Annotated in this window: 38 protein-coding genes and 11 pseudogenes; 22 read left to right on the top strand and 27 right to left on the bottom strand. The window is 71.9% G+C overall.

Translation table 11 applies throughout. The annotated features are described in order from the left end of the window. Positions 1-192: 192 nt before the first annotated feature. Positions 193-708: pseudogene (locus BJF79_RS63545) on the top strand (DUF3488 domain-containing protein); the annotation flags it as partial. 155 nt (positions 709-863) lie between these two features. Here the strand turns inward: BJF79_RS63545 and BJF79_RS66040 are convergent. From BJF79_RS66040 to BJF79_RS37705, 6 genes and pseudogenes are all read right to left on the bottom strand, one after another. Next, positions 864-1547, bottom strand: a pseudogene (locus tag BJF79_RS66040) (hypothetical protein); the annotation flags it as partial. A gap of 416 nt (positions 1548-1963) precedes the next feature. Further along, positions 1964-2689 carry a serine/threonine-protein kinase gene (locus tag BJF79_RS37685; protein WP_143220753.1) on the bottom strand — a complete coding sequence of 242 codons (726 nt, stop codon included), beginning with the start codon at positions 2687-2689 and terminating at the stop codon, positions 1964-1966. After that, a complete protein-coding gene (locus BJF79_RS37690; protein WP_083734545.1) occupies positions 2677-2946 on the bottom strand; it encodes a protein kinase domain-containing protein in 270 nt (89 codons plus the stop codon). Before BJF79_RS37690 ends, BJF79_RS37685 begins: the two co-directional genes overlap by 13 nt. Positions 2947-2985: 39 nt before the next feature. Next, on the bottom strand, positions 2986-3966 hold the full coding sequence (gene rsgA, locus BJF79_RS37695; protein WP_262403159.1) for a ribosome small subunit-dependent GTPase A: 981 nt from the start codon (positions 3964-3966) through the stop codon (positions 2986-2988). A 69-nt stretch (positions 3967-4035) separates the two neighbouring features. Then, positions 4036-5322: pseudogene (gene aroA, locus BJF79_RS37700) on the bottom strand (3-phosphoshikimate 1-carboxyvinyltransferase). A gap of 36 nt (positions 5323-5358) precedes the next feature. Then, a complete protein-coding gene (locus BJF79_RS37705) occupies positions 5359-6270 on the bottom strand; it encodes a DoxX family protein (RefSeq protein WP_075904565.1) in 912 nt (303 codons plus the stop codon). Positions 6271-6321: 51 nt separating this feature from the next. Here BJF79_RS37705 and BJF79_RS37710 point away from each other — a divergent pair, with 51 nt between their 5' ends. Continuing rightward, positions 6322-7092: an SOS response-associated peptidase gene (locus BJF79_RS37710; RefSeq protein ID WP_075904566.1), complete on the top strand. Its 771-nt coding sequence runs from the start codon at positions 6322-6324 to the stop codon at positions 7090-7092. A 3-nt stretch (positions 7093-7095) separates the two neighbouring features. Here the strand turns inward: BJF79_RS37710 and BJF79_RS37715 are convergent, their stop codons facing one another. Then, positions 7096-7896 (bottom strand): class I SAM-dependent methyltransferase, encoded by an 801-nt coding sequence (locus tag BJF79_RS37715; protein WP_075904568.1) that lies wholly within the window; start codon positions 7894-7896, stop codon positions 7096-7098. Between the two features lie 220 nt (positions 7897-8116). On the opposite strand from BJF79_RS37715, the pseudogene BJF79_RS37720 reads away from it, so the two are divergent. The 7 genes and pseudogenes from BJF79_RS37720 (at position 8117) to BJF79_RS37750 (ending at position 15220) form a co-directional block, all read left to right on the top strand. Continuing rightward, positions 8117-8865: pseudogene (locus BJF79_RS37720) on the top strand (sigma-70 family RNA polymerase sigma factor). Between the two features lie 89 nt (positions 8866-8954). Next, positions 8955-9257: a mycothiol system anti-sigma-R factor gene (gene rsrA, locus BJF79_RS37725; RefSeq protein WP_075904570.1), complete on the top strand. Its 303-nt coding sequence runs from the start codon at positions 8955-8957 to the stop codon at positions 9255-9257. Positions 9258-9336: 79 nt separating this feature from the next. Then, positions 9337-10234: pseudogene (locus BJF79_RS37730) on the top strand (NAD-dependent epimerase/dehydratase family protein). 609 nt (positions 10235-10843) lie between these two features. Continuing rightward, positions 10844-12190 carry an HD-GYP domain-containing protein gene (locus BJF79_RS37735; protein ID WP_075904572.1) on the top strand — a complete coding sequence of 449 codons (1347 nt, stop codon included), beginning with the start codon at positions 10844-10846 and terminating at the stop codon, positions 12188-12190. 213 nt (positions 12191-12403) lie between these two features. After that, entirely contained in the window at positions 12404-13558 is a 1155-nt protein-coding gene (locus BJF79_RS37740) for an HD-GYP domain-containing protein (RefSeq protein ID WP_316043521.1), read from the top strand. A 46-nt stretch (positions 13559-13604) separates the two neighbouring features. After that, positions 13605-14942: an acetyl/propionyl/methylcrotonyl-CoA carboxylase subunit alpha gene (locus tag BJF79_RS37745; RefSeq protein WP_075904575.1), complete on the top strand. Its 1338-nt coding sequence runs from the start codon at positions 13605-13607 to the stop codon at positions 14940-14942. Positions 14943-15007: 65 nt separating this feature from the next. Further along, a complete protein-coding gene (locus BJF79_RS37750) occupies positions 15008-15220 on the top strand; it encodes a hypothetical protein (RefSeq protein WP_075904577.1) in 213 nt (70 codons plus the stop codon). A gap of 171 nt (positions 15221-15391) precedes the next feature. On the opposite strand, the gene BJF79_RS37755 is transcribed toward BJF79_RS37750, so the two are convergent. Beyond that, positions 15392-15886 (bottom strand): GNAT family N-acetyltransferase, encoded by a 495-nt coding sequence (locus BJF79_RS37755; RefSeq protein WP_075904578.1) that lies wholly within the window; start codon positions 15884-15886, stop codon positions 15392-15394. A gap of 139 nt (positions 15887-16025) precedes the next feature. On the opposite strand from BJF79_RS37755, the gene BJF79_RS37760 reads away from it, so the two are divergent. The 3 genes from BJF79_RS37760 to bioB all read left to right on the top strand — a co-directional run bounded on the left by BJF79_RS37760 (position 16026) and on the right by bioB (position 19582). Next, on the top strand, positions 16026-17684 hold the full coding sequence (locus BJF79_RS37760) for a carotenoid oxygenase family protein (protein WP_075904580.1): 1659 nt from the start codon (positions 16026-16028) through the stop codon (positions 17682-17684). Positions 17685-17763: 79 nt separating this feature from the next. Beyond that, positions 17764-18603: a dethiobiotin synthase gene (gene bioD, locus BJF79_RS37765; RefSeq protein WP_262403160.1), complete on the top strand. Its 840-nt coding sequence runs from the start codon at positions 17764-17766 to the stop codon at positions 18601-18603. After that, positions 18587-19582 carry a biotin synthase BioB gene (bioB, locus tag BJF79_RS37770; RefSeq protein ID WP_262403161.1) on the top strand — a complete coding sequence of 332 codons (996 nt, stop codon included), beginning with the start codon at positions 18587-18589 and terminating at the stop codon, positions 19580-19582. Before bioD ends, bioB begins: the two co-directional genes overlap by 17 nt. 12 nt (positions 19583-19594) lie before the next feature. Here bioB and BJF79_RS37775 read toward each other — a convergent pair whose 3' ends face one another. The 6 genes from BJF79_RS37775 to BJF79_RS63565 all read right to left on the bottom strand — a co-directional run bounded on the left by BJF79_RS37775 (position 19595) and on the right by BJF79_RS63565 (position 22566). Continuing rightward, positions 19595-19876, bottom strand: coding sequence for a hypothetical protein (locus tag BJF79_RS37775; RefSeq protein ID WP_075904583.1), 282 nt, complete (start codon positions 19874-19876; stop codon positions 19595-19597). 2 nt (positions 19877-19878) lie between these two features. After that, the gene (locus tag BJF79_RS37780; protein WP_158079415.1) at positions 19879-20550 is read right to left on the bottom strand and encodes a Uma2 family endonuclease; all 672 of its coding nucleotides are present in this window, start codon (positions 20548-20550) and stop codon (positions 19879-19881) included. Between the two features lie 113 nt (positions 20551-20663). Beyond that, the gene (locus BJF79_RS37785) at positions 20664-21404 is read right to left on the bottom strand and encodes a GntR family transcriptional regulator (protein ID WP_083734547.1); all 741 of its coding nucleotides are present in this window, start codon (positions 21402-21404) and stop codon (positions 20664-20666) included. A gap of 97 nt (positions 21405-21501) precedes the next feature. After that, positions 21502-21780 carry a hypothetical protein gene (locus tag BJF79_RS63555; protein ID WP_262403164.1) on the bottom strand — a complete coding sequence of 93 codons (279 nt, stop codon included), beginning with the start codon at positions 21778-21780 and terminating at the stop codon, positions 21502-21504. Further along, positions 21665-21976, bottom strand: a complete 312-nt coding sequence (locus BJF79_RS63560) for a hypothetical protein (protein ID WP_262403162.1) — start codon at positions 21974-21976, stop codon at positions 21665-21667. Before BJF79_RS63560 ends, BJF79_RS63555 begins: the two co-directional genes overlap by 116 nt. Next, positions 21922-22566 carry an aminotransferase class I/II-fold pyridoxal phosphate-dependent enzyme gene (locus BJF79_RS63565; RefSeq protein WP_316043523.1) on the bottom strand — a complete coding sequence of 215 codons (645 nt, stop codon included), beginning with the start codon at positions 22564-22566 and terminating at the stop codon, positions 21922-21924. Before BJF79_RS63565 ends, BJF79_RS63560 begins: the two co-directional genes overlap by 55 nt. A 223-nt stretch (positions 22567-22789) precedes the next feature. On the opposite strand from BJF79_RS63565, the gene BJF79_RS37795 reads away from it, so the two are divergent. After that, on the top strand, positions 22790-24478 hold the full coding sequence (locus BJF79_RS37795; protein ID WP_075904587.1) for a sensor histidine kinase: 1689 nt from the start codon (positions 22790-22792) through the stop codon (positions 24476-24478). 132 nt (positions 24479-24610) lie between these two features. Here the strand turns inward: BJF79_RS37795 and BJF79_RS37800 are convergent, their stop codons facing one another. Next, positions 24611-24871, bottom strand: a complete 261-nt coding sequence (locus BJF79_RS37800; RefSeq protein WP_075904589.1) for a WhiB family transcriptional regulator — start codon at positions 24869-24871, stop codon at positions 24611-24613. Positions 24872-25165: 294 nt separating this feature from the next. After that, complete coding sequence (locus BJF79_RS37805; RefSeq protein WP_316043522.1) at positions 25166-26128, bottom strand: diacylglycerol/lipid kinase family protein; 963 nt, start codon at positions 26126-26128, stop codon at positions 25166-25168. 106 nt (positions 26129-26234) lie between these two features. Between BJF79_RS37805 and BJF79_RS37810 the strand changes: the two genes are divergently transcribed. Then, positions 26235-26702, top strand: a complete 468-nt coding sequence (locus BJF79_RS37810) for a hypothetical protein (protein WP_187357113.1) — start codon at positions 26235-26237, stop codon at positions 26700-26702. Between the two features lie 36 nt (positions 26703-26738). Here the strand turns inward: BJF79_RS37810 and BJF79_RS37815 are convergent. Beyond that, positions 26739-27469 (bottom strand): annotated as a pseudogene (locus BJF79_RS37815) (RNA polymerase sigma factor SigF). Positions 27470-27546: 77 nt separating this feature from the next. Further along, on the bottom strand, positions 27547-27975 hold the full coding sequence (locus BJF79_RS37820) for an anti-sigma factor (RefSeq protein ID WP_075904590.1): 429 nt from the start codon (positions 27973-27975) through the stop codon (positions 27547-27549). A gap of 298 nt (positions 27976-28273) precedes the next feature. Here BJF79_RS37820 and BJF79_RS37825 point away from each other — a divergent pair. Beyond that, positions 28274-28726 (top strand): annotated as a pseudogene (locus BJF79_RS37825) (N-acetyltransferase family protein); the annotation flags it as partial. A 117-nt stretch (positions 28727-28843) separates the two neighbouring features. On the opposite strand, the gene sodN reads toward BJF79_RS37825, so the two are convergent. After that, positions 28844-29242 (bottom strand): superoxide dismutase, Ni, encoded by a 399-nt coding sequence (gene sodN, locus BJF79_RS37830; protein ID WP_075904592.1) that lies wholly within the window; start codon positions 29240-29242, stop codon positions 28844-28846. A 184-nt stretch (positions 29243-29426) separates the two neighbouring features. Here sodN and BJF79_RS63570 point away from each other — a divergent pair. Further along, positions 29427-29618: pseudogene (locus BJF79_RS63570) on the top strand (S24/S26 family peptidase); the annotation flags it as partial. Positions 29619-29780: 162 nt separating this feature from the next. On the opposite strand, the gene BJF79_RS37840 reads toward BJF79_RS63570, so the two are convergent. Beyond that, positions 29781-30971, bottom strand: a complete 1191-nt coding sequence (locus BJF79_RS37840; protein ID WP_075904594.1) for an NADP-dependent malic enzyme — start codon at positions 30969-30971, stop codon at positions 29781-29783. Positions 30972-31336: 365 nt separating this feature from the next. Here BJF79_RS37840 and BJF79_RS37845 point away from each other — a divergent pair, with 365 nt between their 5' ends. From BJF79_RS37845 to BJF79_RS37860, 4 genes and pseudogenes are all read left to right on the top strand, one after another. Beyond that, the gene (locus tag BJF79_RS37845; protein WP_075904596.1) at positions 31337-32242 is read left to right on the top strand and encodes an ABC transporter substrate-binding protein; all 906 of its coding nucleotides are present in this window, start codon (positions 31337-31339) and stop codon (positions 32240-32242) included. A 4-nt stretch (positions 32243-32246) separates the two neighbouring features. Next, positions 32247-33217, top strand: a pseudogene (locus BJF79_RS37850) (amino acid ABC transporter permease). Beyond that, positions 33214-34016 (top strand): annotated as a pseudogene (locus BJF79_RS37855) (amino acid ABC transporter ATP-binding protein). Before BJF79_RS37850 ends, BJF79_RS37855 begins: the two co-directional pseudogenes overlap by 4 nt. Before the next feature lie 92 nt (positions 34017-34108). Further along, a pseudogene (locus BJF79_RS37860) lies at positions 34109-35076 on the top strand (zinc-binding dehydrogenase). A 54-nt stretch (positions 35077-35130) separates the two neighbouring features. Here BJF79_RS37860 and BJF79_RS37865 read toward each other — a convergent pair. The 7 genes from BJF79_RS37865 to BJF79_RS37895 all read right to left on the bottom strand — a co-directional run bounded on the left by BJF79_RS37865 (position 35131) and on the right by BJF79_RS37895 (position 43938). After that, on the bottom strand, positions 35131-35901 hold the full coding sequence (locus BJF79_RS37865) for a PadR family transcriptional regulator (protein WP_075904597.1): 771 nt from the start codon (positions 35899-35901) through the stop codon (positions 35131-35133). Position 35902: 1 nt separating this feature from the next. Beyond that, positions 35903-36730: a DUF4097 family beta strand repeat-containing protein gene (locus BJF79_RS37870; protein WP_075904599.1), complete on the bottom strand. Its 828-nt coding sequence runs from the start codon at positions 36728-36730 to the stop codon at positions 35903-35905. A 76-nt stretch (positions 36731-36806) separates the two neighbouring features. Further along, positions 36807-36986, bottom strand: a complete 180-nt coding sequence (locus BJF79_RS37875; RefSeq protein WP_075904601.1) for a DUF6104 family protein — start codon at positions 36984-36986, stop codon at positions 36807-36809. Positions 36987-37060: 74 nt separating this feature from the next. Further along, complete coding sequence (locus tag BJF79_RS37880; RefSeq protein ID WP_075904602.1) at positions 37061-40732, bottom strand: multifunctional oxoglutarate decarboxylase/oxoglutarate dehydrogenase thiamine pyrophosphate-binding subunit/dihydrolipoyllysine-residue succinyltransferase subunit; 3672 nt, start codon at positions 40730-40732, stop codon at positions 37061-37063. Positions 40733-41200: 468 nt separating this feature from the next. Further along, a complete protein-coding gene (locus BJF79_RS37885; RefSeq protein ID WP_075904604.1) occupies positions 41201-41872 on the bottom strand; it encodes an AIM24 family protein in 672 nt (223 codons plus the stop codon). Positions 41873-41951: 79 nt separating this feature from the next. Further along, positions 41952-42842, bottom strand: coding sequence for a glutathione S-transferase family protein (locus BJF79_RS37890; RefSeq protein ID WP_075904615.1), 891 nt, complete (start codon positions 42840-42842; stop codon positions 41952-41954). A 46-nt stretch (positions 42843-42888) separates the two neighbouring features. Continuing rightward, on the bottom strand, positions 42889-43938 hold the full coding sequence (locus BJF79_RS37895) for a dihydrodipicolinate reductase (protein ID WP_075904606.1): 1050 nt from the start codon (positions 43936-43938) through the stop codon (positions 42889-42891). Positions 43939-44194: 256 nt separating this feature from the next. Between BJF79_RS37895 and BJF79_RS37900 the strand changes: the two genes are divergently transcribed. Beyond that, positions 44195-45097 carry an SDR family oxidoreductase gene (locus BJF79_RS37900; RefSeq protein ID WP_075904608.1) on the top strand — a complete coding sequence of 301 codons (903 nt, stop codon included), beginning with the start codon at positions 44195-44197 and terminating at the stop codon, positions 45095-45097. A 4-nt stretch (positions 45098-45101) separates the two neighbouring features. After that, complete coding sequence (locus BJF79_RS37905; protein WP_075904610.1) at positions 45102-45911, top strand: enoyl-CoA hydratase/isomerase family protein; 810 nt, start codon at positions 45102-45104, stop codon at positions 45909-45911. Positions 45912-45978 lie beyond the last annotated feature (67 nt).

The following is a 45978-nucleotide window of genomic DNA, read 5'->3' on the forward strand; positions in this document are numbered from 1 at the left end:
CGCCGCGGGCGCGGACGGCGGGGCGCCGCGGCGGGCGGAGGATCTGCTGCGCGCGGGCGGCTGGCGGGTGGTGACGGTCCGGACGGCCGCGGAGCTGGCGGAGCGTGGGCGCGGACCGGCGACGATCCGGCCCGCGCGGGCTGACGACGAGCTGACCGATTACGAGGGCGGGTCATGAGGCTGCGGATGACGATGACGGCCGCGCTGGCGACGCTCGCCGGGGCGGTGGGGCTGTACCCGCTGTTCGAGACGGCGGGCTGGTTCGCGGCGGCGCTCGGCGCGGTGCTCGCGGTGGCCGCGGGCGGGCTGGTCGCGCGGCGGCTGCGGCTGCCCGCCCCGCTGCAGCCGCTCGTGGCGCTGCTGTCCCTGCTGCTGTGCCTGAACCTCGTGTACGCGGCGCGGGAGTCGGTGCTGGGGTTCGTGCCCACGCCCATATCGCTGCGGCATCTCGCCGACCTGGCCGATTCCGGCTGGGGGGCGGCCAACCGGTACGCGGCGCCGGTGCCGGTGCTGCCCGGGATCGGGATGCTGACGGCCGCGGGCATCGGGCTGGTCGCGGTCCTGGTGGACTTCCTGGCGGTGGGCATGCGCCGCGCGGCGCCCGCCGGGCTGCCGCTGCTGGCCATGTACAGCGTCCCGGCGGCGGTGCGCGACGACGGGATCGGCTGGGTGCCGTTCGCGGTCGGCGCGCTGGGGTTCCTCGCGCTGCTGATGGCCGACTCCCGCGAGCAGGTCGGCGGCTGGGGGCCGCTGGTGGCGCGGCGGCGCTGGTCGGCGCCGCGGGACGGGACGGGCCCCGGCGGCAGCAGGACGTCGCCCGGTTCGACGTCGCCGTGCACGATCCCGGCGGCGTGCGCGGCGCGCAGGGCGTCAAGGAGGTCCAGGCCGATCGCCGCGACCCGCTCGGGCGGCAGCGGCCCGTCCCGTTCGACGGTCGCGGCGAGCGACCGGGCCCGGACGAGCTGCATCACGATCCACGGGCGGCCGTCCTCCTCGACCACGTCGTGGACGGTGACGATGCTGGGATGGTCGAGCCGGGTCGCCGCCCGCGCATCCTCGGCGACGCGCGCCCGCGCCCGTCCCGCCGGGTCGTCCCCCAGGTGGTCGACGGACACCTCCTGGACCGCGACCTCCCGATCCAGGACGAGGTCCCGGGCGCGCCACAGGAGACCCGTCCCGTGGTGGCCGAGCGGCTCCACCAGCTCGTACCGTCCGGCGATGACTTGAGGCATATAAATGACGGTAAGCGGGTTCCGCGGAAATTCCCGGCCCGGGAAATGGCCGGTCACGGCCTGCGCGGACCGAAACCGGACGGTCGAAACGCGGAGAATTACCTTGTGTCGCGCCGGTCCGTCAGGCGCGCGCAAGGTCTCCATGAACGTGTCGTAGTGCGGGACGACCCCGTCCCACTGCTCGATGCGGCTGACCAGGACGGTCTGGTAGACGGCGTCGTTGAACCGGAACACCCGGACGCGGCAGCGGCCCGCGACGCCGTCCTGCGTGAACGTGAACTCCAGCTGCGCCGCGGACTGCCCCCGGTATTGCATGTTCCGCTGGAAGTCGAGCTGCTCGTAATCCTTGTACGACTGGTCCTCCGCGAAGTTCTGGGCGGCGTCGGCGAGGGAGCCGCCCAGGTCCGCGGCGGCCCCGGCGATCCGCTGGACGGCGATGCCGCGCCTGCTCCCCTCGGCCGGATCGGTGAACGTGACGTCGTCGCCCGACGCCTCCGCCTTCCACCCCTCGGGCACGGCGACGGTGAACCCCGGCCCCTGGTACGGCTCGTAGCCGTCGGGGACGTCGATCGCCCCGGCCGAGCCGCCCCCCGGCGACCGTGAGGCGGACGAACCGGACGAGCCGGACGCCCCTCCGGGTCGCTCGTTGCTCTGGTCCGACGAGGTCAGGAAGACGGCGGCCGAGATCGCCCCGGCGGCCAGCACGACCGCGAACACCCCCGCCGGGACGATCAGCGCCCACCGCGCGCCCTTCCCGCCGCCGGGCCGCCCGCCGTCCGGCCGCACGACGCGCCGGGCGGGACGGTCGTGACCTGCGGCGGGTGCGTCGGAGCGTCGACCGGCGGGCGCGGCTGCGTCAGGTGCGGCAGCGAATCCGGCGGCACGAACCCCACGGAGGCCTCGGCGGGCGACCCCGCCGCCCGGCGGAGGAGGCGTTCGGCCTCCTCGTGCCCGATCCGCTGCTCGGGGTCGCGGCGCAGCAGGCCCGACAGGACGGGCGTGAGCGCGCCCGCGAGCCGCGGCGGGTCCGGCTCGTCCGCGAGCAGCGCGCCCATCACGCCCCACACGTCCGCCCGCTTGTACGGGGGGCGGCCTTCGACGGCCGCGTAGAGCGTGGCGCCCAGCGACCACAGGTCCGACGCCGGGGACGCCTTCTGCCTGCGGGCCTGCTCCGGCGCGAGGTACGCGGGGGAGCCGATGATCGCGCCGGTCTGGGTGATCGTCTCGTCGCCCGCGACGGTCGCGATGCCGAAGTCGGTCAGCACGGCCCGGTTCGGCGGCAGCAGCACGTTGCCGGGCTTGACGTCGCGGTGCACGACCCCGGCGGCATGCGCCGTGCGCAGCGCGTCCAGCAGGTCCAGGCCGATCGCGGCCACCCGGGCGGGCGGCAGCGGCCCCTCGCCCTTGACGATCGCGTCCAGCGACTTCGCCCGGACGAGCTGCATCACGATATCCACGGGCGGCCGTCCTCCTCGACCACGTCGAAGACGGTGACGATGCCGGGATGGTCGAGCCGCGCCGCCGACCGCGCCTCCCGGAACGTCCGCGTGTACACCCGGGCGATCTGCTCGTCGTCCAGCCCGGCGGGCGGCGTGACCTCCTTGATCGCGACCTCGCGGTCCAGGACGCGGTCGCGGGCGCGCCACACCGCGCCCATCCCGCCGCGGCCGAGCAGCTCCACCGGCTCGTACCGGTCAGCGATCACTGAAGGCATGGAAGGGACGATACAGACGCCGCGCCCCGTCCCGGACGGCTATTCCGGTTCGCCCTCGCGGCTGGCGAGCAGCCGCCGCAGCGAGTCGAGGCGGGCCCGGCCCGCGTGCCCTTCGGCGACCCAGCCGTCCAGGCCGCAGTCGTCCTGGAAGTGGTCGCACTGCGGCGGGCAGCGCTCCGCCGCGCCCTCCGCGAGGTCCTCGAACGCGTGGATCACGTTCGCCGGGTCGACGTGCGCGAGCCCGAAGCTCCGCACGCCCGGCGTGTCGATGATCCAGCCGTCCGCGCCGGGCAGCTCCAGCGCGATCGCCGACGACGACGTGTGCCGCCCCCGCCCGGTGACCGCGTTGACGTTCCCGACCGCCCGTTCGGCGTCCGGGACCAGCGCGTTCACCAGCGTCGACTTGCCGACCCCCGAATGCCCGACCAGCACGCTCGTCCGCCCGGACAGCAGCCGGTGCAGCTCGCTCAGGTCGCCGTCGCCCTGCTCCCCGCCGAGCCGCGTCGCCACGCACGGGAAGCCGAGCGGCGCGTACTGCGCGATCAGGTCGGCGGGGTCGGCGAGGTCGGCCTTGGTCAGGCACAGCAGCGGGTCCATGCCCGCGTCGTAGGCGGCGACGAGCTGCCGGTCGATCATCCGGGGCCGCGGCTCCGGATCGGCCAGCGCCGTCACGATCACCAGCCGGTCGGCGTTGGCGACGACGATCCGCTCGAACGGGTCGGTGTCGTCGGCCGTCCGGCGCAGCGCCGACGACCGCGGCTCCACCCGGACGATCCGGGCCAGCGTGTCCGTCGCGCCCGACACGTCCCCGACCAGCGCCACCCGGTCGCCCACCACCACGCCCTTGCGGCCGAGCTCGCGGGCCCGCATCGCGGTGACGGCCCGCTCGTCGCCGGTGCCGGGTTCGGCCAGGCAGCGGTAGCGGCCCCGGTCCACCGCGATCACCAGCGCGGCGGTCGCGTCCTCGTGCGCCGGACGCCGCCGGGTGCGCGGCCGCGACCCGTGCCGCCCCGGCCGCACCCGGACGTCGTCCTCGTCGTAGTCACGTCGTTTCGCCAGCGCTCCGGCCTCTCGTCGGCGGGCTCGTCGTCACGCGGACGCCCGCAGCGACGCCCACAGCCCGGTGAAGTTCGGCATCGTCTTGCCGACCGTGCCCGGATTCTCCACCTCGACGCCGGGAACGGCCAGCCCCAGCACCGCCGCCGCCATCACCATCCGGTGGTCGTCGTAGGTGCGGAAGACACCGCCGTGCAGCGGCCGCGGCCGGATCTCCAGCCCGTCCGGAAGCTCCCTGGCGTCGCCGCCCAGCCGGTTCAGCTCGGCGACCAGCGCCGCCAGCCGGTCCGTCTCGTGCCCCCGCAGATGCGCGATGCCCGTCAGCCGCGACGGCGACCCCGCGAGCGCCGCGAGCGCCGCCAGGACGGGCGTCAGCTCGCCGACCTCGTGCAGATCGGCCTCCAGCCCCGCGTACGACCCGGCGCCCGGGCCCCGCACCGTCAGGCCCGTCCGCGCCGAGCGACACCTCGGCGCCCATGTCCGCGAGGAGGCCGCGCAGCGCGTCGCCCGGCTGCGTCGTCGCGTCCGGCCAGCCGGGGACGGTGACCCGCCCGCCCGCCACCAGCGCGGCGCCGAGGAACTGCTCGCCCGTTCGACAGGTCCGGCTCGATGGTCCAGTGCCCGCCGCGCAGCGGGCCCGGCGCGACCCGCCACAGGTCGTCGCCGGTCTCGACGGTCGCGCCCGCGTCGCGCAGCATCTGGACGGTCATCGCCAGGTGCGGCGCCGACGGCACCGGCGGCCCCTCGTGCCGCACCTCCACGCCCTTGCCGAACCGGGGCGCCGCCAGCAGCAGCCCCGACACCAGCTGCGACGACCCCGACGCGTCGATCGTCACCGCGCCGCCCGCCACCGCGCCCGTCCCGCGCACCGTGAACGGCAGCGCCCCGCGCCCGCCGTCGTCGATCTCCGCGCCGAGCGCCCGCAGTGCCGCGATGATCGGCCCCATCGGACGTTCGCGGGCCCGCGGATCGCGTCGATCGCACCTCGCCGCGCGCGAGCGCGCCAAGCGGCGGCAGGAACCGCATCACGGTGCCCGCGAGCCCCACGTCGGTCCGCGCGGGGCCCCGCAGCTCGCCCGGGAGGGTCTGCCAGTCGTCCCCGTCGTCGCCGATCCCGATCCCGAGCGCGCGCAGCGCGTCCGCCATCAGCTCGGTGTCCCGGCTGCGGAGGGGGCGGTGGACGCAGACCGGTTCGTCGGCGAGCGCGGCCAGGATCAGCGCCCGGTTGGTCATCGACTTCGACCCGGGCAACGCCACGACGGCGTCCACGGGCCCGTCGGCGACCGGCGCCGACCAGTGCGGAGACGAGGGAGAGGCCATGAACCCAAGGTTATCGGGGGCCCGGGGCGGACGGCGTCAGCGTTTGACGGCCTGCATCACCTTTCCGGCCTGCACGGCGGTGCCCGTCCGGACGGACTGTCCCGCCTTCATCGCGCGCTGCGCCTGCGCGGACGTCCCGGCCTTCATGGTCCTGCCGGCCTGCTTGCCCTGCTGCATGCGCGCCTGGAGGGTGCCGGTGCCGTTCCTGCCCGTGTTCTTGGCGACGACCTTGAACGGCCCCACGCCCATGGTCTTGGTCCCCTTCCCCATGCCCTTGGCGCTTTTGCCCATGCCCTTCGTCATGCTCTTCGCGCTCTGGGCGATGCCCATGCCCTTGCCCGCGCTCTTCCCGGCGCGGAAGCCCATGGCCGGCCTGCCGCCTTTCGCCGCCTTCCGTACGCTCTCCGCGCGGGCCGAGCGGACCTGGCGGGCGGCCTCGCGGCGGGCGTCCCGCCAGCGTCGTCGCGGCCCGGAGCGCAGCGCGCGCGCCTCCGCGCCCCGCTTGATCTGCGTCTCCCGCGCCGCCCGCCGTACCTCCGCCAGCCGGGGCGCCCGGCGCGGCTCGGCCGCCACCATCAGCAGCGCGCCGAACAGCGCCGCGTTCTTCAGCAGGTGCGCGCGCTCGTTCTCGCGGGGGGCGGGGTCGTCCCACTTCCAGAAGTGGTGCTCGGTCGCCAGCGCGGGGACGACCTGGGCGGCGAGCAGCAGCGACGTCAGCCGGTGGAACCGGCCCGTCAGCAGGAGCGCGCCGGTGCCGGCGCTGAGCGCGCCCTGCATCCGGACGAGCGTTTCGGGGTCCTTCGGGAGCCATTCGAGCCGGTCCGTCACCGGCTTGGCCACCGGCGCGACCCGCTCGGCGCGCTCCCGCGGGTCCCGCATCGCGTCCAGTCCGGTCATGATGAAAGGGGCCGCCACGAACGGGCGGGCCAGAGTCGTGAACGGTCGCATGACCCGCTACATGCCCAGCGCCGCACCCCTCATGCGCGGCAGGATGGACACATGTGCGGACGATATGCCACCTCCCGTGCCCGCCAGGATCTGCTCGACGAGTTCCGCGTGCAGGTCGACGCGGTCGACGGCGAGCTCGAAGCCGACTACAACGTCGCGCCCACCAAACAGGTCCCGGTCGTCCTCGACCGCGCACCCAGGGACGCGCCCGAGGAAGCACAGCCCGTCCGGCAGTTGCGGACGGCCCGCTGGGGCCTCGTCCCGCCGTGGGCCAAGGACCCCGCCATCGGAAACCGGATGATCAACGCGCGGGCCGAGACGGTGCACGAGAAGCCGTCCTACCGCCGCGCGTTCGCCAAGCGGCGCTGCCTGCTGCCCGCCGACGGCTACTTCGAGTGGTACGTCCTGCAGAACGGCGACGCCGAGCCGAAGCCGAAGAAGCCGCCGAAGCAGCCGTTCTTCATCCGCCCCAAGGACGGCGAGGTCATGGCGATGGCCGGGCTGTACGAGCTGTGGAAGACGCCCGAGGACGACTGGCTCTGGACGTGCACGGTCATCACCACCGACGCGCCCGACGACCTCGGCCGCATCCACGACCGGATGCCCATGGTCGTCGAGCCGGACCGCCGGGACGCCTGGCTCGACCCGGCGCTCACCGACCCCGACCGGGTTCGGAGCCTGCTCGTCCCCGCCATGGCCGGGACGATGGACGCCTTCCCGGTGTCGAAGGCGGTCAACAACGTCCGGAACAACGGGCCCGAACTCGTGGCACCGGCCGCCCCCGGCGACGGCGCGGGCGACGGTCCGGGCGCGCTGTTCTGACCGCTACGGCAGCACCGCGCTCGCCAGGAGGTGGATGCCCAGGGACTCGTCGCCCGGCGGCGCGTTGAGCTCGGTGCGGACGAGCCGCGGCAGCGCGCGCGGCGAACGGCCGAGGACGTGCTCGACGGTCGAGGGGGACAGGACCGTCCGCGGCTTGATCCACTCGACCTCCAGGCCCGCGCCGCCGAGCAGCTCGCGCAGCTGCTCGGCGCCGAAGCACCGGGTGATCGTCCCGTCCGGCCAGGGGACCAGGACGACCTCCGCGCTCGGCACGTCCGACAGGTGCGCCCAGTAGTTGCGCTCGGCCAGCAGCGCCATGCCGAGCGTCAGCGAGTCGACGCACAGCAGGACGCGGCCGCCCGGACGCAGCACCCGGGCGATCTCGCCGACGGTCTCCTCCGTCGCCAGGTGCCGGGACAGGACGCGGTTCTCCGCGACGACGGCGTCCACGGACGCGTCGTCGAGGAACGCGAGCGTCCCCGAATCGCCCAGCACCGGGATCGTGGCGGCCGTCCGCTCGTCGTCGCCGGGCGGGCAGTACGCGCCGTCCGGCGCGGCCCGTTCCAGCAGCGGATCGCGGACCTCCAGCACCGAGTGGCCGGCCCCGGCCGCGCGGCCCGCGCACCGCCCGTCCCGTCCGGACAGGTCCAGTACCCGGGACGGGCCGCGCGGCAGCCACCGCGACAGCTGGGCGTCGGCCACCGCCCAGTAGAAGGTCCAGTAGCGCTCCAGAGAGTCCCCCGCTCCGTCGCCGGAGGGATCGCGCAGGCTGGCGATGGTGGGCTCGGGAGGTCGTGCCGGCACCGGTAGCACCGCTTTGCTCCTGTTCTCGCCATATAGGTCACTTCTTCCCCGTCCGGGCCCGGTCATCACCCCCGTGCAGGACACTCCGGAAAGCCTCCCAACCCGGGCCGCGACCGCGATCCGGACCGTGATCCAGATCGCGGGAATCGACGGGGACGTCCCGGCGTTGCACCGTCTCATAAGCGTGAGACGAACGAGTACCGCCGGAGGTGGGGTTCCCATGACCACGGCCGTTGCCGATTACCCGCGCGGAGCCGGGGTATCGGCCCTCGGCAAGGCACCGGCACCCAGAGGCGCGCTCAAGTTGCGCGGACCGATATCGTCTGTCGGGGACGACACGGCCGGTGTCGCCGCAGACGAGGGGGTGGGTCAGGTACCGGGCACCACGGAGACCGTGGAGCAGCGCCAAGAGCGTTTCCAGCGCGATGTGCTCCCGTTCTTGGACCAGCTGTACTCCGCCGCGCTGCGCATGACGCGCAACCCGGCGGACGCCGAGGATCTCGTGCAGGAGACGTTCGCCAAGCGTTCGGCTCCTTCCACCAGTTCAAGGAGGGCACGAATCTCAAGGCGTGGCTCTACCGCATCCTGACCAACACGTTCATCAACTCCTACCGCAAGAAGCAGCGCCAGCCGCAGCAGTCGGCCACCGAGGAGATCGAGGACTGGCAGCTCGCGCGCGCCGAGTCGCACACCTCCAGCGGGCTGAAGTCCGCCGAGGCCGAGGCGCTGGAGCACCTGCCCGACACCGACGTGAAGCGGGCGCTGCAGGACCTGCCGGAGGAGTTCCGCATCGCCGTCTACCTCGCCGACGTCGAGGGATTCGCCTACAAGGAGATCGCCGACATCATGGGCACGCCCATCGGCACGGTGATGTCGCGGCTGCACCGGGGCCGGCGCCAGCTGCGCGGCATGCTCGAGGACTACGCTCAGGACCGCGGCCTCACGCGGGCGAACGGAGGACGGTCATGAAACACGCGTCCGTCCGCCGCCCGGAGCGGAGCGACATGCCGGACACCGCGCCCTTCCGCGGCGCGGTGAGCGAGAAGGGTGAGTGAGCCATGAGCTGTGGCAGTCACCATGACACCCCCTGCGACGAGGTCCTGGCCCGGGTCTACACCTACCTCGACGGCGAACTTGACCAGGGCGGCTGCGGCGAGGTCCGCCAGCATCTGGACGAGTGCGGGCCCTGCCTGCGCGAGTACGGCCTCGAAGAGGCCGTGAAGAAGCTGGTGAACAAGTCCTGCGGCTGCGAGTCCGCGCCCGACGACCTGCGCACCAAGGTCCTCGGCCGCATCGAGCAGATCTGCGGCGAGATCCAGTCGACCGACACCGCCGAACGGGCCGAGACCGAAACCGCCTGACCGAACCTCCGGACGGGGCCGGACGGGCGGTCGACCGGGCGGACGGGGCCGCGCGGGTTATCGTTTCCCCGTGCTCGTAATGGTCACCGGCGCGGCCGGCTTCATCGGTTCCCATCTCGTCGACCGGCTCCTCGCCGACGGCCACGAGGTCGTCGGCGTGGACGATCTGTCCTCCGGCGCGAACGTCCGCCGCGACATCGAGTTCTGGGAACTCGACGTCGCCGACCCCGCGCTGGCCGCGCGGGCCGCCGCGCGGCGGCCCGAGGTCGTCTGCCACCTGGCCGCGCAGGTCAGCGTGCGGGTCAGCGTCGCCGAACCGCTCGCGGACGAACGTGCTCGGCACCGCGAACGTCCTCGAAGCGGCGCGCGCGGCGGGCGGCCGCAAGATCGTGTTCACCTCCAGCTGCGCCGTGTACGGGGTGCCGGACGCGCTGCCCGTCCCGCCGGACGCCGAACTGCGGCCCGCGTCGCCGTACGCGGCGTCGAAGGTGTCGGGGGAGGTGTACGCGCAGACGTACCGGGCGCTGCACGGCGTCGACTTCACCACGCTCACGCTCGCGAACGTGTACGGGCCGCGGCAGACCCCCGAGGGCGAGGCCGGCGTCGTGTCGATCTTCACGGACGCGCTGCTCGACGGGCGTCCGACGAAGGTGTACGGCGACGGCACGCAGACCCGCGACTACGTGTACGTCCTGGACGTCGTGGACGCGTTCGCCCGCGCGGTGGACGAGCGCGGCGGCGGCCTCCGGCTGAACGTGGGCACCGGGCTGCAGACGACCGACCGCGAACTCCACACGCTCGTCGCCGCGGCGGCGGCCGCGCCGGACGACCCCGAGTTCGCGGCGCCGCGGCTCGGCGACCTGCCCGCGATGGCGATCGACCCCGGGCCGACGCGGGGCGCTCTCGGCTGGACGCCCCGGACGGCGCTGCCGGACGGGCTCGCCGAGACGGTCGCGTGGGCCCGCGAGCGGCGCTGAGCGCGGCCGCGGGGAGCCGGTGGGGGAGTCGAATGGGGCGCCGCATGGGGATGCGTCCGGGAACCGCCCGTGATGCCGTCTGCGGTGTCGATCGTCGGCGAATGCCTGGTACGTCCCTTTCCGGGACCATTTCTGGTTGTTTAGTTTACTGTTTGCCCTGTGCACGTGCATTGACGTCGTGCATAAGTATGGTGCGCATACGTTGCGTACATTGTGGCCGGGAAATGATCACTTAAGGTGACGGTTGGTTCACACTTTGCTCACGATTCCTCGCATGCCTGTGTGACCTGGGCAGTTCGCGTTAGGCTTGTGCCGAATTCAGCGACGGGAGCACGGTGCGCACCCGGGAATTCGGGGTATGTGCTCGCCCGGAGGTCGGGGTCATCGGACTCCCGTCCGGCCGGTCCGGCACCGGCGTTCCGGATTTCCCGCGGGGGGAGGCAAGGAGTCATGCTGCATCGCGAGATGCCTGTCCGTACGGCCCGGCACTCGAGCGCCACGGCGTTGTCGTCGCTGATGATGCCCAAGGGCGTGTCCTGGGTCTAGTGCCGGCAGGCACGAGCGATCCCGGCGGCGGCCCGCCCATTCGTCATCCCCGAGGGGGCGGCAATGCGTGGACTACCTCTCGCTGCCTGGGCGTACGTGTGCGGTGTGGTCGTCCTCGCGACCGGCCTCATCGCGACGTCGTCCTTCGCGGAGCTGGACTGGAGCAAGCTGGCCGTGCTGGCCGTGCTGTTCCTCGTGTGCGACAGCGCACCGGCCAGGCTGAACGTCGAGCGCGCGCGCGTCTCGATGAGCTTCGCCGCCAGCCTCGCCTCGGTGGTGCTCCTCGGCCCGGCCGGTGCGGCGCTGCTCGGCTGCTGCGCCGTGGTCACCGGCCAGCGCATCCTCGCGCCGGAGAAACGGCTCTTCAACGGCGCCCAGTTCGCGCTCAGCGGCTTCATCGCCGGAACCGTCTTCGAGGTCCTCGGCGGCGACCGCTTCCGCCCCGAGCAGGCCCGCTGGGTCGAGAACGTCATCGGCCCCTTCCTCGGCGCCCTCGTCGCCTTCGTCGCCGTCAACCTGACGCTCACCACCGTGGTGCTGCTGCTCAGCCGGCAGGCGGCGCCCCGCGAACTGATCCGCGACAGCGGCCAGCTCGCCGTCGGCTGCCTCGCCTACGGCATGTTCGGCCTGCTCATCGCCGGGCTGTGGCCGCGCGTCGGGCCGCTCGCCGCCGTCCTGGTGCTGCTGCCGCTGTTCATCGCCCGCTGGGCGATGGAGCAGGCGCACGACCAGCACCAGGCGCACGCAGCCACCCTCGCGTCGCTCTGCCAGGCCGTCGAGACGAAGGACTACTACACCCGCGGCCACTCCGAACGCGTCTCCCGCGGCTCCGTCATGATCGCCAAGGAGATCGGGATGCGGCCCGACCGGGTCGAGGCCATCCGCTACGCCGGAATGCTGCACGACGTCGGCAAGCTCGGCGTCCCCACCAAGGTCCTGCAGAAGAACGGCTCGCTCACCGCCGAGGAGTTCGCCGCGATCCAGCTGCACCCGATGCGCGGGCTGGAGATCGTCCGCGAGATCGGCTTCCTCGACGAGGCCCTCGCCGGGATCATGCACCACCACGAGAAGGTCAACGGACGCGGCTACCCGATGGGCCTCGTCGCCGACGAGATCCCCGAGTTCGCCCGCGTCATCTCCGTCGCCGACGCCTTCGACACCATGACCTCCACCCGCTCCTACCGCCCCGCCCGCAGCATCGAGGAAGCCGTCGCCGAGCTGAAACGCTGCATCGGCGACCACTTCGACCCCGTCATGGTCGAAGCGTTCCTGCGCGCCCTCGACCGGGACGGCTGGGAGCCGCCCGAGCCGGTGACCCCGCCCGACGACGACGTCGCCGAGACCACCCGGCAGGACCACGACGACCCCAGCGCGCCGCTGCGCGTCGCCGGGGACGAAGTCCGCAAGTGACCGACCCGGCGGGAAAGCAAGCGTGACCAGTACCCAGATCCGCGCCCGGGAACGGGCGCGTGGCAGACCATCGACTCCGGCCAGCTCCTGCTCATCGCCACCGCCGGGCTCTTCGTCATCGTCGCGATCACCCAGGTCGCCGCCGTCGGGCTCGTCCAGCCCGACATCGCGGTCATCTTCGGGGTCCTCATCGCGCTCGGCGAGCTGTTCCGCATGGTGATGCCCGGCAACCGCGAGATGGCGCCCATCGCCACCGCAGGCGCCATCGGCTACGCCCTGCTCGTCGGCATCGGCCCCGAGGGCGCCCCGCGGGACGCGCCGCTCGGCGTCGTCCCCGCCGTCCACTCGCCCCTGCAGGTCGTCGCCGTCACCGCCGCCGGGATGCTGATCGGCTCGCTGCCGCACATCGCCGTCGGCCGCACCCCGCGCCCGGACGCGATGGCCCGGCGGCTGTTCACCGTCTCGATCGTCGCGCTGTGCTTCCGTCCGCTCCTCGACCTCGCCCTCCCCTGGTACCTGCTGCTCGCCTCGATGGGCCTGATCGTCGTCGCGTCCTGCTTCACCGACGTGGTGATCGCCGCGCTGATCCGCGCCGAAGCCGTCCGCACCCGGTTCGGCATCGCGCTGCGCGACGAGATCGGCGCGAAGATGGCGCTGTGCGCGGCGACCAGCGCCACCGCCATGCTCATCGCCGTGTCCACCACCGCGATGGGGCAGGCCGCGCTGCTGATCTTCACGGTGCCGATCCTGGTCACCCAGTTCGCGTTCCGCCGGTACGCGGGCGTCCGCGCCACCTACCTGCAGACCGTCCGCGCCCTGTCGCGCGTCACCGAGGTCGGCGGCTACGTCGAGACCGGCCACTCCCGGCGCGTCGCCGCGTTCGCCGTCGCGATGGGCCGCGAACTCGGCATGGCCGAGGCCGAACTCCTCGAACTGGAGTACGCGGCGCTCATGCACGACATCGGGCAGCTGTCCCTCGGCGACCCGATCCCCGGCGGCGCCACCGTCCTGGCGTCCCCGACCGAACAGCGCCGCATCGCCGAACTCGGCGCCGAGGTCATCAAGGAGACCGGCGTCCTCGACCGGGTCGCCGACATCGTCCGGCTCTCCTCGCACCCCTACCGGACGGGACGTCCCGCCGACGACGCGGACGCCGCGGACGCCGGCACCGATCGTCCCGTCGCGCCGCCCCTCGCCAGCCGCATCATCAAGGTCGCCAACGCCTACGATGATCTCGTCGGCGAATCCCCCGACCGCGACCGGGGCGCCGCCGTCCTGGAACGGCTGCGGCTCGACTCGGCCGCCGAGTACGATCCGACGGTCGTCGAGGCGCTCAGCCGCGTGGTGGACCGCCGCACCCGGCCGTAGGGGAGAATGATCCCGGCCAGGCCGCCGTCCCCGAAGGAGTCCGCAGGTGTTCGAGTCCGTGCTCGTGGCGAACCGGGGAGAGATCGCCGGCCGGATCATCCACACCGCCCGCGCGATGGGCCTCAAGGCCATCGCGGTGTACTCGCGGGCCGACGCCGACCTGCCGTTCGTCGCCGAAGCCGACGAGGCGATCCTGATCGGCCCCGCCGAAGCCGCCCGCAGCTACCTCAACGCCCCCGCGATCATCGAGGCGGCGCGGCGGACGAACGCGCAGGCCGTCCACCCCGGCTACGGGTTCCTCGCGGAGAACGCCGAGTTCGCCCGGCAGGTCGCCGCCCGCGGCCTCACCTGGGTCGGCGCCCCGCCGCTCGCCATCGCCCGGCTCGGCGACAAGATCAACGCGCGCAACCTGGTGAAGGAGGCGGGCGTCCCCGTCGTGCCCGGCGTGTGGGAGCCCGTCCCGGACGCCGACACCGCCGCCGAAGAGGCGCGGCGGATCGGCTACCCCGTCATGGTCAAACCCGCCGCGGGCGGCAACGGAATCGGGATGAGCGCCGCGCACGACGAAGCCGCCCTGCGCCGCGCCTACGACAACGCCCGCACCCGCGGCGAACGCATCTTCGGCCGCGCCGACATCCTCCTCGAACGCTACGTCCCGAACGCCCGGCACGTCGACGTGCAGATCCTCGGGCTGCCCGACGGGACGGTCGTCGCGCTCGGCGACCGCGACTGCTCCGTGCAGCGCCGCCACCAGAAACTCGTCGAGGAATCGCCGTCCCCCGGCGTCACCCCCGAACTGCGCGAACGGATGCTGGCCGCCGCCGTCCGGGCCGGTGAGGCCGTCGGCTACCGCGGCGCCGGCACCGTCGAGTTCCTCGTCGACCCGGCCGCGCAGGAATGCCACTTCCTCGAAATGAGCGCCCGCCTCCAGGTGGAGCACCCCGTCACCGAACTCGTCACCGGCGTCGACCTCGTCGAGATGCAGTTCCTGATCGCCGCGGGCGAGCCCGTCCCGGACGCCTTCATGGAGCCCCGCGGCCACGCGATCGAGTTCCGCGTCTACGCCGAGGACCCCGAACGCTTCCTGCCCGCCCCCGGACGCATCAAGGTGTGGGAGGAGCCCGTCGGCGACGGCATCCGCATCGACGCCGGCTACGCCGAGGGCAACAAGGTCACCCCGCACTACGACACGCTGCTGGCGAAGCTCTGCGTGCACGGCGACGACCGCGCCCACGCGCTGAGCCGCGCGCGCGCCGCCGTGGACGCGTTCCGCATCGAGGGACTCGCCACGAACCTGCCCTTCCACGCCGAACTGCTCGCCCGTCCGGAATTCGCGGACGGCACCTACGACACCGGGCTGGTCGCGCGCATGCGCGCCCGCTGACGAAGAACCGCCGCGGCCGACCCGAGACGCCGCCGCCGACCGACGCGGCGGTACGGTAACCGACCGTGGAGACGTACTGCGACCGCTGCGGCGAGCCCGCCGACCGGGACGACCACGCGGCCTGCCGCGCCGCGCGGCGGATGGAACCGCCCCGCTACTGCACGCGCTGCCGCCGCCGGATGATCGTCCAGGTGACGCCGCTCGGTTGGACGGCGCGCTGCTCCGAACACGGCGACCTCGGCCACGACGAGGAAACCCCGGCCCCGTCCCGCACCTGACCTCGTCCGCCGGACGCGAGCGCACGCCGTCCCCGGCGAACCTCAAGCCCGCCGGGCCATCGGTGCGCTGCGCGGACGTCGGGCCGGGGACCGCGTGGGTGTTCGGGTTGGACGGGCTCGGATGGGTTTCCGCCGGTGCGGAGCTTCGCGGGGCGGGGCCGGGGTCGCGGGCTACCAGGTCAGGGCGTAGGTGAGGAGACGCAGGCCGGGGACCGGGGACCAGTCGCGGTCGGGGGTGCGGGCGAAGCCCATGCGCTCGTAGAGGCGGTGCGCGTCGACCATGTTCGGCTGCGTGGACAGGCGCAGGCCGCGCAGGCCGGTGGTGCGCGCACGGTCGACGCACGCCGTCACCAGCGCGCGTCCGGCGCCGGCGCCGCGGGCCTTCGGCAGGACGGCCAGCATGCGGAACTCGGCCTCGTCCGGTGCGGCCAGCTCGGCGTACGGGCTGCCCGGCGGGCAGTACGCGACGGCCCCCGCGATCTCGCCGCCCGCGTCGGCGACCAGCAGTTCGGTCTTGGCGGCGCGGTCGGCGGCGTCGGCGAGCGTCGCCACGTAGGACGACTCCGGCGACACCAGCCCGCTGTGCACGTACACCTCGACGGTCAGCGCGCCGATCAGGTCGTACTCGTCCGGGCGGGCCGTCCGGACGGTCACGGGTTCGGGCATCGATGAATCTCCGGTTCCGTTCGACGGGGGAATGCCCAGATTAGCCGTGGGAGGAGACAGACCGGACAGTAGTCGTTAGAGGGTTGACGACGCCCTGCCCGACGGGGTCGACTGGCTGGAGCCGACCCCAGGAGGCGTCATGCCGATACCGCGTTCGATCCTCGGCGAGGACCACCCCGACATGGACCTGGAGGTGGTGGCGGGCGCCTGGCCGGACGACGCGCGCGGCCACTTCGTCGTCAGCACCTCCGACCAGCGCAGCCATCCGCTGCACGCGTTCTTCGGCGACGGGATCATCGCGCGGATGCCGTTGCGGCCCGGTCCGGACGGACGGTTCCCGTGGCGCGCGCGCGTGCTCGACACCCCGTCCGTCCGGTTGAAGCGCGCGCGCCCCGACCTGTTCACCGCCGGGCCCGTCGGCACGAGCTCGCCGTGGGGGTTCGTCAACTGCGCGAACACCGCGCCGTTGCCGTGGGGCGACCGGCTGTTCGCGACGTGGGACGCGGGACGGCCCGTCGAGGTCGACCCGGTGACGCTGGAGTTCGTCGCCGAGGTCGGGCACCGCGACGACTGGAAACCCGCGATGGACCAGGCCGTGCTGCCGCTGATCTCCTCGACCGCGCACCCCGTGATCGACCCCGACCGCGGCTGCATGTGGAACGTCAGCCGCGACGTCCTCGCCGGCACCGTCTCGGTGATCCGCTACGACGGGACGGGCTCGCGGGTGCACCGCTGGGACGTCGAGAACGCCGTGTTGCCGCAGGCCACGCACACGATCACGCAGACGCGCGACTGGCTCGTCCTCGCCGACACCGCCTTCAAGGTCGACGTCGACGAGATCTTCGGCGCGGACCGGACGGTCGCCAACAACCCCGACGGGCCCGTCCTGCTGATCCGCAAGGACGACCTCAAGCCCGGGGTGTCCACGGTGACTTGCAAGGAGTTCCGCATCGCGCCCGAGGTGAACCACTTCTACGCGAGCTACGACGACTCCGACGGCGTCCAGATCGTCATGGAGCACACCCCGGGCGTGGACATCGGCATGTACCTGCGTGAGGACGACCTCGACCTGCGCGGTCGCCCCATCGACCCGGCCCTGCGCGGGATGTACTGCCATGGGATGACCCCGGCGCTCACGACCGTCCTGCAGTTCGACCCGGAGACGGGCCAAGTGCGCGAACGCGCGCGCGCCCACGACTCGTCCCGCTGGTGGCAGGCCGAACTGTCGGCCATCGACTGGAGCATGGAGGGGCAGACCGACCCGACGCGCCACCACCTCGTCTACATCGGCTTCCACCCGGAGGGGATCAACCAGCGCGCGCTCCGCAACTACGAGGGCCGCATCGACACCTCGCTGTTCCCCGCCGAGGAGACCCCGGCCGTGCTCGTCTCGCACGACCGGGACGACCTCAAGCCCCTCGCCGAATGGACGTTCGCGCTCGACGACTACCCGACGTCGCCGTCGTTCGTCCCGCGCGGGCAGGGCGGCACCCGCTACGCCGGGTCGTCCCCGGGCGGGCACGACGGCTACCTCGTCGTCGCCGTCCACAACGACGACCGGTTCCGCGTCGAACTGTTCGACGCCGCCGACGTGGGCCGCGGCCCCGTCGCCGTCCTCGCGCCGCCGCCCGGTACGACCGTCCCGTTCCTCATCCACTCCGCGTGGATGCCCGAGGCCCGCCCCGCCCCGGACGTCGAACGGCATCGGTTCGCCGACGACCTCGACGCCCGCCTCGACCAGCTCGATCCCGAGCTGCGGACCCTCACCCGCGAGGTCGCCGAGGGCTTCGGCGGCTGACCGGTTACAAACCGCCCCGCGGAATCCTGTGGGAATCGGCGACGGACCGGGCACCGGGGCCCGCGCTAGTGTGCCGGGCGTGAGCGTGCTCGTGATCACCGGGACCTGTACCGGAGTGGGGAAGACGGTCGTGACGGCCGCACTGGCCGCCGTCGCCGCCGCGCGCGGCACGTCGGTCGCGGTCGTCAAACCCGGGCAGACGGGCGTCGATCCCGGCCGAGCCGGGCGATCTGGACGACGTCCGCCGGCTCGCCGGGATCGCGACGTGCACGAGTTCGCCCGGTTCCCCGACCCGCTGTCACCGGCCGCCGCCGCCCGGCTCGCCGGGACGCCGCCGGTGCGGCTGCCGCAGGTCGCCGAACGCGTCCGGGCCCTGTCGGACGACCGCCGCCTCGTCCTCGTCGAGGGCGCGGGCGGCCTGCTCGTCCGCTACGACGAGGAGGGCGGCACGATCGCCGACCTGGCGCGCTGGCTCGGCGCCGCGGTCGTCGTCGTCGCCCGTCCCGACCTCGGCACCCTCAACCACACGGCGCTGACGCTGGAGGCGATGGCGCACCGCGGGGTGCAGCTCGCCGGGGTCGTCATCGGCGCCTGGCCGGACCGGCCCGACCTCGCGCAGCGCAGCAACATCCGGGACCTGGAGACCATCGCCGCCCGCCCCCTCGCGGGCGCGCTGCCCGCCGGTGCGGCGCCCTGGACGCCCCCGAGTTCCTCGTCGCCGCCCACCGCGGCCTGGCCCCCGCGCTCGGCGGCGCCTTCGACCCTGCTACTTTCCGTGATGGCTTCGGACTCGATAAGGAGAACACGTGAGCGAAGCGAACCAGAAAACACAGCAGCGCAGCTCACGCATGGCCGAGCCGCCAGGCGAGGCCGGCCGCCGAGCCCCTGGGCGAGGCGGCCGCGTGAGCGACATCATTGAGACGGCCCGTCGGCAGGTTCTGGAGGAGGGCAAAGGTCTCTCCGCCGCCCAGGTTCTGGAGTGCCTGACGCTGCCGGACGATCGTCTCGAGGAGCTGCTCGCGCTCGCGCACGAGGTCCGGGTGCGCTGGTGCGGTCCCGAGGTCGAGGTCGAGGGCATCGTGTCGCTCAAGACCGGCGGCTGCCCCGAGGACTGCCACTTCTGCTCGCAGTCCGGCAAGTTCGAGTCGCCGGTGCGCTCGGTGTGGCTGAACATCCCCGAGCTCGTCGAGGCCGCCAAGGAGACCGCGAAGACCGGCGCCACCGAGTTCTGCATCGTCGCCGCCGTCCGGGGCCCGGACGAGCGACTCATGTCGCAGGTGCGCGACGGCATCAAGGCGATCAACGACGCCGTCGAGATCAACATCGCGTGCTCGCTCGGCATGCTCACCCAGGAGCAGGTCGACGAGCTCACCGCGATGGGCGTCCACCGCTACAACCACAACCTGGAGACCGCCCGCTCGCACTTCCCCAACGTCGTCACCACCCACTCGTGGGAGGAGCGCTGGGACACCCTGCGCATGGTGAAGGACGCCGGGATGGAGGTCTGCTGCGGCGGCATCGTCGGGATGGGCGAGACCATCGAGCAGCGCGCCGAGTTCGCCGCCGAACTCGCCGAACTCGAACCCGACGAGGTGCCGCTGAACTTCCTCGCGCCCCGTCCCGGCACCCCGTTCTCCGACCTGCCGCTCGTCGAGGGCCCGGACGCGCTGCGCACCATCGCCGCGTTCCGTCTCGCGCTGCCCCGCACCATCCTGCGCTACGCGGGCGGCCGCGAACTCACCCTCGGCGACCTCGGCACCCGCGACGGCATGCTCGGCGGCATCAACGCGATCATCGTCGGCAACTACCTCACGACCCTGGGCCGCCCCGCCGAGAAGGACCTCGACCTGCTCACCGACCTCCAGATGCCCATCAAGGCCCTCAGCCAGACCCTCTGAGGCGTCGGCGGGTCACTCGTCCGTGACGCGCCGGGCATGTAGATCCGCGATCAGCTTCTCGATGCGCTTCTCCATCCGATCCTCCATATCGCGGGCGTACTGGAGCGGGTGAACGCCGGTGTCGATCTCAGACGGCGCCGGCGCGCCCTGGACGTGAATCTCGCCTCGGAGGATCTCGATCTTGGCGCCTTGTTCGACCTTGACGTACTTCCAGAGTTCGTCCTTGCACCAGAGATCGATGGGCTTTTCCGGCAGCTCGATCTCGTAGTCGTGGTGGACGACGTAGTAGCCCACGGTCAGTCCTTCCAGGGCTTCCAGTGGGCGGTGTCGATCTCGACACCGAACGGGTCGGGGAGGTGGATCGTCTCGCCGAACTCCCAGGACTCCTGGTGCAGGTACGCGCCCGTGCCTTGGTCGGGGATGGAATAGAGCGTCGTCCGGGCGACCTTGGGGGAGCGATCCACCAGGAGGTAGTAGGGGATTTCGGTCCGGGCGTACCCGGTCCACTTGTTCGGCTTCTTGCCCTGCTTGCGGCGTTCGCTTCTCTTGGGGGGCAGGTCGTCGCCCTTGCCGTTCTTGGAGGTGACCTCCACGGCCATCTCGATCTCGTCCGATACGAGCCGGGGCAGATCAGCGTCCGAAGCGGCCTGCAGGATCTCCCCGGTGGTGATCACGAGGTCGGGGATGAACGCCTGCCAGACGCCGACGAGGTTCAACTCGGTCATCTGCTGGGCTTCCCAGGGGAAGTCGGGGTCGTCGAATTTGGCTCGCTCGAATGCTCGCGTGATGTAGCGGATGGGCGTGCCGTGAGCGAGCGTGGGAGCGGGGGACACGACGATTTCTCCCTCGATGATTTCGACGCGTGACCCTTCGGGGGCGTCGATGTACTCATCGAGTTCGCCGCGTACCCACAGGTTGTATGGCGTGTCGGGCAAATCCGACACGTGCACTTCCGGTTGGATACTCACGTTCCGTGGCCTCTCCCTCACGATCCGACCTCCGTCATCGTAACGAACACATGTTCGGAGTGTATGCGGAACGTCGCACTCCGTTCATCGTCCGGAGGGAGGGCGCGGGACGGTCAGTGGCGGCGGAGGCGGGTGATGAACTTGTACCGGTCGCCGCGGTACAGGGACTGGGCCCACTCGACCGGCTGGCCCGTCGTGTCGAAGGCGTGCCGCGACAGCAGGAGCATCGGCAGGCCGACGTCGACGCCGAGGAGCTGGGCGTCGTGCGGGGTGGCCAGGACGGTCTCGATCGTCTCCTCGGCCTCGGTCAGGTGGACGTCGTAGGCCGTCGCGAGCGTCTCGTACAGCGAGTGGTGCCGCGACAGTTCGCGGCGCAGGCCGGGGAAGCGGCGGGCGGGCAGGTGCGAGGTGTCGATCGACATGGGCTCGCCGTCGGCGAGCCGCAGCCGGTGGACGCGCAGCACGCGGCCGCCGGGGCGGATGGCCAGCAGCGCGGCGAGGTGCTCGTCGGCGCTGACGTACCCGGCCTCCAGGATGCGGGTCTCGGGGCGCAGGCCGTGGTGCCGCATGTCCTCGGTGTAGCTGACGAGCTGGAGCTCCTGCGCGACCTTGGGCTTGGCGACGAACGTGCCCTTGCCCTGGATGCGCTGCAGGCGGCCCTCGACGACGAGTTCGGCGAGCGCCTGCCGGACGGTGGTGCGGGACGTCTCGTACTTCTCGGCGAGCGCGCGTTCGGGCGGCAGCGGGCTGCCGGGCGGCAGCGACTGGATCAGCTCGACCAGCAGCTCTTTGAGCTTGTAGTACTTCGGGATGCGGGGTGCGTGGCTGGAGTGGTGCCTACCGATGTCGCTCAACGCGGCCCGATCGAAGCCGTGCCCGCCCCCGTGCCGGGGCCCGCCCCTGACCTCCGTCACGGCATCTCCTCACGTTCATCATCGGTTCTCCCCGATGTTATGCGTGAAGACTACGACCGGTAGCGCGCGCGATCTCCGCCAGGGCGGTTCCGAGGCTTGTGAGGTCCGACTCGTCCACGGTGGCGCGTGCGGTCAGCCGCAGGCACGCGCGTCCCTTCGGTACCGACGGCGGGCGGAAGCACCCGACGCGGACGCCGTGGTCAGCGCAGATCTCCGCGCCGCGCAGGGCGGCGTGCGGCTCGCCCAGATAGACGGGGACGACGGCGGCCGCGGGCGCGGCCGTCTCGAGGCCGGAACCGGCCGCGAGGGCGGTCATCCGGCGGGCGACCGCGCGGGCGCGGCGGGCAGGCCCGGGTCGGACTCCAGCACGTCGAGGGCCGCGAGCGCGGCGCGACGGCCGGCGGGTTCAGTCCGGTGTCGAAGATGAACGAGCGCGCCGTGTCGACCAGCGCGTCGATCACCTCGGGGGCGCCGAGGACGGCTCCGCCCTGCGAAGCCAGCGATTTCGACAACGTGAGCGTGCGGACGACGTCGGGTTCGCCCGCGAGGCCCGCGCGGCGGCCGCGGCGCCCCGGCCGCCGGGGCCCACGACGCCGAGGGCGTGCGCCTCGTCGACGACGAGGAGGGCGCCGTGGGACCGGACGAGCGCGTGCAGTTCGGCGAGCGGGGCGAGGTCGCCGTCCACGGAGAAGACGGCGTCGGTGACGACGATCGCGTGGTCCTCGTCGCGTCCGGCGAGCGCCTCGGCGACCGCGGCGACGTCGCGGTGCGGGACGATCTCGACGCGGGACCGCGACAGCCTGCAGGCGTCGACGATCGAGGCGTGGTTCGTCCGGTCGGACACCACGAGGACGTCCGGGCCGGAGAGCGCGGTGACGGCGCCGAGGTTGGCGAGGAAACCGGAGGAGAACACGAGCCCGGCGGCGGCGCCGGTGAACGCGGCGAGCCGCCGGTCGAGCTCGGTGTGCAGCTCGGTGGTGCCGGTGACCAGCCGCGACCCGGTGGAGCAGGTGCCGAAGGCGCGGGCCGCGGCGGCGGCGCCGGCGGCGAGGCGGGGGTCGTCGCACAGCCCGAGGTAGTCGTTGGACGCCAGGTCGATCAGGCCGCGGGTGCGGGGGCGGAGCGTGCGGCGGAGCCCGGGCCGCGTGCCGCCACGCGGCCGCGTCCCGGAGCCGGGCGAGGGGGTCCGCCGGCCGCGGCCCCGCGCGCCCCGGCACGGCCGTCCGCTCGTCCTCGCTCAGCTCGGTCATGCCGGGCATACTGCCAGGCCCGCGTGGGAGGGGGACGCGCGGGCCGCACCAAAACCGATGGGCGATGATGGTCGGGTGCCTACCTTGACCGACCTCGTCCGCGATCACACCGACCTGACCGAGACGGACGTGGAGTGGCTGCACGCCCTCGTGTCGGACTGGCAGCTCCTCGCCGACCTGTCGTTCGCCGACCTGCTGCTCTGGGTGCCGCTGCGGCTCGGCGACGCCCCGCCCGCGGACCCGCGCGGCCGGGTCCTCGACACGGGCGCGGCCGTCCCCGGCTGGGTGGCGATCGCGCAGATGCGGCCGACGACCGGCCCCACCGCGTACCCGGAGGACCTGGTCGGCAAGGTGGTCCGGACGGGACGCCGCAAGCTGATCGACATCGCGTGGCGGGAGCGCCGGATCGTCCGGGAGGGCGACCCGGAGTGGGGGAGCGGCATCCCGGTGCGGGAGGAGTCGATCCCGGTGCGGCGCGGCGCGAAGATCCTCGGGGTGATCCAGCGCAGCACCAACCTGAGTTCGGCGCGGACGCCGAGCCGGCTGGAGCTGACGTACCTGCAGTCCGCCAGCGACCTCGCGAAGATGATCTCCGAGGGGCGGTTCCCGGTGCCGGGCGAGGAGCCGAACCTGCTGCGCTCCCCTCGGGTGGGGGACGGGCTCATGCGGCTCGACCGGTCGGGACGCGTGATGTACGCGAGCCCGAACGCGCAGTCGGCGTACCGGCGGCTCGGCTACCCGACGGACCTGGTCGGGGAGAACCTCGGGGAGATCACCGCGGAGCTGTGCGACACCGGGGAACCGCTGGAGGAGGCGCTGAGCGTGCTGCTCAGCGGGCGGGCGCCGCGCGAGGTCGAGGTGGAGGCGCACGGGCCGATCATGCAGCTGCGGACGATCCCGCTGGTCGTCGGCGGCACCCGGATCGGCGCGATCGTGCTGTGCCGGGACGTCACGGAGCTGCGGTGGCGCGACCGGGAGCTGATGACGAAGGACGCGACGATCCGGGAGATCCACCACCGGGTGAAGAACAACCTGCAGACGGTCGCGGCGCTGCTGCGGCTGCAGGCGCGGCGGCTGCGGATCCCGGAGGGACGGGCCGCGCTGGACGAGGCGGTCCGGCGGGTGGGGTCGATCGCGATCGTGCACGAGACGCTGTCGCTCACCCCGGACGAGCTGATCGACTTCGACGACATCGCCGACCGGGTCATCACGATGGCGGGGGAGGTGTCGACGCCGGAGACCAAGGTCACGCCGAAGCGGTCCGGGAACTTCGGGGTGCTGCCCGCGGAGGTCGCGACGCCGCTGGCGATGGCGCTGACCGAGCTGCTGCAGAACGCGCTGGAGCACGGCCTGGCGAACCGGTTCGGGACGCTGGAGGTCATCGCGCACCGGACGGGCGGGGCCCGCGAGCGGGCGGGCCGCGACGAGCCGTCGGACCTGCGGCGCACGGCGGAGCGGCAGCCGGTGTGGGGCGAGCTGTCGGAGGCGGGCGAACCGGAGCCGCGTCCCGCCCGTCCGGACGGCCGGGACGCCGCGGCGGCCGAGCGGCGCCTGGTCATCGTGGTCGCCGACGACGGGGTGGGGCTCCCGGCGGACTTCGACGTCGAGAGCAGCAACAGCCTCGGGCTGCAGATCGTCCGCACGCTGATCGTGGGGGAGCTGGGCGGCAACCTGGACTTCCGGCCGCGGGAGGGCGGCGGCACCGAGGTCGTCGTCGACGTCCCGCTGGACCACGACCACCGCGGCGGGCCGCCCCGCCCGTAACGGCGCCCGCCGGTAACGGCGAAGTGCCCGTGACCTGTGGTCACGGGCACTTCGGAAGGCTTCTCGCGCGGGCGGCGCCGGTGGGCTCTCCGGCAATCGGCTCGGAGGCTGCGCCGCCGTGCGGGAGTCTCGCTAGAGGCTCACGTTGGCGCGGGTGCGGGCGCGGGCCGCGCGGCGCTTGAGGGCGCGGCGCTCGTCCTCGCCCATGGCGCCCCAGACGCCCGAGTCCTGGCCGGACTCCAGCGCCCAGCGCAGGCAGGCGTCGGATACGTCGCAGCGCCGGCATACTTGCTTGGCCTCTTCGATCTGCAGGATCGCGGGCCCGGTGTTGCCGATCGGGAAGAACAGCTCGGGGTCCACGTCACGGCAGGCTGCGCGGTGGCGCCAGTCCATGCGGTCCACTCCTTCGTCAGGTGGTGGAGACACTCCACCCAATTGTGAACGGTTTCACATGTCGCGAACTCCCGGGGCGGCGGTGGCCGGATCCAGGGTCGGTTGTTCGACGGCGCCCCGGCCAGGCGGTCGGCGTCATCGGGACCCCTGTCGGCGGGCGCACTTTGAGCGTGTCAGGGGCGTACTACCAGGCGCAAGACCTTTGAGAAAGGATTCTCAAAGTATGGGTGTCGCATGTGTCACATCAGTGGGTCGATCGTGTTACTTGGATCTCAACACATCGCCGGGGTGCCCTCATATGACGATCCGGATGGCCTTCGGCACCGAACGGAACGTCACACTGCGGTGTTCGCCAAGGTAGTCGCCGTCGAGCTGAAAGGCGACGGGACGCTCCGCGCGCAGCGTGACCTCCGCCGCGTCGTGCACGTTCACGACGTCCCGTCCCTGCACAGGACGGGTGCGCGCCAGCAGCATCCCCGCCACGGCGGCCAGCGTCGCGCCCACCCGCAGCGAACGGATGCCGAACACGTCGAGGCCGCGCGCGAAGTGCGCGAGCGGGCTCGGATTCACCGGGACGCGGCCGACGAATGTCCACGGCGACGTATTAGAGATGAAGGCAAGGAACAGCCCCGATTTCGGCGGACGCCCCGGCTGTTCCAACGTGAGCGCCCCGCGGCGCCGATCAGTTCCCCGGAAGAAATGGCGAACGGCCGTTCGAACATAGAGCGACGGATCGGCCTTGCGTCCCGTTCCGCGATGCCGTTCGACCTCCCGCACGACCTCCGCGTCCAGCCCGACGCCCGCACAGAACGTGAAATACCTTTCGGGGCCGTCGCCCGGCCGGGCGACGCCCAGCCCGACCGTCCGGTACCGGCCCGCCCGCAGCGCCTCCAGGACGACACGGGTGGCACCGATCGGGTCGCCGGGCAGCCCGAGGGCCCGCGCGAACACGTTCGCGCTCCCGCACGGCAGCACCGCCAGTGCGGGCGGCACGGCGGCACCGGCGGACAGCAGGCCGTTGACGGCCTCGTTCACCGTGCCGTCCCCGCCGAGCGCGATCACCACGTCGTAACCGTCCGTGGCGGCGTCGCGGGCCAGTTCCATGGCATGGCCGCGGTGCCCCGTCTCGGCGATGACGAGGTCGAGGTCACCGGCGCAGGCCCGGACCAGCAGTTCGCGGGCCGCCGGGAGGTGGAGGTCGCCTTGGGGTTGGCGATGAGCATGGCGCGCACGGCGCCAGATTACCGAGAGTCGCACCGGGCGTTCTCCCGGCGTTCCCCCGGACGGCCATCGGACGTTCGCCCGCGCGTCCCGGCGGCGACCCGGGAGTGCGCACGGGGCGGGGCCGAGTAGGGTTTTCGGTGTGTCCAAGCGTCTGAGCGCCGCCCGCCCCATGACCGTGAACGCCGCCGCCGGCCTCGAAGCCGTCGAGGGCGTCGCCGCCGTCGTGTACGGCGCGTACGTCGGGGTGGAAACGGCCGTCGGCGACCCCGTCGACCCGGTCAGCGCGATCGGCGTGACCGTCCTCGCCCTCGCGGGCGGGATCGGCATGCTCGCCTGCGCCCGGGGCCTGCTGCGCGCCGACCAGTGGAGCCGCGCCCCCACGGTGCTCACCCAGCTTTTCGCGCTGCCCGTCGCGTGGTCGCTGTGGCAGGGCGAGCAGTACGCGATCGGCGTGCCGCTCGGCGTCGCCGCCGTCCTCACCCTGATCGCCGTGCTCGCCCCGGCCAGCACCGCCTGGCTGGTCACCGACCACGACGACGAGGACGACCGGGACGGCCGGGACGAACCGGCCGGCGATCCCGCGGGGAAGACCACCGACGGAAAGTGACGGGCCCGGCGGCCGAAGCCACCGGGCCCGCACGGGTCACTCGTCCGCCGTCAGGCCCTCGCGGAGCTGCGCCAGCGTCCGCGCCAGCAGCCGCGACACGTGCATCTGCGAGATGCCGAGCTCGGCCGCGATCTGCGACTGCGTCATGTTGCCGAAGAACCGCAGCAGCAGGATCTTCTTCTCCCGCGCGGCAGCTTCTCCAGCAGCGGCTTGAGGGACTCGCGGTACTCCACGCCCTCCAGCGACTCGTCCACCATGCCGAGCGAGTCGGCCACCGCGGGCGCGTCCTCGTCGCCGGAGTCGGGCGCGTCCAGGGACACCGTGGAGTAGGCGTTCGCCGACTCCAGGCCCTCCAGGACCTCTTCCTCGCTCATCTGCAGGTGCGCGGCCAGCTCGCTGACCGTCGGCGCGCGGCCCTCCCGCTGCGCCAGGTCGCTGATCGCCTTGGTGAGCGACAGCTTCAGCTCCTGCAGCCGGCGCGGCACCCGCACCGCCCAGCCCTTGTCGCGGAAGTGCCGCTTGATCTCGCCGACGATCGTGGGCGTCGCGTACGTGGAGAACTCCACGCCGCGCTCCAGGTCGAACCGGTCGATCGACTTGATCAGCCCGATCGTGGCGACCTGGATGAGATCGTCCAGCCACTCGCCGCGGTTGCGGAACCGCCGGGCGAGGTACTCCACCAGCGGCAGATGCAGCTCCACCAGCTGGTCGCGGATGCGCTGGCGCTCCGGGTCGCCCTCGGGCAGCTCGGCGAGGCGCTCGAACAGGTTGCGCGCCCGGGCGCGGTCCGGGACCGCGCTGTCGGACCGCTCGTTGTCCTCGCCCGCCAAGGTCGTCTTCTCCGTCACTGGGACCCACCCGCACCGCGCCGCTTCTGCAGCGTCACGATGACCCGGTCGTCGGAGCCCACCCGCGCGTCCACCTCGCCCGCCAGCGACGACAGGACCGTCCAGGCGAACGTGTCACGGCTCGGCTCCACGCCGTCCACGGTCAGCACCGACACCGAGATGCGCATCGCCTCCCCGGTCAGCTCGAACTCGCACGCCAGGTCCGTCCCGGGGACGGCCTGGGCGAGCAACATCGCACACGCCTCGTCGACCGCGATGCGCAGGTCCTCGATCTCGTCCAGCGTGAAGTCCAGCCGCGCGGCGAGCCCCGCGGTGGCGGTCCGCAGAACGGACAGGTACGCGCTCGCGGCGGGCAGCTTCACCGTCACGACGTCGCGGACGGACAACTTCGTACTGGCCGGCATTGCAGCGGTTTCCTCTGTCACGTCACTCCCTCGCAGGATGGTCCCGCTGCCATCGAAACTACCGCCTACGAAGCACCACACGCGCATTCAACTCGCGCGTGTTTATTGCGGTGGAGGCGGTTCGAGGCCCCGGGGGGCCTTGAACCGCCTCCACCGCGTGCGATTGCTGCATCGCTCCGACTCGCCCAGGGGGCTCGCTGCGCGATCAAGTTCTCGCTTCGCTCGAACTCGGCTTCGCTCGCAATCGCAGTGGTCCAGGCCCGCTCTGGCTGGGGCGGGGCCGGGGTTGCCGCTTTGGCGATCGCATAGCCTGGCCGACGTGATTCGACGTGCGACACCCGATGACATCCCCGACATTCTGCGGCTGATCCGCGAGCTCGCCGACTACGAGCGCGCGCTCCACGAGGTGAAGGCCACCGAGGATCAGCTGCGCGCGAACCTGTTCGGCGACGAGCCGAAGGTGTTCGCGAACGTCGTCGAGCACGACGGCCGCGTCGTCGGGTTCGCACTGTGGTTCCTCACGTTCTCCACGTGGAACGGCACGCACGGCATCTACCTTGAGGACCTGTTCGTCGAACCGGACGTCCGCGGCCACGGCTACGGCAAGCTCCTGCTCACCGAGCTGGCCCGGATCGCCGACGAGCGCGGCTACGAGCGCGTCGAGTGGTCCGTCCTGACGTGGAACACCCCGGCGATCGAGTTCTACGAGGCGATGGGGGCCCGCCCCCAGGACGAGTGGATGGTCTACCGCCTCACCGGCGACGCCCTCACCAAGGCGCCCGGAGCTGAGGAGCGCGGGGCCGAGGCGCCCCGGAGCCGATGCGCCCGGAGCCGAGCCGGACACGACCAAGGCCCGGTCCCCGTCGGGACCGGGCCTCGGGGGCGAGCCTTAGCCCTGCTTGGTCTCCCAGAAGATCTTGTCGATCTCCGCGATGTTGGAGAGCAGTTCCTCGGCCTTCTTGACGTCCATGCTGCCCTTGGTGCCGGCGGCACCGGCCAGCTTGGTGGCGTTGTTGAACAGCTCGTGCAGCTGCGGGTACTTCTCGAAGTGCGGCGGCTTGAAGTAGTCCGTCCACAGGACCCAGAGGTGCTCCTTGACCAGGTTGGAGCGCTGCTCCTTGATCAGGATCGCCCGGGTGCGGAACTCCGGGTCCTCGTTGCCGGCGTACTTCTCGCAGATCGCCTTCACCGACTCGGCCTCGATCCGGGCCTGCGCCGGGTCGTAGACGCCACACGGCAGGTCGCAGTGCGCGGAGACCGTCGTCTTCGGGCGCAGAAGCTTGAACACCTGCGATTCCTTCCCTCGTTGCGGATCATGCTCAGGGCACCGACACTACCGTTGTGATCCCGGCCGCGTGCGGCCAGGGACTCGGTATTTCGGCCTAAGACCCGGGCGCCCCGGAACCCTTCCGCACGGAGTTGTGACCGCCTGCGGTCCGGATATGCGCGAGCCACGCGTCTTGAGGAGGAGCATGCGGTTCTGGCGGACGGCGGTGGTGGCGGGGGAGTCGATGCTGCCCGGGCTCCGGCCGGGAGACTGGCTGCTCGTCCGGGACGGTGCGGTGACGGCCGGGGACGTCGCCGTGGTGCGGCACCCCGAACGCGACCTGCTGATCGTCAAGCGGGCGGTGCGCCGGGACGGCACCGGATGGTGGGTGGAGAGCGACAACCAGCGCGCGGCCGGGCGGCAGGACAGCTGGGACTTCGGCGCCGTGCCGGACGAGCTGGTCGTGGGACGCGTCGTGGCCCGGTACTGGCCGCCGGCGCGGTGGGGGACGGTCGCGCGACGGCCCGTGCCCCGCGGGGGGGCACGGGCGTCCGCAGGATCAGACGCGGTTGACGCCTTCCTTGCGGGCCTGCTCGGCGACGGCGGCGGTGACCGCGGGCGCGACCCGGTCGTCGAACGGGCCGGGGATGACGTAGTCGGCGGTGAGGTCGCCGCCGACGATGTCGGCCAGCGCGTTCGCGGCGGCCAGCTTCATGCCCTCGGTGATCGAGTGGGCGCGGACGTCGAGGGCGCCGCGGAAGATGCCCGGGAACGCCAGCACGTTGTTGATCTGGTTGGGGAAGTCGCTGCGGCCGGTCGCGACGACCTTGGCGTGCCGGCGGGCGACCTCGGGGTGCACCTCGGGGGTGGGGTTGGACAGCGCGAACACGATCGCGTTGTCCGACATGGTGGCGACGCACGATTCCTGGACCGTGCTGCCGGACAGGCCGATGAACACGTCGGCGCCCTTCAGCGCCTCCTCGGTCGAGCCCTTGAGGCCCGTCCGGTTGGTGATCGCGGCGATCCGCTGCTTGATCGGGTTGAGCCCGTCGCGGCCCTCGTAGATGAGGCCCTTGCTGTCGGACAGGGCGATGTCGCCGATGCCGGCCTCGATGAGGATCTGCGAGACGGCGATGCCGGACGCGCCCGCGCCGGCCACGACGGCGCGCAGCTCCGACAGGGGCTTGCCGACGAAGCGGGCGGCGTTGGTGAGCGCGGCGAGCGCGACGATCGCGGTGCCGTGCTGGTCGTCGTGGAAGACGGGGATGTCGAGGGCGTCGCGGAGCCGTTCCTCGATCTCGAAGCAGCGGGGGGCGCTGATGTCCTCCAGGTTGATGCCGCCGAAGCTCGGCGCCATCCGGATCACCGTGTCGACGATCTCGTCCACGCCCGTGCAGCTGAGGGCGATGGGCACCGAGTCGACGTCGGCGAACTCCTTGAACAGCAGCGACTTGCCCTCCATCACGGGCATGGACGCGGCCGGGCCGATGTCGCCGAGGCCGAGCACGGCGGTGCCGTCGGTGACGACGGCGACGACCTTGGACGTCCACGTGTACTCGTGGGCGAGCTCGGGACGGTCGGCGATGGCGGTGCAGACGCGCGCGACGCCGGGCGTGTAGGCGAGGGAAAGATCTTCTTTGTTGCGCACCGGGATGGTCGAGCGCATTTCGAGCTTTCCGCCCCGGTGCAGCGGAAATGCCGGATCGTCGTCCAGGTTGCGCGGTTCGGTGGGATTGGACTGAGCAGCCACAGCGACCCCTGTCTGTGAAAGTTGGTCTGCTTTCGAGTGATGCCGCCGCGGTGGTGTGGTCTGGTTGCCGCCACCTTGGTGGTCATCTCGCGACGTACGGGGGTCACCCGTTGTCCGATTGTGCCACACGGCCCGCCGCCGACCCGGGGGCCGGGGCGGTGGCGACCGTCACGTGACGCCACCGAATCGTCACCGGACGGTCACCTTTCGTGACGATCGCGCGGGTCCGCGAGACGCAACCGGAGCCTCCTCGTTGTCCGATCGTTTCGCAGCCTTAACCGGCACCATGCCCGTTATGCGCCAAAATGTGCTCCTGACCTCCGGATCCGCGCGGATCCGCTGAACTTCGACTGGAGGGGGAACCCGTGATCACCGGTTCTCTGCGCCGCCGCGCCGTCGCCGCCGGCGCGCTCGTCCTGACGGGGGCCCTCGCCCTCTCCGCGTGCGGCGAGAAGGAAGACGACGGTGCCGCCGCACCGCAGATCACCTCGTCGGGCGGGGCGGACGCCGAGCTCGCCGCGATGGTGCCCGAGGAGATCAAGGCGGACGGCAAGATCATCGTCGGCGTGGACGCCTCCTACGCCCCGAACCAGTTCCTCGACGAGGACGGCAAGACCGTCGTCGGCTGGGACAAGGAGCTGTTCGACGCGGTCGCGTCCAAGCTCGGCCTCAAGACCGAGTGGGTCTCCAGCAAGTTCGAGGCGATCATCCCCGGCGTGCAGTCCGGCAAGTACGAGGCGGGCGCCTCCTCGTTCACCATCAACGACGAGCGCAAGGCCGCCGTCACGATGGTGAGCTACTTCAACGCGGGCACGCAGTGGGCGACGAAGAAGGGCAACCCCGCGGGGATCCAGCCCGACGACGCGTGCGGCAAGAAGATCGCCGTCCAGAAGGGCACCGTCCAGGTCCCCGACCTGGAGAAGAAGTCGGAAGCCTGCGAGGAGGCCGGCAAGCCCAAGATCACCATCGACCAGTACCAGGGCCAGGACCAGGCCACCGCGGCGGTCGTGTCCGGCAAGGACGACGCCGGGCTGGCCGACTCGCCGATCATCGCCTACGCGGTCAAGCAGACCAACGGCCAGCTCGAACTCCTCGGCGACATCTACGAGGCGGCGCCGTACGGTTACATCGTGCAGAAGGACCAGACGAAGTTCGCCGAGGCGATCGCCGCGGCGACCAAGGCGCTGATGGCCGACGGAACCTACAACAAGATCCTCGAGAAGTGGGGCGTGCAGGCCGGCGCGATCACCGACTCCACGGTGAACCCGTAAGCGTATGACGGAGCCGACCAAGGGGCCGCCGGACGGGGACCGGCCCGCGAACATCGAGGCCGTTCCCGTCCGGCACCCCGGCCGCTGGGTGGCGGTGGCCGTCATCGTGGTCCTCGCCGCGATGTTCGTCCACATGCTGCTGACGAACGACAAGTTCCAGTGGTCGTTCATCATCGACAACGCTTTCCGCCCGAACATCATCGAGGGCGTCCGCACGACGATCCTGCTCACCGTCCTGTCGATGGTGATCGGCGTCCTGCTCGGGATCGTCCTCGCGGTGATGCGGCTGTCGGACAACCCGATCCTCAGCGGCGTCGCCTGGCTCTACACCTGGTTCTTCCGGGCCGTGCCGAGGCTCGTGCTGGCGATCCTGTTCGGCAACATGGGCATCCTGTACGAGCACTACGACATCGGCGGGGTGCCCTTCGCCGGGCAGCTCGGCGACCTGATGGGCGTCGACATCGGCGGCACGCTGTTCTCCGTGGCGCCCGCACGCTGCTCACCGGGTTCATGGCGGGCCTGCTGGCGCTCGCGCTGTCGGAGGCCGCCTACATGGCCGAGATCGTCCGCGCGGGCATCCTGTCGGTCGACCCCGGCCAGGAGGAGGCCGCGAGCGCGCTCGGCATGTCGCGGATGCAGACGATGCGGCGGGTGGTCCTGCCGCAGGCGATGCGCGTGATCGTCCCGCCGACGGGCAACGAGACCATCGCGATGCTCAAGGACACCTCCCTGGTGGCGTTCGTGCCCGTCACCAACGAGCTGTTCTTCCAGCTCCAGGCCGTCGGCACGCGGACCTACCAGGTGTTCCCGATGCTGGTCGCGGCCTGCATCTGGTACCTGATCCTCAGCAGCGTCCTGCTGATCGCGCAGTACTTCATCGAGCGGCACTTCGCGCGCGGCTCGGGCAACTCCCGGACCTCCCCGGGACGGCTGCGCCTGCGGAGCATCGGCGGCGGCGGAAAGGGCGGGGCATGAGCGACACCACGAAGGTCCCCTCGGGCGACGTCCCGCCCCCGGCGTTCGCCGTCCGGGCCGAGCGCGTGCACAAGTCGTTCGGCCGCCTGGAGGTCCTCAAGGGGATCGACCTGGAGGTCAAGCCGGGCGAGGTGATGTGCGTCATCGGCCCGTCCGGGTCCGGGAAGTCGACGTTCCTGCGCTGCATCAACCACCTGGAGAAGATCAACGCCGGGCGGCTGTGGGTGAACGGCCACCTCGTCGGCTACCGCGAGGCGGGCGGCAAGCTGCACGAGCTGCGCGACAAGGAGGTCGCCGCGCAGCGCCGCGAGATCGGCATGGTGTTCCAGCGGTTCAACCTGTTCCCGCACATGACGGCGCTGGAGAACGTCATGGAGCGCCCGTCCGGGTCAAGAAGCGGCCCAAGGCGGAGGCCCGGGAGCGGGCGCTCGCCCTGCTGGAGCGGGTCGGGCTCGGCGACAAGGCGCGCAGCTACCCGGCGCAGCTGTCCGGCGGGCAGCAGCAGCGCGTGGCGATCGCCCGGGCGCTGGCCATGGAGCCCGCGCTGATGCTGTTCGACGAGCCCACGTCGGCGCTCGACCCCGAGCTCGTCGGCGAGGTCCTGGAGGTCATGAAGCAGCTCGCCCTGGACGGCATGACGATGATCGTCGTCACGCACGAGATGGGCTTCGCCCGCGAGGTCGGCGACTCCCTCGTGTTCATGGACGGCGGCGTCGTCGTCGAGGAGGGCGCGCCCCGCGAGGTGCTGGCGAACCCGCAGCACCCGCGCACCCAGGACTTCCTGTCGAAGGTGCTCTGAACGGAGTCCGCTCCGACGGACGTGACGCGCGGCCCGTCCCCGTTACGGGGGCGGGCCGCCGCGCGTCCGGGCCGGGCCGTTAGTGTGCGTTCATGTTCGCTGTCACCGCCACGAAGACCGACGCAGACGACCCGCTGGCCGGGCTGACGACCGGGGAACGCCCCGAACCCGAGGTGCCGGACGGCTGGACGACCGTCACCGTCAAGGCCGCGGCCCTCAACCACCACGACCTGTGGTCCCTCAAGGGGGTCGGGCTGCCCGCCGACCGGCTCCCGATGATCCTCGGCTGCGACGCGTCCGGGATCGACGCGGACGGCAACGAGGTGATCGTCCACTCGGTGATCGGCGACCCCGACCGGGGCGGCGGCGACGAGACCCTCGACCCCAAGCGCTCCCTGCTGTCGGAAGCGCACCCCGGCACGCTGGCCGAGAAGGTCGCGGTGCCGCGCCGCAACCTCGTCCCCAAGCCCGCCGGGCTGTCGTTCGATGAGGCCGCCTGCCTCCCCACCGCGTGGCTGACCGCCTACCGGATGCTGTTCGACAAGGCGGCCCTCGAACCCGGTTCGAGCGTCCTGGTGCAGGCGCGGGCGGCGGCGTCGCCACGGCCGCGATCGCGCTGGCGTCCGCCGCCGGGTTCCGCGTCTACGCGACCAGCCGCAGCGAGGACAAGCGCCGCCGCGCGCAGGAACTGGGCGCGGACGCGGCGCTGGAGACGGGCGCGCGGCTGCCCGAGCGGGTCGACGCGGTGATCGAGACGGTCGGGCAGGCGACCTGGGCGCACTCGCTGAAGTCGCTGCGGCCCGGCGGACGCGTCGTGGTGTCGGGCGCGACGAGCGGCCAGGTGCCCCCGGCCGAGCTGAACCGGGTGTTCTTCCTGCAGCTCCAGGTGATCGGCTCGACGATGGGCACCCGCGGGCAGTTGGAGCGGCTCGCGCGGTTCCTGGACAAGACGGGCGTCCGCCCGCCCATCGACCGCGTGCTGCCGCTGCGCGACGCCCGCGAGGGGTTCGCCGCGATGGCCGACGGCGACCTCTTCGGCAAGATCGTCTTCACGCCCTGACGCCGACCGGCGAGGCCGTGACCGGCGGGACGGCCGCCCCGCGCGGCCGCCCGGTCACGGCTTCGCGTCGCCGTCCCGGTCGCCGAAGACCTCCCGGCGCAGCCGCTCGTGCGTCTCGTCCAGCAGGGTGCGGACGGCGGCGAGCGCGTCGTCGTCGAGCCGCGCGTCCCCGGCGGCCGCGCGGACGTCCTCCACGAACCGCCGCAGGTGCCGCTCCAGCTTGAGGCGCGCGACGTCCTCCTTGGAGCCCGTCGCGGTCTTCCAGGCGTCCTCCCAGGTCTGGCGCCACTCCTCCTTCCACACCTGCGTCTGGTCGCGCCAGAAGTCCTTCTGCCGCCGCCACTCGTCCTTCTGCCGGTCGGTGGTCTCCCGCCACGCGTCCTTCTGCCGCCCGGACGTGTCGCGCCACGCGTCCTGCGACGCCGTGCGGCCCTGGTCGCGCATCGTCTTCGCCGCCTGGCTCAGCTCCTCGCGCAGCGTCCGGACCGTCTGCCGGACGTCCTGCTGGACGCCGCGCGCGAACTCCTGCGCCGACGCGGAGATCTCCTCCTCCAGGTCGGCGAGCTCGTCCATCCGGTGCTCCAGCTCCTCGCGGCCCTTGTCGGTCAGCGAGTACACCTTCTTGCCCTTGATCACCTCGTGGGTGACGAGCCCCTCCGACTCCAGCCGGGCCAGCCGCGGGTAGATCGTGCCGGGGGACGGGGAGTAGACGCCGAGGAAGCGGTCCTGCAGCAGCCGGATCATCTCGTAGCCGTGGCGCGGGCTCTCCTGCAGCAGTTTCAGCAGGTAGAGGCGGAGGCGGCCGTGGCCGAAAACGGGGCTCAACTCACTTCTCCATTCCGGGGGCGTCGATCCCCGGCGCGTCGTCCGCGGCGCGCCCGAGGAGGACGACGGCGCCGGACACGGTGTTGACCGTGACGTGCCCGGAGCCGTCGCCGATCTTGCCGGTGACGCTGCGCGAGACGGTCCGGTTCTGGTGGTCGAGTTCGGGGAACGACGTCTCGATGCGCCCGGCGGCCGAGGTCAGCGAGACGTGCGCGTCCGCGGCCTCGGGGATCCGCAGCGCCACCTCCCCGGACACGCTGTTGGCGTCGATCCGGCACCGCCCGGCCAGGTCGACGTCCGCGGCGATGCGGCCGCTGACCGTGCGGGCCGCGAGCCGTTCGATGGACGCGCCGGCCAGCGCGAGGTCGCCGGACACGGACGTGAACGAGACCGTGCCGTCCAGGCCCTGCGCCTCGATCGCCCCGGAGACGGTGTTGGCGTCGATCGCGCCCGCCACCCCGTCGAGCGTCACGTCGCCGGACGCGCTCTTGATGGACGTCCGGACGGTCATCCCCGTGACGACCGCGTCCGCCGACACGAGGTTGAGGCTCACGGGGCAGTCGTGCGGGACCGTCACGGTGATGACCGCCCGCGCCTTCTGCGTGCGCAGCCAGGTCAGGACGCCCTCCCACAGCTTCTCGTGGCTGATCGTCAGCATCCCGGCCTCGTGCGACACCACCAGCGGCGGCCCCTCCACGTCGCCGATCGTGATCGACGGCCGCTCGTCGGAGGCCAGCACGGAGATGCTCCCCGCGATCAGCGTCGCCCGCAGCGCGACCACTCCGTCGAACCCGAGGCTGGTCGGTTCGTCGACCGTCCAACGCGACATATCGCCCGCCCTTCTCACCGAGGACCCGTTCCCTGACACGATATGTCGCGACCGCCGAAAGTCAAGACATATCGCGTTACTCGTCCTCGTCGTCGTCGAGGCGGGCCAGCCACGTCGCCAGCCGCTCGACCGGGGTCTCGAACTCGGGGTTGAGGTCGACGAACTCGCGCAGGCGCTCGGCGAGCCAGCCGAGGCTGACCTCCTCCTCGCCGCGCCGGTCCGTCAGCTCCTCGATGCCGCGGTCGGTGAAGTACATCCGGAAAGTCCTCTATGTCCAGGGACGCCGAGGGCTCCGGCGCATGCGCCGGAGCCCTCGGGTCACGCCTTCGGTTACTTCGGCTCGCCGAACAGGCGGGCCATCAGCGCGTCCTGCTCGGCCTGGTGCAGCTTGGCCGAGCCCACCGCGGGGGACGACGCCGCGCGGCGCGACACCCGCGACATCTTCAGCCCCTCGATGTGGTGCGGCAGCTTCAGCGCCATGAACGGCCACGCGCCCATGTTCGCCGGCTCGTCCTGCACCCACACGACCTCGGTGTGCCCCGGGTACTTCGCGAGCTCCGCCTTGATCTCGTCCACCGGCGGCGGGTACAGCCGCTCGACCCGGACGATCGCGGTGTCGGTGACGCCGGCGGCCGCCCGCGCCTTCACCGTCTCGTAGTAGATCTTGCCGGTGGTCAGCAGCACCCGCCGGACGTTCTTCGCCTCGATCGCCGGGTCGCTCTCCGGGATGACCGGCTGGAACGCGCCCTCGGTGATGTCGGCGACCTTCGACGTCGCCGCCTTCAGCCGCAGCAGCTGCTTCGGCGTGAACACCACGAGCGGCTTGCCGCGGCCCGACAGGACCTGCCAGCGCAGCAGGTGGAAGTAGTTCGCCGGCGTCGTCGGGTAGACCACCGTCATGTTGTCCTGCGCGCACAGCTGCAGGTAGCGCTCGATGCGCGCGGACGAGTGGTCCGGCCCCTGGCCCTCGTAGCCGTGCGGCAGCAGCAGGACCACGCTGGAGTGCTGGCCCCACTTCTGCTCACCGGACGAGATGTACTCGTCGACGATGCTCTGGGCACCGTTCGCGAAGTCGCCGAACTGCGCCTCCCACGCCACGAGCGCGTCCGGGCGGGTCATCGAGTAGCCGTACTCGAAGCCCATCGCCGCGTACTCGCTGAGCAGCGAGTCGTGCACGTAGAACTTCGACACGCCCTGGTCGAACTGCTTGAGCGGCGTGTGCTCCTCGCCCGACTTGCGGTCCACCAGCACCGCGTGCCGCTGGCCGAACGTGCCGCGGCGGGTGTCCTGCCCGACGAGCCGCACCGGACGGCCGTCGATCAGCAGCGACCCCATCGCCAGCAGCTCGCCGGTCGCCCAGTCGAACGCGTCGTCGTCCATCGCCTGGACGCGCCGCTGCAGGATCGGCTGCAGGCGCGGATGCACCGTGAAGCCGTCCGGCAGCGTGACCTGCGTCTCGATGATCCGCTTGACGGTCTCCACCGGGATCGCCGTGCCCGCCGACCCGTGGTCGATCGGGATGCGCTCCTCGACGTCCGGCTTGACCACCGAACCCGGTTCGAGCGGCTTCTTCACGGCCTCGCGGGTCTCGGTGAACGCCCGCTCCAGCTGCTCCTGGTAGTCGCGGAGCGCCTGCTCGGCCTCCTCGACCGTGATGTCGCCGCGGCCGATCAGCGCCTCGGTGTACAGCTTGCGCACCGACCGCTTCGCGTCGATCAGGTCGTACATCAGCGGCTGGGTGAACGAGGGGTTCTCGCCCTCGTTGTGGCCCCGCCGCCGGTAGCAGACCATGTCGATGACGACGTCCTTCTTGAACGTCTGCCGGTACTCGAACGCCAGCCGCGCCACCCGCGCGCACGCCTCCGGGTCGTCCCCGTTCACGTGGAAGATCGGCGCCTGGATCATCCGGGCGACGTCCGTGGAGTACACGCTGGACCGCGAGTACTCGGGCGCCGTGGTGAACCCGACCTGGTTGTTGATGATCACGTGGACGGTGCCGCCCGTCCGGTAGCCGCGCAGCTGCGACAGGTTCAGCGTCTCGGCGACGACGCCCTGCCCCGCGAACGCCGCGTCCCCGTGCACGAGGACCGGCAGCACGCTGAAGCCCGCCTCGCCGACGTCCAGCAGGTCCTGCTTGGCGCGGACGACGCCCTCCAGCACCGGGTCGACCGTCTCCAGGTGGGACGGGTTCGCGACCAGCTCGGTGTGGATCTTGGAGCCGTCGGCGGCGACGAAGTCGCCGGACGCGCCCAGGTGGTACTTGACGTCCCCGGAACCCTGCGCGCTGCGCGGGTCGAGGTTGCCCTCGAACTCGCCGAAGATCTGCCCGTAGGACTTGCCGACGATGTTGGCGAGGACGTTCAGCCGGCCGCGGTGCGCCATGCCGATGATGACCTCGTCCAGGCTGTCCTTCGCCGCCGCCGAGATCACCGAGTCCAGCAGCGGGATGACGGACTCGCCGCCCTCCAGCGAGAACCGCTTCTGCCCGACGAACTTCGTCTGCAGGAACGTCTCGAACGCCTCGGCGTTGTTCAGCCGCCGCAGCACGTGCAGCTGCTCATCGCGCGACGGCTTGTCGTGCGGGACCTCCACGCGCTCCTGGATCCAGGCGCGCTCCTCCGGGTCCTGGATGTGCATGTACTCGATGCCGACGGTCCGGCAGTACGCCATCCGCAGCACGCCCAGGATGTCGCGCAGCTTCATCGTCGGCTTGCCGCCGAACCCGCCCGTCGCGAACTCCCGCTCCAGGTCCCACAGGGTGAGCCCGTGCTTCAGGATGTCGAGGTCGGGGTGGCGGCGCTGCTTGTACTCCAGCGGGTCCGTGTCGGCCATCAGGTGGCCCCGGACCCGGTAGGCGTGGATCAGCTCGTGGACGCGCGCGACCTTGGCGACGTCGTCCTCGTGCGTCGCCGAGATGTCCTTGACCCAGCGCACCGGCTCGTACGGGATCCGCAGCGCCTCGAAGATGTCGTCCCAGAAGCCGTCCTCGCCGAGGAGCAGCTCGTGGATCCGGCGCAGGAAGTCGCCGGACTGCGCGCCCTGGATGATCCGGTGGTCGTAGGTGGAGGTCAGCGTCATGACCTTGCTGATCCCCATGCGCGACAGCGTCTCGCCGGACGCGCCCGCGAACTCCGCCGGGTACTCCATCGCGCCCACGCCGATGATCGTGCCCTGGCCGGGCATCAGCCGCGGCACCGAGTGCACCGTGCCGATGGTGCCCGGGTTCGTCAGGCTGATCGTCGTCCCCTGGAAGTCGTCCAGGGTCAGCTTGTTCCCGCGGGCCTTGCGGACGATCTCCTCGTAGGCGGCCCAGAACTGGCGGAAGTCCAGCGTCTCGGCGGCCTTGATGCTCGGCACCACCAGCTGCCGCGACCCGTCCGGCTTCTGCAGGTCGATCGCCAGGCCGAAGTTCACGTGCTCCGGCCGGACCAGCACCGGCTTGCCGTCCACCTCGGTGAACGCCGAGTTCATCTCCGGCATCGCCACGAGCGCCTTGACGATCGCGTACCCGATCAGGTGCGTGAAGGAGACCTTCCCGCCGCGCCCGCGCTTCAGGTGGTTGTTGATGACGATGCGGTTGTCGATCAGCAGCTTCGCCGGGACGGCGCGCACGCTCGTCGCCGTCGGCACCGCCAGGCTGGCCTCCATGTTGGTGGCCGTCCGGGCCGCGACCCCGCGGAGCTTGACCTCCTCCGCACCGGCCGGCACCGGCGGCGGCGCGGCCTGCTTCTTCTCGGCCTTCGGCGCCGGCTTCGCGGGGGGCTGCTGCTTCGGTGTCGGCGGCGCGGCCGTGCCGTTCGCGCCCTTGGGGGCCTGGGACGTCCCGGTGGTCGCGGCCGGCCGGCTGTCCGGCTGGTAGTCCGCGAAGAAGTTCCACCAGGCTTCGTCAACCGAGTTCGGGTCTTCGAGGTACTTCTGGTACAGCTCGTCGACCAACCACTCGTTGGCACCGAAATCTGTCAGCTTCGGGTCGGCACTAGGTTGCGACGACTCTGTCGACACGGCGGAGATCGCCCTCTTCCGCAGCTCGCAGGTAAGTAGTAAGACCAGTCAAGGCTATCGCGTGTTTCTTTGCGATGCCCTCGGCGTCAGGCCCGGGGGGCCTTCCTCCAACGGGCACCGCGGTGCGATTGCTGCATCGCTCCGACTCGCCCAGGGGCTCGCTGCGCGATCGGATTCTCGCTTCGCTCGAATCCGGCTTCGCTCGCAATCGCAGTGGCACCGGTCCGCTCTGGCTTAGGAGAGGGCTTGGGAACGTGCCATGCCTTCCCCGGTGGCGGAGCGGGTTCGTTGCCTCGGCCTAGGCTGCCACAATGTGCCCAAGGTCACAGTTTGAAACGCCGAAAATGTGGCCTGATGCCCCCCGACGGGCCCGTCCGCGGTCCCCGGTGCGGGGACCGCGTCCGTTGAATTTCAACCCCGTGGGCGCGCCCCAGTCAGGGCGGGCCTGGACGAAGAATCGTGCGTCACTCAGTGGGTGTGCGGCGCGACGGTGGGGCCTTCGCTGGCCTGGACGAGGACGAAGCCCTGGCCCTGGTAGGCGAGCTGCATGGCTTCGCCGCTGCCGCGGCCGATGAGGGCGCCGGCCTTGAAGGTCTTGTTGACGCCGACCTGGAGGCTGGTGCTCCAGGCGACGGCGGACTGGCCGTCGGCGAAGGTGGGGGCGCGGCCGCAGTCGAGCATGACGGGCGTGCCGTGGGTGGTGAGGGCGACCCAGCCGGAGCCCTGGAGGGTGGTGTTGAACAGGCCGCCGGCGGCGATGCCCGCGCCCTGGACGCGCTGGATGTCGGACTGGAGCTGGGAGTCGTAGGCGAGGATGTTCGCGCCGTTGACGGTGAGGCCCTCGTTCTCCAGGTAGAAGAGGTGGATGTCGTCGGCGTCGTTGGCGACGAACAGCAGGCCCTGGCCGCGGACGCGCATCAGGGGCACGCCCTCGCCGGTGAGGGCCTTCTTGAGGAACTTGCCCATGCCGCCGGAGCCTTCGTAGTCGAACTCCATCTGCCCCTGGAAGGCGACCATGGAGCCCTGCCGGGCCAGGACGTCGCCGTTGAGGTGGATCCGGAGCATCTTGGAGTTCTGGAGGGCGAAGTGGCCGGGGAGCTGCTGTCCCTGGTCCATGTTTCCGAAGAACTGGCTGCGCATGGTGGGGGCCTCTCGGTACTGGGATATATCGGTTCCGCAGCATAACGATGGGTCGGGACGGTTGGTGCCCGGGTTGTGATCACTCGTCCCAGTCGATCGCGGGCCCCTTGGGAACGACGCCGGACGGGTTGATGTTGCGCTGCGTCACGTAGTAGTGGCGTTTGATGTGATCGAAGTTCGTCGTCTCGCCGAACGCGGGGATCGAGTACAGGTCGCGTGCGTACGCCCAGAGGTTCGGGTAGTCGGTGAGACGCCGCAGGTTGCACTTGAAGTGCGAGTAGTAGACGGCGTCGAAGCGCGCGAGGGTGGGGTAGAGGCGGACGTCCGCCTCGGTGATGTCGTCGCCGAAGAGGTAGCGGCGGTCGGCGAGGCGCTCTTCGAGGCGGCCCAGGGTGTCGAAGAGGGCGTCGAAGGCGTCCTCGTAGGCGTCCTGGGAGGTCGCGAAGCCCGCCTTGTAGACGCCGTTGTTCACGGTGCGGTAGACGAGCTCGTTCAGCTCGTCGATCTCGGGGCGGAGGGCCTCGGGGTAGAGGTCGGGCGCGCCGGGCTTGTGGAACGCGGTGAACTCGGTCTCGAACGTGGTGGTGATGTTCGGGAAGTCGTTGGTGACGAGGCGTTCCGTGCGGGCGTCCCAGATGCAGGGCACCGTGTAGCGGCCGTCGAAGGACGGGTCGCGCGCCAGGTAGAGCTCGGAGAGGAACTCGGCGCCGGAGACCGGGTCGCGCTCGGGGAACCGCCAGCCGCGCTCGTCGCGGATGGGGTCGACGACGTTGAGGTCGATGACGTCCTCCAGGCCGAGGAGGCGGCGGACGATCAGCGAGCGGTGGGCCCACGGGCAGGCGTAGGAGACGAACAGCCGGTAGCGGCCGGGTTCGGCGGGGTATCCGGACGAGCGGTCGGCGGTGATGCGGTCGGTGAAGCGGTTCGGCTGCCGGACGAACCGACCGCCCTCGACCTCCTGCACGGACATGCCGATTCCTCTCTCGAAGACGACCTCGCTCGCCACGATAGTCCGCTCAGGTCTGCATCCGTCCGGAGAAGGCCGGGAGGTCCAGGTACGTGCGGACGCCGGGGGCGGCGGCGCACACGGCGGGGATCGAGTTCAGCGCGTGCGCGGCGGCCGCGGAGACGTCGTCGGACACCCAGGCGTCGTCGGTGGTCAGGGCGAGGGAGGGGCGGCCGTCGACGCGGACCGAGTGGCCCGGGTCGCCCCAGTCGGGGACGCTCGCGGCGTCGGCCTTGTAGATGACCTCGGCGGTGATCGCGGGGCGGGCGCCGGTGAGGCCGCTGAAGGTCCAGCGGACGGCCGCGACGGTGCCGCGCGGGACGCGGCCCGCGGCGATCTCCAGGTCGGTCCGGGCGAGCCGGTGGTCGACGTCCACGTCGATCTCGTCGAGGTCGACGCCGAGCCCCGCGGCGACGAGGTGGAGGCATTCGGAGTACATGTTGCGCATGCTGGTGCGGGCGGGCCGGAGGGTGCGCAGGAAGGCGTCCTCGTCGCGGCCGAGTCCGAGCGCGTGGTGGACCATCCCCCAGGACGGGTGCCCGGAGAGGTCGGAGCAGTCGCGGGAGTACACGTGGGTGATGCGGCGGGCCAGCCGGGCGAGGACGAGGGGGAGCACGTCGGCCATGAAGCCGCCGTTGAAGCCGGTGCCGTGGACGGACGTGCCGCCCTGCTTGCACGCCCGCTCCAGTTCCTCGACGAGCCGGGCGCCGTGCGCCTCCGGGTAGACGAGCCCGTTGGTGCAGATGACGTTCTTGCCGGAGGCGAGGAGGGCGCAGACGGTGTCGATGTCGTCGAGGACGGGCCGTCCGGGCGCGTAGACGACGCAGTCGGCGTCCAGGGCGAGGACGGCGGCGCGGTCGCGGGTGGCGCGGACGCCCGCGGGCGGCCGTCCGGCGATGGTGCCCGCGTCGACGCCGTCCTTGGCGAGGGTGTGGACCCAGGCGCCGGCCAGTTCCATGTCGGGACGGTCGAGGACGCCGCGGATGACGCTCCGGCCGAGCGCGCCGGTGGCCCACTGCACGACGCGGTGGCGGCGGGGCTCGTGGTCGGATGGGGTCATGGAGGGACCTCCGTGCTCCTCGCGGCGTCGAACGGGCGAGCCGATGGGGGAGGAGACTACGCCTGGCGTCCGGCGGAATACGGCAATTGACGCAACATTCCCTCTTGTCCCATCGTACGCGGGACTGGGGTCCCGTGCGGGCGGGAAGGAACCACGGGGGCCGCTACCGAGCGGGATTCGGTTGGGTGGTACCACTTGGTAACCCCCGGGTGATTATCTGGGGGGCGTAGTCGGTGCTCGATGTGAGGAGACACAGATGGCGGAACTGCGCTACGACGGCCGCGTCGCGGTCGTGACCGGTGCGGGGCACGGGCTCGGCCGGCAGCACGCGCTGGAGCTGGCCTCCCGCGGCGCCAAGGTCGTCGTGAACGACCTGGGCGGCGACCGCTCCGGCGTCGGCTCCGACGCCGGCCCGGCGCAGCAGGTCGTCGACGAGATCAAGAAGAACGGCGGCGAGGCCGTCGCCAACCCCGACAACGTGGCCACCCCCGAGGGCGCGCAGGCGATCGTCCAGACCGCGCTGGACACCTTCGGCAAGGTCGACATCATCATCAACAACGCCGGGATCCTGCGCGACAAGTCGTTCAAGAACATGACGCCGGAGGAGTTCGACGCGGTCATCGCCGTGCACCTGCGCGGCTCGTTCCTGGTCACCAGCGCCGCCTGGGCGCACCTGCGCGAGCAGGGCTACGGACGGATCGTCAACACCTCGTCGCCCGCGGGCCTGTTCGGCAACTTCGGCCAGGCCAACTACTCGACGGCCAAGATGGGCCTCGTCGGGTTCACCAAGACCCTCGCGCAGGAGGGCGGCAAGTACAACATCAAGGCCAACGCGATCGCCCCCGTCGCCTGGACCCGCATGACCGAGGACCTCCTGCCCGCCGACTTCGCCGACAAGCTGGGCGTCGACCAGGTCACGCCGCTCGTGGCCTACCTGGTGCACGACAGCGTCGAGCACACCGGCGAGGTGTACACGGTCGGCGGCGGCCGCATCGCCCGGATCTTCGTGGCGGAGGGCCCCGGCTACGGGCAGAAGACGACGCTGTCGGTGGAGGACGTCCGCGACAACTGGGAGGAGATCAACTCCCGCGAGCCGCTCACGATCTTCAAGAACGTGGGCGACCAGATGGGCCCGCTCATCCAGCAGCTCGGCTCCTGAGCCGTTGGGCGGGCTGAAGCTCGACCGGCGGGACGGGGTCCTCACGATCACCCTGTCCCGCCCGGACCGCCTCAACGCCGTCGACGGCGCGCTGACCGAGGAGATGCTCGACGTCCTCAACGGACTGATGCGCGACCCCGCGACCCGGGTCGTCGTGCTCACCGGCGAGGGCCGCGGGTTCTGCTCCGGGATGGACATCCAGGGCGACGGCGTCGACGGCGCCGCGGACGGACCCGCCGAGGGACGCGTCCAGCGGCTCTACCGGGGCATCGCGAACGGCGGCGAGGTCACCGCCCGGCTCCGGGAGATCCCGCAGCCGGTGATCGCGGCGCTGCGCGGCCCGGTCGCCGGGATGGGCGTGTCGTGGGCGCTGGCCTGCGACCTGCGCGTCGCCGACCCCACCACCCGCTTCGTCGTCCCGTTCACCGACCTCGGCCTGTCCGCCGGGGACTGCGGGCTGTCCTGGCTGCTGCCCCGGCTCGTCGGCCCCGCGAAGGCCGCCGAGATCGCCTACCGGGCGCAGCGGCTGGACGCGGCGCGCGCGCTGGACCTCGGGCTGCTGACGGAGATCGTCGACGATCCGGGCGGCGACCTCGCCGCCGCGCACGCGCTCGCCGACGAGCTGCTCACAAAGTCGCCCTACGGGCTGCGGCGCACGAAGGAGCTGCTCAACATGGCGCTGGACGCCCCCGGGCTCCGGCGCCAGCTCGCCGCGGAGACGGGCGTCCAGACGCTGGCGTTCTTCACCGAGGACCTCGCCGAGGGCATGACCGCGACGCTGCAGAAGCGCCGTCCGGAGTTCGAGAACCGCTGACGAGCCGCGGGGGCCGCGGCGGGACGACGTCCCGCCGCGGCCCCCGCGTCGTGCGTGCGAGGCCCTG

This window comes from Actinomadura sp. CNU-125, from assembly GCF_001942465.1.
Lineage (GTDB): Bacteria > Actinomycetota > Actinomycetes > Streptosporangiales > Streptosporangiaceae > Spirillospora.

Excerpts from the sequence above, each read along its gene's own strand:
- BJF79_RS37870 (WP_075904599.1), bottom strand. The coding sequence starts at position 36,730 with ATGTCGCGTTGGACGGTCGACGAACCGACCAGCCTCGGGTTCGACGGA.
- BJF79_RS37800 (WP_075904589.1), bottom strand. The coding sequence starts at position 24,871 with ATGGACTGGCGCCACCGCGCAGCCTGCCGTGACGTGGACCCCGAGCTG.
- BJF79_RS63555 (WP_262403164.1), bottom strand. The coding sequence starts at position 21,780 with ATGACCGCCCTCGCGGCCGGTTCCGGCCTCGAGACGGCCGCGCCCGCG.
- BJF79_RS37735 (WP_075904572.1), top strand. The coding sequence starts at position 10,844 with ATGCGTGGACTACCTCTCGCTGCCTGGGCGTACGTGTGCGGTGTGGTC.
- BJF79_RS37890 (WP_075904615.1), bottom strand. The coding sequence starts at position 42,842 with ATGTCCGTGCAGGAGGTCGAGGGCGGTCGGTTCGTCCGGCAGCCGAAC.
- BJF79_RS37875 (WP_075904601.1), bottom strand. The coding sequence starts at position 36,986 with ATGTACTTCACCGACCGCGGCATCGAGGAGCTGACGGACCGGCGCGGC.
- BJF79_RS37740 (WP_316043521.1), top strand. The coding sequence starts at position 12,404 with ATGGTGATGCCCGGCAACCGCGAGATGGCGCCCATCGCCACCGCAGGC.
- BJF79_RS37755 (WP_075904578.1), bottom strand. The coding sequence starts at position 15,886 with ATGCCCGAACCCGTGACCGTCCGGACGGCCCGCCCGGACGAGTACGAC.
- BJF79_RS37900 (WP_075904608.1), top strand. The coding sequence starts at position 44,195 with ATGGCGGAACTGCGCTACGACGGCCGCGTCGCGGTCGTGACCGGTGCG.
- BJF79_RS37760 (WP_075904580.1), top strand. The coding sequence starts at position 16,026 with ATGCCGATACCGCGTTCGATCCTCGGCGAGGACCACCCCGACATGGAC.
- BJF79_RS37690 (WP_083734545.1), bottom strand. The coding sequence starts at position 2,946 with ATGCCTTCAGTGATCGCTGACCGGTACGAGCCGGTGGAGCTGCTCGGC.
- BJF79_RS37895 (WP_075904606.1), bottom strand. The coding sequence starts at position 43,938 with ATGACCCCATCCGACCACGAGCCCCGCCGCCACCGCGTCGTGCAGTGG.
- BJF79_RS37885 (WP_075904604.1), bottom strand. The coding sequence starts at position 41,872 with ATGCGCAGCCAGTTCTTCGGAAACATGGACCAGGGACAGCAGCTCCCC.
- BJF79_RS37705 (WP_075904565.1), bottom strand. The coding sequence starts at position 6,270 with ATGCGACCGTTCACGACTCTGGCCCGCCCGTTCGTGGCGGCCCCTTTC.
- rsrA (WP_075904570.1), top strand. The coding sequence starts at position 8,955 with ATGAGCTGTGGCAGTCACCATGACACCCCCTGCGACGAGGTCCTGGCC.
- BJF79_RS37710 (WP_075904566.1), top strand. The coding sequence starts at position 6,322 with ATGTGCGGACGATATGCCACCTCCCGTGCCCGCCAGGATCTGCTCGAC.